This is a genomic window from Pseudonocardia sp. Ae150A_Ps1, from assembly GCF_001932315.1.
Lineage (GTDB): Bacteria > Actinomycetota > Actinomycetes > Mycobacteriales > Pseudonocardiaceae > Pseudonocardia.
This window is the reverse complement of sequence record NZ_MCIJ01000001.1, coordinates 412,800-468,960: the sequence shown is the minus strand read 5'-3', so window position 1 is coordinate 468,960 and position 56,161 is coordinate 412,800. Positions and strand designations below refer to the sequence as shown.

The window sequence follows — 56,161 nt, the reverse complement described above, 5'->3', positions numbered from 1 at the left end:
GAACGGCAGCATGCCCAGGACGTAGAACCCGGTGCGCACGATCGCGTTCGTGGTCTCCGGCCGGCCGAACAGCTCGACGTAGTTCTCCACGCCGACGAACTCGGGGTCCGGTGAGATCAGGTTCCAGTCCAGTACCGACAGCGCGCCGGTCCACAGCAACGGGCCGTAGACCCAGATCACCAGGGCTGCGATCAGCGGTCCGAGGTAGAGCCAGGGGCGGGCCCGCCGGCCCGCACGCGGGGCAGGGGGCGGCGCCGCCGTGGCCTCCGCGTCGACTGTCGCGTTCACCGCGTCGACAGCCCGCGGATCTTCTCGGCCGCGGCCCGCAGGGTCGTGGCCGGGTCCGCGCCGCGCAGGACGATGGGTTCCACCGCCTCGTCCTGCAGTGTCACGACCGCGCGGTTGGCCTGTCCGCCGGGGAAGACCTGGTAGGGCTCCACGGTGTCGAGCTGCTTCACCGCGGGCAGCAGCCGGGGGTTCCGGGCGAAGTGGTCCCCGAGGTAGGCGGGGTCCTCGGCCAGTGCCGGGCGCAGTGGCAGGTAGCCGATCTTCTCCGCGTACACGGTGTAGGCCTCGGCGCTGGACATGAATCGCACGAACTTCCACGCCGCCTGCCGGCGGTCCTCGTCGTCGGTGAGCACGGCCAGACCGGCGCCGGAGTAGGTGGGCTTCGGCGCGCCCCGGCCGAACGTGGGGAATCCCGCGGTGCGGAGATCGAACCTGCCGGTCGAGGCCGTCTCCAGCGAGACGAGTGCGCCGGTGCTGGCCAGCAGCATCCCCAGCCGCCCGGAGCCGAACAGCGAGAGGGCGTCGGCGGTGGAGACGGCCGGCTGCGCTCCGGCGGTGGTGAGCTCCTGGACCTGGCTGAGCGCGTCGACGGCCTGCGGGCTGTCGACGGTGATCTCCCCACCGGGCCCGACCATCGATCCGCCCGCGGTGTTGATGATCGACTGGGTCAGGTAGTCGGACTTGCCGACGTCGGCGACGGCGAGGTAGGCGCCTGCCCGACCGCTGCGGGCGATGGCCAGGGCGGCCTCGCGGACCTCGGTCATCGACGTCGGTGGGGTGTCGGGATCCAGGCCCGCGGCCCGGAACAGGTCGGCGTTGTAGTAGAGCGTGGGGATCGACATGGTGAACGGCATCGCCTTGACCACGCCGTCGTCGGCGACCGCTGCCATGAGGTTCGGTGCCATGCCCTCGGCGTGAGCGGCCCACTGGTCCCCGGCGATCTCCTGGACGGGGGCGACGGGGAGATCGGCGTAGGCCTCGGCCATCTTGCTCCACCCGATCTGGGCGACATCGGGTGGACTGCCGGCCGCGGTGTCGGCCTTGAGCTTGGTGAGCACGTCGGCGACCGCGACCGGCTGGGTGCGCACGGTGATCCCGGGGTTCTGCTCCTGGAAGCGGTCGATCAACCCCTGCATGGCCTGGCCGCCGAGGTCGGGGGTCCCGATGCTGTAGCCGAGGAAGGTCAGCTCGATCGGCTCGGTGCCCTCCGGGGCCGTTCCGTTGCCCGCACCGCAGGCGGCGGTGGCTGCCAGTCCCACTGCGGCGAGCAGCGCTGCCGCGCTCCGCGCTATCCGGTTCATCGTCCATCCTCTGTTCGGCTGCGGCGGGGCGCCCGCCCAGCGTGATCGTCGCGGTGCCGGGTGCGGCGGTCGGCCACGATCAGGACGTTCCGATCGGTCCATCGGTGGTGCCTCTCGACCGGGGCGGTGGTGCCTCCCGATGAGGTCCGATTGCCGGGCGCTGCCCGGCCGCCGGGACGACCGGCGCCGTCGAGGTCCGGGATGTGCGGGGAGCGGGTCGGGCCCTGGCCCGGCCGTGCGGCGGGACGCGCCGAGGCCACCAGGGTCAGGCGCCGACCGCACTGCGCGCCGGAGCCGATCGGCGTGCCGCGCGTGCCGTGCGTGTCGGACCGGACGGAGCGTCGGCCCTGAGACACCGGACGAACTCCTCGACCAGCGGGTTGTCCACGTCGGATCGCCACACGGCGTACAGGTCGAGAGTGGGCACCGGGTCGACCAGGGACACGGTGACCGGTCTGATGCCCACCGCGGAGGCGCAGACCGCGGCCGCCCGGGCCGCCGAGCAGAACCCGATCACGTTGCGGGCGGCGACGACGATGGAGGTGGCGACGGGATCCTCGACGTGGTCGACCACGTCGAGGGTGAATCCCGCGGCGCCGGCGGTGTGGGTGAGCACGTCGTACATCGCGGGGCTCTGCTCACGGTGGAACAGCAGGCACGGCTGCCCCCGGAGATCGTTGAACGACACCTGCCGCAGCGAGGCCCAGGGATGACGATCCCCGACGAGCGCGACCAGCGGGACGCGCAGCAACCGCTGGTGCCCGAGGCCGGCGTCGGCCGGCGGGCCGTAGATCATCGCGACGTCGAGGTCCCCGGAGTGCAGGGCCCGCAGCTGCAGCCCGGTCCACATCTCGCGCGGGGCGACCACGACGTCGGGGAGCTCGGCGCGCAACCTGGCGATCACGCGGGGGAGGACGCCCTGTGCCGCGGGGAGGTTGCAGCCGACCCGCACCGTCCCGGCCCGGCCCGCGGCGGCGTGGTGGGCGGTGTCGCGCGCCCGCTCGACCCGGTCCAGTACCCCGCGGGCCTCGGTGACGAATGCCCTTCCCGCGGCGGTCAGGGCCACCTCGTGCGAGGAGCGGCTGACCAGCCGGGTGCCGACACTCTGTTCGAGACGCTGGATCTGCTGGCTCAGCGAGGGTTGGGCGAGATGCAGGCGTCGTGCCGCCCGGCCGAAGTGCAGTTCCTCGGACAACGTGAGGAAGGAGTGCAGATGCCGCAGTTCCATGTGGTCTCCTCGGCCGTGGTCAGCCGACCGTAGGTGAGCCGGCGCAACGCGGCGTGAACGACGACCGGACACGGCCGGGGCAGGTCTGTGACGAGGCTTGACCGTGCCGCGACGGCACGGACTGTGATGGTCGGGACGAACCACCCCACAGCTGGAGGAGCCCCGGATGACCCGCGCCGACGTCGACCACGACACCCCCGCAGCAGCAACGACGACGGGGACGACGCACGAGCCGCCCGCGGGTGCATCGAGCACCGGCACGTGGAACGGGATCGAGTACCGGGCGACGGCGCAGTGGCTGGTGCTGCGCAAGGACGACAAGCCCACCGCGGAGATGTTCTCCGTCGCCTACCTCGCCGGCTCCGGCGAGCCCCGGCCCGTCACCTTCGTCTTCAACGGCGGCCCCGGTGCCTCGTCGGCATATCTGCACCTCGGCGCGGTCGGCCCGCGGCGGGTCGACTTCCCCGGTGACGGTTCGATGCCGCCCTCACCGCCGCGGCTGGTGGACAACGACGAGTCATGGCTCGCGTTCACCGACCTGGTGTTCATCGACCCGGTCGGCACCGGGTTCAGCCGGATGATCGAGAAGAACGGCACGGAGAAGCAGGAGCAGGACGCGGACGCCTACTTCGGCACCGAACGTGACCTGCAGTCGTTGTGCGAGTTCATCAGGCGCTGGCTCAGCGAGAACCGGCGATGGAGCTCGCCGGTGTTCGTCGCGGGGGAGAGCTACGGCGGTTACCGCGCCGGGCGATTGACCCGCATGCTCGGCGAGAGCGCCGGGATCGGCCTCGCCGGCGCCGTGCTCATCTCCCCGGCGCTGGAGTTCGCGGGCATCGGCGCCGGGGTCGTCGGTGGCGACTACGAGGTGCTGCCGTGGGTGGACGTGCTGCCCACCATGGCCCTGGCCGCCCACCACCACGGGCGCTCCCGGGCGTTCGGTCCCGATGTCTCGGCCGACGAGGTGCGTCGTGCGGCGGAGCAGTTCGCGACCGGCGACTACGCCGTGTTCCTCACCCGTGGGGCCTCCGGCGAGGCGGGGGAGCGCGACCGCGTCATCGGGCGCCTGGCGGACCTGCTCGGGCTTCCGCCGGAGTTCGTGGCCCGCGCGGAGGGTCGGGTCCGGGTGCACCAGTTCGCGCGCGAACTGCTGCGCGAGCAGGGACGTGTGGTGGGACGGTTCGACGCGACCGTCACCACGTCGGACCCGTTCCCGGACCGGGACGTGTTCACCGGCGGCGACCCCACCCTGACCGGGGCGGCACCGGTCTACACCACCGCGGTCAACCACCTGCTGCGCTCGGAGATCGGGTTGGCGACCGATCGTGAGTACCTGCTGCTCAACACCGACGTGGTGCAGAAGTGGAAGGACGACGGCGCGAGCCTGTACCTGCAGCCCCTGCAGGGCGCGACCGACGACTTCCGCTACGGGATGGCGCTGAACCCTCGGCTGCGTGCGTTCATCACGCACGGAGTCCACGACCTGCAGACGCCCTACTACGCGGCCGACCGGCTGCACAACCTGATGCGCCTGGACCCGGCGACGGCCGAGCGTCTCACGGTTCGCCACTTCGACGGCGGCCACATGTTCTACGCCTGGACCCGCAGCCGGCAGGACTTCACCTCGGCGATCGCGGACTTCGTCGCGGAGTCGACGGCGTCGCACCGGCCCGCCGCGTCCTGAGGTCCGCCCTCGCCGGATCCGCTCGATGGGGGCCGGCGACGGCTCCCGGCAACATCATCTTAATGTCGACATGCGTTGACATGTGGTCGGAGCGTTCCTAGGTTCGTCGCACCAGCCGTCCCGGAGGAGTGCTCGTGACCGTCCCCGTGCCTGATCATGCCCGCCTCGCCGCGTTGGCCGAGCACTTCCGGTTCGGCCTGGACGAGTCCGGGTGGCCGAGTTCCATCCGGCGGTCGGCGCCACGCTGGCGGCGTCGGAGCGCGTGGAGGAGCTGTATGCGCGCACCGCGCCGACGCCTCCGCAGCGTGAGACCTGGGCCCCGCCGGAGAACCCGCTCAACGCGTGGGCGGTACGTACGGCGATCACCGGGTCCGAGAGCGGACCGTTGGCCGGGCGCACGGTCGCGGTCAAGGACAACGTCGCGGTCGCGGGCGTGCCCATGCTCAGCGGCTCCTCCTCGCTGGAGGGGTTCGTGCCGGCCCGCGATGCCACCGTCGTGACGCGGCTGCTCGACGCCGGAGCCACCGTGTCGGGCAAGTCGGTCTGCGAGAACCTCTGCTTCTCGGGTGGGAGCTTCACCTCGTGGCCCGAGCCGGTGCGCAACCCGTGGGATCCGGCGCGCAATGCCGGGGGGGGGGCGTCCAGTGGCAGCGCGGCGCTGGTCGCGACGGGCGAGGTCGACCTCGCCGTCGGTGGGGACCAGGGCGGGTCGGTGCGGATCCCGGCGTCGTTCACGGGGATCGTCGGGCACAAGCCGACCTTCGGGCTGGTGCCCTACACCGGCGCCTTCCCGATCGAGCAGACCATCGACCACCTCGGTCCGATGACCCGCACGGTGGCCGATGCGGCCCGCATGCTGGACGTCATGGCGGGCGTCGACGGCTACGACTCGCGTCAGCCCACGGTTCTCGCCCCGGCCGGCCACCTCGCGGCGCTCGAGCGGGGTGGGGCGGGTCTGCGGATCGGGGTGGTGGCCGAGGGCTTCGACAGCCCGGTCTCGGTGCCCGGCGTCGACGCCGCCGTCCGCGCTGCGGTCGACGCCCTGTCCGCGGCCGGGCTGTCCGCCGAGGAGGTCTCGATCCCGTGGCACCGCGACGCCATGGCGGTGTGGAACGTGATCGCCACCGAGGGTGCGGCCTATCAGATGATCGACGGCAACGGTTACGGGATGGGGGCCTTCGGTCTCTACGATCCCGAGCTGATCGCCCACTACGCACGCGGTCGCCTCGAGCGCGGTTCCGAGCTGTCGAAGACGGTCAAGCTGGTCGGGCTCTCGGGGCGCTACACCTACGAGCTCGGCGGCGGTCGCTACTACGCGATGGCCCGCAACCTGTCGTACGAGCTCCGGGCGGCCTACGACGACGCGCTGTCGACCTACGACGTGCTCGTGATGCCGACCCTGCCGTACGTGGCGCGCGAGCTCCCGCCCTCCGACGTCCCGCTCGCGGGTTATCTCGACACCGCGTTGTCCATGATCGGCAACACCGCGCCCTTCGACGTGACCGGGCATCCGGCGTGCAGCGTGCCGGCGGGCCTGGTCGAGGGGCTGCCGGTCGGGATGATGGTGGTCGGCAAGCGGTTCGACGACGCGACCGTGCTGCGGGTGGCGAACGCCCACGAGCAGCTGGTCGGCGGGTTCCCGGCGCCGAGGAGCGAGGCCTCGGCGACCCGGTGCCCCCCCGGGAAGGGTGGACGCCCGGTCTGAAATCGGAACATGTCGACAGCTGTCGACTGATGTAGGGTCTCCGCGTGAGCGCCAACGAGAATGTCGCCTTCGACGCCCTCTCGGACCGGGTGCGCCGGCAGATCCTCTCGGTGCTCGGCGAGCGGGGTGAGCTCACGGTGTCCGACATCGCCGACGCCGTCGACGGCGTCGGGCCTACGACGGTGTCGAGCCACCTGCGGATCCTGCGTACCTCGGGGATCCTGTCCGAACGTCGCGACGGCCGGCGTCGCTACTACATGCTCAATCCCGACGGTGCGGTGCGTGACGCGTTCCTGTACCTGCAGTCGTTGATGCAGGCCGGGGTCGCACTCGACAAGGCGGACGAGCAGGTCGCAGACTTCGGGTCCCGTCCCGCGTCCGACGTTCGCCGCGACGTGTCCTAGATGGCAGGTGCCTCGTGTGAGTACTGCGACGCTCACCGCGGAGTCGGTCGTCGATCTGCCGCCACACGAGGCCTTCTCCCTGTTCGGTAGTGCCGAGGGCTCGAACTGGTTGTTCGACGCCCGTTGTGACTCGGTGGCCGTGGGTGCGCCGGTCCGGATGACCCTGCCGATCGACGCCGACCCGGACCGGCGCCGGGTGGAGCTGCTGGGCACGATGTCCGCGGTGCGTCCCGGCCGGGCGATCGTGATCGACCACGTCCAGCCGTGGCCGGGACGGATCCGGCTGAGTTTCGTGCCGCAGGCGCCGGGCGTGACCAGGGTCCGGGTCCGGGCCGAGGTGTCCGAGTCCGGCGTGGGATGGCTGGTGCGGCACCGCGGGATCATCCTGCCCTTTCCCGATGCGGGCGAGCAGACGCTCCGGCTGGGTCTCGTCACGAGCAAGTCGGGGCCGGCGGCGGTCTACTCGATGGCGACCGAGTACCTGGCCCGGCTGGCGGTCGAGGAGGTCAACGAGGGCGGGGGAGTACGCGGGCGGATGCTCGACCTCGTCGTCGCCGACGACGAGACCGACCCCGAGATCGCGGCGATCGAGGCGGGCAGGCTCCGCCGTGCTGGGTGTCATGCCGTCTTCGCGAGCACGACGAGCCAGAGTTTCGCCGCGATCGACGCCGCGGTCGGCCGCGACGTCCTGGTCGTCCACTCGGTCATGAACGAGCGGGGCAACAGCCGGCGCGGGGCGGCGGTGCAGCTGGGGGAGCGCCCTGACGCCCAGATCGCGGTGATCGCGGACCGGCTGATGACCACGACCGGGGCTCGCGACTGGTTTCTGGTCGGAGAGCGCTACAGCTGGTCCTACGGTGCACACCGTGCGGCCCGCATCGCGGTGCCGCGGGTGAACGGCCGCCTCGTCGGCCAGTCCTACACCTCGGTGGGGACCACCGACTTCTCGCCGGTGATCGAGCAGATCCAGCGCTCGGGCGCCGATGTCGTGATGTCGTCACTGATCGGCGCCGACGAGGTCGAGTTCGAACGCCAGTGCGCCCGGGCGGGCCTGCGCGACACCACGCGCACGCTGTCGCTGGTGATGGACGAGCCGACCCGTGAGCACATCGGCGCCTCGGCGGCCGAGGGCATCTGGACGGCGATGGCCTACTTCCAGGACGTCGCGGCCGAGGGCAACGACCGGCTCCTCGCGCGGTACCGGGAGCGGTTCGGGCAGTGGGCCCCGCCGGTCTCGACGATCTCGGAGACGGCCTACGAGGCGATCCTGCAGTACGCCGAGGCGGCCCGGCGCCGTGGGAACGACGGCGATCCGCTGTCCGCCCGGGCGCTGGTGGAACACCTCGAAGGCGTCGACGGCGGGGCGATCGGTACCCGCAACCTGCTCGCGCCCGCGCTCCATCTCGCGCGGGTCGGTGCGGACGGGGTGAGTGTCTTCGAGGAGGCCGGGTCGGGGACATCCGCTCGTAACACCTCTATGTGTCGATAAATATCGACAGTATGTCTGCCCGTGGTTAGTGTCGGCGACCACACCGGGCGACGGAAGGTGCTTGCGACATGGACGGCGTGCACGATCTGGGTGGCCGGCAGGGTTTCGGGCCGATCGATCCGGAGCCCGACGAGCCGGTGTTCCACTCCGACTGGGAGCGCCGGGTGCTGGTGATGCTCCCGGCGATGGCCGGAGCGGGCGCGTTCAATCTCGACCAGTTCCGGTACGGGATGGAGCAGATCCCGCCGGCGGAGTATCTCGCCTCGACCTACTACGAGCACTGGATGCACTCGATGATCCACTGGGGCATCGAGGCGGGGATCTTCGATCCCGAGGATCTCGAACGTCGCACCCGCCACTACCTGGAACACCCCGAGGAGGCTGCGCCGAAGGCGGCGAAGGCCGACCTGACCGAGGCGCTGCGGCAGCTGATCCCCACCGGCGCCGACTACCGTCGCGAGACCGATTCCGGGCCCGCGTTCGGCGTGGGCGACCGGGTCCGCGTGCTGGACCACGTCTCGACCATGCACACCCGCCGTGCCGGCTACGTGCGTGGACGGACCGGAGAGATCGTCGCTACCCACGGCGCCTACGTCTATCCCGACAGCAACGCCGCGGGACTGGGCGAGGACCCCCACCACCTCTACACGGTGCGATTCCGCTCTGAGGAGCTGTGGGGCGCGGGCGAACCGGGCGCGGCGAACGCGGTCAACCACATCGATCTGTGGGAGCCCTACCTCACCGCGGTCTGAACCGCTCGCTCCCTTCCTCCCCCTGACACCGAGCACATCAGAGGACGATCATGTCACTGCACCACGACCACTCGACGATCACCGAGGACGACCGGATCGCCGCTCGCGTCAAGGCCATGGAGGCGATCCTGGTCGAGAAGGGAATCATCGGCTCGGACGCGATCGACTACATGTCCTCGGTCTACGAGAACGAGGTCGGCCCGCAGCTCGGGGCGAGGATCGTCGCGCGGGCGTGGGTCGACGCGGAGTTCAGGTCCCGCCTGCTCTCCGACGCCACCGAGGCGTGCAAGGAGTTGGGTGTCTCGGGCATGCAGGGCGAGGAGATGGTGGTCCTGGAGAACACGGGCACCGTCCACCACCTCGTGGTCTGCACGCTGTGTTCGTGCTACCCGTGGCCGGTGCTGGGACTCCCCCCGAACTGGTACAAGTACCCGGCCTACCGGGCCCGAGCGGTCCGTGATCCGCGCGGCGTGATGGCCGAGTTCGGCCTGGACCTGTCCGAGAGCGTCGAGGTGCAGGTGTGGGACTCCAGCGCCGAGCTGCGCTACTGGGTGCTGCCCCGGCGCCCCGCCGGCACCGACAGGTGGTCCGAGGACCGGCTCGCCGAGCTGGTCACCCGCGACTCGTTGATCGGGGTCGCGGACGTCGCCGGCCCGGCCGCGGCGTGATCGGGATGGAGCGACTGAACCGGACGCCGTCACCGGAGACCAAGCCGCGGGTCGACTCGCTGGTCGAGGCCCTGCCCTTCAACGAGGCGATCCCGCGCCGCTCGGGTGATGTCGCGTTCGACCACGCCTGGGAGATCCGGGCCTTCAGCATGACCGTGGCCCTGCACGAGGAGCTCGGCTTCCCGTGGGCGGAGTTCCAGGACAGGCTCGTCGCCGCCATCCAGGAGTTCGAGTCGGGGCGCCCCGACCTGGAGCACTGGAGCTACTACGAGCGGTGGATGGCCGCACTCGAGGTCCTCGCGCGCAGCAAGGGCTGGGTCTCGCAGACGGAGCTCGAGCAGCGGACCGAGGAGATCCTCGCGCTCCCGGCGAACTACATGCACCAGCATGCCGTCCGCGAACCGGTCGCCGTGATCACCGGGGCACGGTGATGGCCGACGACCTCTCCGAGGACATCGACGAGGGCGCCGTGAACGCTCATCACGTCGCCGCGATCGCAGCGCTGGCCGGGCTCCCGCTGGAGCCCTCCCGCCTCGCGCCGGTGGCCGCGCTGCTCTCGGCCTGGATCCCCGGTGCGAACGCGCTGAGTGCCCGGATGCAGTCCGCCGAACTCGACGGGCTGATGCCCGCCGTGGTGTTCACCCGTCCCGGGATCCACGACGAGGAGGGCGGGCAGTGAACGACGGAGCGGCGGACGACCGGGCGCCGGGTTACGATCTCCTCGACCGCACGCTGACCGAGGTCGCCCACCTGGTCGCTGCCGGCGAGGTGTCCCCGGTCGAGCTCGTCGAGCGGTCGCTGCGGCGGATCGAGCAGATCGCCGGGACCAACGCGTTCATCTCCGTCGACTCCGACGACGCCCTGGCCGTGGCCCGGGCGAGCGAGACGATGATCTCCGCCGGTCACCGGATCGGACCGCTGCACGGCGTCCCGGTCGCGCTCAAGGACAATGTCTCCGTCCGCGACAAGCCCACGACCGCGGGCAGCGCCATCCTGGCCGACCACCGCCCGGCCGAGGACGCGACGGTCACCCGCCGACTGCGGTCGGCGGGAGCGATCATCGTCGGCAAGACCAACATGCACGAGTTCGCGTGGGGCGGGACCTCGGCGAACCCGCACTACGGGTTCGTCACCAACCCGTGGGACACCGGCCGGATGCCGGGTGGATCCAGCGGCGGCTCCGGCGTCGCGGTCGCGACCCGAGCCTGCTTCGGTGCGCTCGGTACCGACACCGGCGGATCGATCCGGCTGCCCGCGGCGCTCAACGGCATCACCGGGCTGCGTCCGACGATCGGGCGGGTCAGCAACGCAGGCGTGATCCCACTGGCCTGGAGCATGGACACCGTCGGTCCGATGGCCCGCACCGCGGCGGACTGTGCGGTCATGTTCACCGCGCTGGCCGGTCACGACCCGGCCGATGCCGGTTCGGCCGACCGGGCGGGGGAGGACTACTCCCGCGATCTCGGTGCCGGGCTCGACGGGCTCCGGGTCGGGATCATCGAGGGCTACTCCCTGCACCACGTCCAGCCTGCGGTCGACAAGGCGCTGCGCGCGGCACTGGACGTCCTCGTCGCCGGCGGCGCCCGCACGAGCGAGGTCTCGATCGCCGACATCGAGGGCAACATCTCCGCCCAGCTCACCGTCGAGGCGTGCGAACCCAGCACCTACCACCAGCGCTGGTTGCGCGAGCGCCCCGACGACTACGGCGACGACGTCCGGCTCCTGCTCGAGGCGGGAGAGATGCTGCCGGCCACCCAGTACCTGCAGGCCCAGCGTTACCGGACGCTGCTGCGCTCGCAGACCCTCGCCGCGCTGTCGCGGGTGGACCTGCTGGTGTGTCCGACCCTGCCCTTCACCGCGACCCCGCTCGGGGAGGTGACCGTCGAGATCGATCCGGGACGACCGGAGGACATGCTCTCGGCGATCATGCAGTTCACCGGGTTGCCGTCGCTGACCGGTCTGCCGGCGATCAGCGTGCCCTGCGGCTTCGACGATGCGGGACTGCCCATCGGTATGCAGCTGATCGGCCGTCCGTTTGCGGAGTCGACACTGCTGCGGGCCGCGGCCGGGTTCCAGGCGGGGACCGGGTTCCACACCGCGGCCCCCCGGGTCGGGCGGGACCGAGCCCGGTAGCTGCACTGCTCGGCGTCGAGGCGGCCGTAGACGGCGAGGCGGAATCCCAGGTGCGCCACCTCGAACTCCTGGCCGTTCTCGCGGGCCAGGTGCAGGCACTCGGTGGTCGCGGCGGCGGTACGTGGAGCCGTTCGGTACACCCGGCTCGCCCCGCCGCGTCTGCTCACAGCTTGAACACGGCGCGCGGGTTGTCCTGCACCAGAGCCCGGATCGTGTCGCCCGCCTCGTCCTCGGCGAGGCGGTGCCGCACGACGAGGTCGGCGAGGTGGGCGGCGTCGAGGCGGCGGGACATGTCGTGGCGTGCCGGGATCGAGCAGAACGCGCGGGTGTCGTCGATGAAGCCCGAGGTCCGGCTGAAACCGGCCGTCTCGGTGACCGCGGAGCGCCAGCGTCCGATCGCGTCGGGGGCGTCGAGGAACCACCACGGCGCCCCGACGTAGACGGAGGGGTAGAACCCGGCCAGCGGCGCCCGCTGCCGGGAGAACACGGTCTCGTCGGTCGTGAAGACCACGAGGTGGAACCCGGAGCTCGTGCCGAACCGTTGCAGCAGCGGACGCAGCGCCTCGGTCAGCTCGATGCCGGTCGGGATGTCGTGCCCGCGGTCCGGGCCGAACCGCTCGTAGGTGGGCCGGTGGTGGTTCCGCAGGATGCCCGGGTGCAGGGTCATGACCAGCCCGTCCTCGGCGGACATGGCGGCCATCTCGAACAGCAGGTGCCGGCGCAGCGCCGTCGCCTCCGCGGTGGAGGCCTCGCGGCGCAGCGCCCGGGCGAAGATGTCCGCGGCGACGGTCTCGTCGAGCGGCTCGGTGCCCACGTCGGCGTGGCTGTGGTCGGCCGAGGTGGCGCCGTGGTCGACGAAGTACCGGCGTCGCCGCCGCAGGGCGGTGAGGAAACCGCGGTAGTCGCCGGTGTCGGTGTCGGCGGCCGCCCCGAGGGCCGCCACGGCCGCGGGCCAGCCGTCGCCGGCAGGCTCGAGATAGCGGTCGGGCCGGAACGTGGGGATCACCCGCCCGTCCCACGACGGATCGTCGCGCAGGACGCGGTGCCAGTGCAGGTCGTCGGCCGGGTCGTCGGTCGTGGCCAGCACCTCGATGCCGAACCGGCGGTACAACGCCCGCGGCCGGAACTCCGGGGTGCGCAGCGCGGCCGAGATCCGGTCGAAGAGGTCGTCGGCGTTCGCCTGAGCGGGCCGCTCCCGCACGCCGAAGATGTCGTGGAGCTCGGACTCGAACCAGTACTGCACCGGTGTGCCGCGGTAGACCGGCCACCGCTCGCAGAAGATCCGCCAGGCCTTGCGCGCGGTGCCCTCGTCGAGCGGGGAACCGGCGGCGACGCCGAGCTCGTCGAGCCCGACACCGGACGAGTGCAGCAGCCGCGTGACGTAGTGGTCCGGGCTGATCAACAACGACGTCGGGTCCGGGAACGGGGTGTCCTCGGCGAGGATCCGCGGGTCGACGTGCCCGTGCGGGGAGATGATCGGCAGGTCCCGGACGGACCGGTACAGCTCCCGCGCGACGTCTCGGGTGGCCGGGTCGGGCGGGAACAGGCGGTCCGGGTGCAGCTGCAGGGCTGGCATGGCCCACACCCTCCGAGCGGGCCGGCGCGGCGGGCAAGCTGTTGCCATCGCTTGCGCCCGCCGTTGTGGGCCGGGCCGGGATCCGGCGACGGTGGCGCCATGGTCAGCGTGAGCCCGGCGGTGCCGATGATCGGATCCGCGGACACCGTCCTCGCCCCCGAGGCGGTGAGCGCCTTCGTCGCCGAGCAGCTCGAACGGCTCCCTGTCGACGGCCGGTCGGTGTGCGTGATCGTCCCGGACGGGACGCGGAGCTGCCCGCTGCCGCTGCTGGTCGACCGCATCCACCGGTCGCTGGCCGGACGCGCCGAGCGGCTGGTCGTGCTGATCGCGTTCGGGACCCACCAGCCGATGACGGACGACGGCCTCGCGTCCCACCTGGGCTGTGACGGCGACTCGCTCGCGCAGACCTATCTGGGCACGACGGTGCTCAACCACGAGTGGTGGGACCCCGGCACCCTGGTGTCGGTGGGTGTCGTCCCCGCCGAGCGCGTCCACGAGCTCTCCGAGGGCAGGCTGCACCAGGAGGTCGACGTCCGGATCAACCGGCACGTCGTCGAGGCCGACCTCGCGCTCGTCGTGGGGCCGGTGTTCCCGCACGAGGTCGTGGGCTTCTCCGGCGGCAACAAGTACTTCTTCCCCGGCGTCGCGGGCCCGGAGATCATCGACCTGTCGCACTGGCTCGGCGCGCTGATCTCCAGCTCGGAGATCATCGGCACCCTCGGGATCACCCCGGTCCGTGCCCTGATCGACGAGGCCGCCGCGATGATCCCGGTGGAGCGGCACGCGCTGTGCCTGGTGGTGCGGTCCGGCTCCGTCGACCTGCACGCGGTGGCGTCCGGCCCGCCGGAGCAGGCCTGGGCCGCGGCCGCCGCCGTCTCGGCCGGGACCCACGTGCAGTACCTGGACCGCCAGGTGCGCCGGGTCGTGTCGGTGATGCCGGAGAAGTACGACGACATCTGGACCGCCGCGAAGGGCTTCTACAAGCTCGAACCGGTCGTGGCCGACGGCGGCGAGGTCGTGATCTACGCGCCGGGGATCACGACGGTGTCGGTGAGCCACCCGGAGATCGAGGAGATCGGCTACCACTGCCGGGACTACTTCACCGCCCAGTGGGAACGCTTCCGCCACGTCGGGTGGGGGGTGCTCGCCCACTCGACGCACCTGCGCGGCGCGGGCACCTACGACCCGGTCGAGGGGGAGCGGCTGCGGGTCCGGGTCACGCTGGCGACCGGGATCCCGCGCGAGACGGTCGAGCGCGTGAACCTGCAGCACGCCGACCCCGCCGGCATCGACCTGGAGCGCGAGCGCCGCGATCCCGGCACGCTCGTCGTGGACCCGGCCGGTGAGGTGCTCTACCGCCTGCGCGAGCCGTGAGCGGGCGCGGGGCCGGTCGACTGGCGCACCACCAGCCGGACCGGTAGCCGGGCCGAGCGGACCGTCGCACGTCCGGTCGAGGCCAGCTGCTGGAGCAGGTTGCGCATCGCCGAGGCACCCATCGCCTGGAGCGGTGCGCCCACCGACGTCAGCTGCGGGCTGACCAGCCGACCGAGCGGGATGTTGTCGAACCCGACGACGCCGATGTCCTCGGGGACCCGGGTCCCGTTGCGGCGCAGCGCCTGCAGCAGGCCGATCGCGAGCAGGTCGTTGTAGGCCACGACGGCGCTCACCCCGGCACCCGCGACGTCGTCGGCGAGACCGGCGCCCGCCCGGAGCGTCGGGCCCGCCGCGGCGAGACCGACCAGGCCGACGCCCAGCGCGTCCGCCGCCTGCTCGACCCCGGCACGGCGCTCCGCCTCGACCGGGGAGTTCCGCGGGCCGCCGACGTAGGCGATCGTGCGGTGCCCCAGGCCGTGCAGGTGCTCGACCACCAGCAGCGCGGCCCGCGCGTCGTCGAGTGCGATGCTCGGCACCGACACCGCCGAGCGGTTCAGCACGACGGTCGGCCGGGTCGCGGCGACGGCGGCCACCTCGTCGTCGGTCAGGCGCGAGCTCGCCAGCACCACTCCGTCGACGACCGGCAGGACCCGGCGCAGCACGTCGGCCTCGCGGGTCACCGACTCGCGGGTGTCGCACAGCAGCATCGTGTATCCGCCCTCGGCGGCCTCCTGCTCCGCGCCGCGGACGATCTCGGCGCTGTGCGGGTTGGTGATGTCCGACATCACCAGCGCGACCACCATCGACGACCGGTCCGCCGACGCCGTCCGGGCCTGCCTGCTGTACCCGAGCTCCGTCGCGACCCGCCGGACGAGCTCGGCGGTGTGCGCGCTGACCCGCGCGGGACGGCCGAGCGCCCGGGACACCGTCGACGGCGAGACCCCCGCGGCGCGTGCGACGTCGTAGATGGTGGGCCGCGTGGTCACGGCGGGCGAGTCTAGCCCCGGGGCACCCGCGGCAACTGCTGGCAACGCGTTGCCGCGGGCACCCGCGGGCTGCCTCAATGGACGGTGAGCCGTAGCCGCGGACGCCGGGCGAGGAGCAGGTGGATGAGCCACGACAGGGTGACCGACGGGTGGCGCGACAGCCTCGGCGCCGCCGACCGGGCGGCGGCAGGCCGCGTGGGCGACGAGCTGCGCGTCGCCGGCCGCGTCGGGGTCGCACTCTCCGGCGGTGTCGACTCGTCCACGCTGCTCGCCCTCGCCGCCGACGCCCTCGGGCCGGACCGGGTCCGTGCACTCGTCGGGGTCTCGGCGAGCCTCGCCGCCGACGAACGGGCCACCGCCCACCGGGTCGCCGCGGCGACCGGTGTCGAGCTCGTCGAGGTCGCGACGGCCGAGCTCGACCGACCCGACTACCGGGCGAACGGCCCGGACCGCTGCTACGCGTGCCGGGACACGTTGTTCACCACCATCGACGAGACCGTCCTCGCCGAGCACGACCTCGACGTCGTCGCCTACGGGGAGAACCTCGACGACACCCGGCGTGCCGACCGGCCGGGTGCCCGCGCGGCGACCGAGCACGGCGTCCTGCGTCCACTGGCGTCCGCTGGGCTCGACAAACCGGCGGTGCGCCGGATCGCACGGGCGATGGGCCTGCCGAACGCCGACAAGCCCGCCGCACCCTGCCTGGCGTCGCGCATCCCGCACTTCGAGCAGGTCACCGAGGACAAGATGGCGCAGATCGAGCGCGCCGAGCGGGCGGTGCGCGCGCTCGGGTTCGACGACGTGCGGGTGCGCCACCACGGCGAGGTGGCGCGGGTCGAAGTGCCCGAGGACCTGATCGCGGACGCGCTGGGGCCGCGTCGCACCGACGTGCTCGCCGCCGTGCGCGATGCCGGGTTCCGGTTCGTCACGGTCGACCTCGCCGGGCTGCAGTCCGGCGCCTTCACCCTTCCCCTGGTGTCCGCGCGGTGACCGGGCCCGAGCACGTCGCACCGGTCGGCGACTTCGCCCGGCTCGACGTCGGCCGCGAGGCCCGCGTCGGCCACGGCGAGGCCGTGTTCTGCGAGGGCAAGACCACCGACCAGGTCCGCGTGATCACCCGCGAGATCGTCGCCCGCGACATGCCGACGCTGTTCACCCGCGCCGGCGACGACCACGCCGCGGTGATCCTCGACGTCGCGCCCGACGCCCGGCACGAGCCGGAAGCCCGGATGCTGGCCTGGCCGGCGGAGCCGCCGGAGCCCGCCGGCGGACGGGTGGTCGTCCTCTCCGCCGGCACCTCGGACCTGCCCGTGGCCCGCGAGGCGGTCGTCACCGCGACCCACCTGGGCCGTCGGGTGGAGCTCGTCGCCGACGTCGGCGTGGCCGGCCTGCACCGGCTGCTCGCCCACCAGGACACCCTGCGCGGGGCCCGCGCGATCGTCGTGGCGGCCGGGATGGACGGCGCGCTGCCCACGGTCGTGGCCGGGCTGGTGTCGGCGCCGGTCGTGGCGGTCCCCACCTCGGTCGGGTACGGGGCGTCGCTCGGTGGGGTGGCGGCGCTGCTGACCATGCTCAACGCGTGCGCATCGGGTGTCGCGGTCGTCAACATCGACAACGGCTACGGCGCGGGCCACCTGGCCGCGCAGATCGCCGCCCCGCACTGAGGGCCGGTCAGCCGGCGGGTACGGGCCCGCCCGGCCGGAGCCCGCTCGCGTCGGCGGCGGCCACCGCGGCCTCGAGCACCTGACGCAGCGGCAGGTCACGTGCCGCGGCCAGGGCCGCCACGTCCTCGTACTCGGGTGCGGTGTGCACGATCCGGCCGTCCTCGACGCCCAGCTTGATGCGTACCGGGGCCGACTCGACGGTCACCGTCGCCCAGGTCCGGTCGAGCGCGTGCCGGGCCACGGGCCACTGGCGGACGCCCAGCGTCGAGGTGGCGCGCAGCACGAACGCCCGCAGCTCGTCGGCCCGCCCGGGGTCGGTGAGGACGTGCAGCGTGTGTGCCGGGCGGCCCTTCTTCATCAGCACGGGGGTGAGCCAGGCGTCCGCGGCACCGCGCTCGAGCAGCGACCGCAGCACCTCCGGCCAGACCCGGGGGTCCATGTCGTCGACGTTGGTCTCCAGCACGAGCAGGTCCTGCCCGCCCGGGCGCGTCGCCGGGCAGGGCTCGCCGAGGACGACGCGGACGACGTTCGGCCGGCCGTCGGTGTCCCGCGCCCCCGCGCCGTACCCGGTGCGCCCGACGGTCATCCGTGGCATCGCGCCGCAGCCACCGGCGAGCCCGCGCAGCAGCGCCATCCCGGTCGGGGTGGCGAGCTCGCCGTCGCCGCCGACCTGCCAGCCGCGGCTCAGCTCGAGCACCGCGGGCACCGGTACCGGCAGCAGACCGTGCGCGGTGCGTACCCGGCCCGAGCCCAGCGCGACCGGGCTCGCCGTCACCTCCGACACCGCCGACACCCCGAGGTCCGCCAGGGCCGCGCAGGTCCCGACGACGTCGGCGATCGAGTCCCAGGCCCCGACCTCGTGGAAGTGGACCTGCTCCACCGGGACCCCGTGGACCCGCGCCTCCGCCCGGGCCAGCACCGAGAACACCGACAGCGCCGGCTCCCGCACGTCCGACGGGAGGTCGCTGCCGGTGAGCAGCTCGCGGATGCCGGCCCAGGACCGGTGCGGGTGGTCGTCGGCGGTGCTGCGCACCTCCACCCGGGTGGCCCGCAGCCCGCCGCGCCGCACCTCGCCGACGTCGACGGTGACCTCGCCGGGGATCAGCGACCTGATCGGGCCGCGTACCCGCTCGGGGTCGGCGCCGGCGTCGAGCAGTGCGCCGAGCAGCATGTCCCCGGCGACGCCGGAGCTCGCGTCGATCCACGCGACGGGCACGACTCAGCCTCCCGTCGATGCGGCGAGGTCGTCGACGTGGGCGACGACGGCCGCCACCAGGTCCTCGTCGCGGGCGAGGCCGGGGTCGAGGATCTCCAGCACCCGCGGTGCCGCCTCGTGGATCGGGCCCGCGGCGGCGGTGGTGAGCGTGCCGGCGATCGGGTCGCCCGCGCCCGTGCCACGGCGCAGGGTCAGCAGCCAGGCCGCGAGGGGCCGCAGCACGGGCCCGGGGATCCGGCCGGCGGCGCGCTCGGCACGCAGGACCGGCAGCACCCGCACGGGCAGCTTCTGGGACCCGTCGGCGGCGATCTGGGACAGCCGGTGCCGGATGCCGGTGTTGGCGAACCGGGTCACCAGGGCGTCCCGGTAGGAGGCGAGCTCGGCCCCGGGCAGCGGGACGTGCCGGCCGGCGACGTCCCACCAGGCCTCGACCCACCCCCGCACGACCGGGTCGGCGATCGCCTCGGCCACCGTCTCGTGACCGCGGGCCGGTGCGGCGTAGGCCAGCAGCGAGTGGGCGCCGTTGAGCATCAGGAGCTTGCGGCGTTCGTGGACGGTCACATCGGTCACGAAGACCGCGCCGGTGTCCTCCCAGCGTGGGCGGCCTCCGGGGAAGTCGTCGTGGAGGACCCACTCGCTGAAGGGCTCGGTGCTCACCGGCGCCCGGTCACGGACACCGGTGCCGCGGTGCACCTCGTCGAGGTCCCGTTCCTCGGTGCGTGGGGTGATCCGGTCGACCATGGCCGACGGGAACGCGACGGTGCCGGAGATCCAGTCGGCGAGCCCGGGGTCGACCGCGGCCGCGGCGTCGTGCACGACGCGGGCGACCATCTCCCCGTTGCCGTCGACGTTGTCGCAGGACAGCACGCTGCAGGGGCTGGCGCCGGCGTCGCGCCGGGCGGCGAGGCCCGCGACGAGCCGTGCGGGCACACTGCCCACCGGCGCGGTCCACGACCGGGCGAGCGCCGCCAGGTCGGCGGCCACCTGCGGGTCGGAGTGGTCGAGCCCCCCGCCGGGGCCGCGTCGGTAGCCGGCCTCGGTGACCGTCAGCGACAGCACCCGGGTCCGCGGGTCCGCGACCAGCCGGAGGAAACCGTCGTGCTCGGCGCCGGGCAGGCAGGCCGAGAGGCTGGAGACGGTCTCGAACGACGGACCGTCGGGGTGCCGGGTGAGCAGGGTGTACTGCCCGTCCTGGGCCTGCAGGGCCCGTGCGAGCTCCACGCTGCGCCCGCTGAAGGCCGCGATGCCCCACCGGTCCCGGTCGGGGGCGTGCTCGGTGTACCAGGCCAGGTGGGCCCGGAAGAAGTTCCCGAGTCCGACGTGGACGATCCCGATCGGTGCCGCGGCGCGGCTGCCGGGCCGTCCGCGGCCCGGCGTCTGAATGGTGGTCACCTGTGCTCCCGTCCTCGCCGGGGCCACCGTCGCCCGCCCGGCGGCCCGTGGACAACGGGTTGCCACCTCTTGCCGGGACGTGCTGCTCACACCGCCATGCGGGCGCGACGCGGGCCCGTCGACTCCCGGACCACCAGCCGCGCGGGCATCTCGACCGACAGCGGCTCCGGGGCGGTGCCGTCGATCGACGACAGCGCGGTGGTGACCGCGGTCCGCCCGATCGTGCGCAGCGGGGTGGCGATGGTGGTGAGGTTCGGCAGGACCAGACCGGCCAGCACGGTGTCGTCGAAGCCGACCACGCTGACGTCGGCCGGCACCGACAGCGACGCCGCCGCCAGCCCGCGCCCGACGCCGACCGTCATCTGGTCGTTGAAGGTGATCACGGCCGTCGGCGGCCGGTCGGACAGGCCCTCGGCGAAACGGATGCCGCCCTCGACCGTCGGCGCCGCCGGCCCGCTGCGGTGCAGGGTCACCCCGGCCGCGCGGGACGCCTCCAGCAACGCCCGCCACCGTGCGCCGTCGGCCCACGACGCGGCCGGGCCTCCCAGGTACTCGGCGGCGTCGTGGCCGAGCTCCCGCAGGTGGGTGATCGTCGCCCGCGCCGCGGGCCCGTAGTCGGTGGACACGCTCGCGACGTCGCGGACCGCACGGTTGAGGACGACCGTCGGCTTCTGCTTGGCCAGTACCCGGATCGCCGAGTCCGACAGCCGCGAGCTGGCGAGCACGACGGCGTCCACCCGGGGCAGTGCCCGCTCGACGAGCGCCCGTTCCTGCGGGCCCGACTCGTGGGAGTCGGCGACCGCGATGGCGAGTCCGGCATCGAATGCGGCGTCCTCGGCACCGTGCACGAGCTCGAACACGAACGGGTTGCTGATGTCGGAGGTGACCAGGAGCAGCACACCGGTCGGCGCGGAGTCCGTCGGGGCGTTGACGGCGAGGCGGCGATAGCCCAGTTCCTCGGCGGACCTGCGCACCTTCTCCGCGGTGCGGGTACTGACCTGGCCCGGCCGGGCGAGTGCCCGCGACACCGTCGAGGGCGCCACGCCCGCGGCGGCGGCGACGTCGTAGATCGTGGGCCGCGTCCCCAAGCCTCCACCTCCGGCTGGTCGGTGCGCTGGGGCCGGATCGCCGTCGCTGCGCGGAGCGGGTGGGTCGCCGGGAAGCTATCAGAGCCCGGGACCGCGCGACCCGGGCCGACCCGGGGTCACCGGGCGGGCTCGGCGCCTCCGGCGCGCTCGGGGAACGAGCCCTCGGCCGCGATCCGCTTGTTCAGCTCTGCGAGGTAGAGGTCCTCGTCGAAGTCGAGGGGGACCTCCCGGCCCAGCCAGCTCGACAGGTGGATCGCGTTGGCCAGCCGGACGCCGTCGATCCCGTCGCTGCCCGCCGCGAGCAGCGGTGTCCCGTCGAGGATGGTGGCGGCGAAGTTCGCGAGGACGCCGGTGTGCTGCGCACCCCAGACCGACTCGAACTCGAGGACCTCGCGCGAGTAGTACGTGCTGCGGTCCAGCTTGCCGGTGAAGAGCTTGCGGACGTCCTCGGCCGACATCGACTCCGACAGCTCGCGCTCGTCGGCGACCAGGCGCGTGACGGTCGCCGTCCTCGATCCGTCGACGACGATGCGGCCCCGGTCGCCGAGGATCTCCAGCCGGTCGGTGCCCTCGATGTCGTGCACGGCGGTGACGAAGGTGCCGGTGACGCCGTCGCCGTAGTCGGCGACGGCGGTGACCTCGTCCTCGACGGCGATGTCGCGGCGGAAGCCGTAGGCGACCTTGGCGTAGACCGAGCGCGGGACCCCGCAGATCCACTGCCACAGGTCGAGCTGGTGGGGAGCCTGGTTGACCAGGACACCGCCGCCCTCGCCGCCCCAGGTGGCGCGCCATGCGGACTGGTCGTAGTAGCCCTGCGGGCGCCACCAGGTGGTGATCATCCAGTTCGTCCGGCGGATCGCGCCGATCTCGCCGGCGTCGACGATCTCCTTGATCCGCTGGTAGAGCGGGTTGTTGCGCTGGTTGAACATGATCGCGAACGTCAGCTCGGGGTGCCGGGCGGCGCACGCGTTGAGCTCGGCGACCTGCCCGGTGTAGACACCGGCCGGCTTCTCCACCAGCACGTGCAGGCCCGCCTCCAGGGCCGCGATGCCGATCTCGGGGTGCAGGTAGTGCGGCACCGTGGTGACCACGGCGTCCACCTCACCGCCGGCGAGCAGCGCCCGGTAGTCCTCGTGGACCGGTACCCCGTACTCGCTGGAGGCCGTCGCACGCCTGTCCGGGTCGGTGTCCGCGACCGCGCCGATCTCCATCCCGGGGACCCTGCCGTCCCGGACGAAGGAGGCGTACATCGATCCCTGCGCCCCGAATCCGATGATTCCGAGCCGGACCTCTCCGGACATGCGTGGACCTCCCTCGTGCACGGCTTCGTGACGGCGACCACGGTGGGGGAGCGCGGGGTGGACGGCCACGGGTTGCCACATGTTCCGTCGCACCGTAGCCAGGCACCGATGCAACAAGTGGGAACAAGTGGGCGGTGCCACCGGGCAGCGGTCACGGTGATCGTGCGACCGAACAGCGCTCAGTGAGGAACAACCGGAAACATGTGGACACTCTCGGGCTTCGCCGACGAGATCTCCTCCGACCTCGACGAACAGGTGGCGCTACTCGGCAAGCTCGGCATGTCCCACCTGGAGTTCCGCAGCGCCTGGGGTACGAACGTGCTCGACCTGGACGCCGGCGCGCTGTCCCGGGCGAAGGGGATCGTCGACGACGCCGGACTCGCCGTGTCGAGCATCGGCTCCCCGATCGGCAAGATCCACGTCGAGGAGGACTTCACCGCGCACCTCGACCGGGCCCGGCACGCCCTCGACGTCGCCCACCACTTCGGCGCCCCCTACATCAGGGTCTTCTCCTTCTTCGTCAGCCCTGGTGACGACCCGGACCGCCACCGCGACGAGGTGCTGCGCCGGATGCGGGCCCTGGCCGATCTGGCCGAGCAGCGCGAGGTGATCCTCGTGCACGAGAACGAGAAGGAGATCTACGGCGACGTCCCGCGCCGCTGCGCCGACATCCTCGCCTCCGTCGCGTCGCCGAACCTGCGCGCCGCGTGGGACGCCGCCAACTTCGTCCAGGTGGGCGTGCGGCCCTTCACCGAGGCCTACGCCGCCGTCCGCCCCTACCTGGAGTACGTCCAGATCAAGGACGCGCTGCTGGCCGACGGCGAGGTCCGCCCCGCCGGTCGCGGCGACGGCGAGATGGTCGAGACCCTGCGCGCGCTCCGCTCGGACGGCTTCGACGGCTTCTTCTCCCTGGAACCGCACCTGTCGCAGGCCCACAGCCTCGGCGGATTCTCCGGACCCGAGCTGTTCACCGAGGCCTGGGAGGCGTTCACCGGGCTGCTCGGCGCCGAGGGCATCGAGTACCGGTGAACGCGGTGACCACGGCGGCCGTCATCGGCTGCGGCGACGTCGCGCCGGTGCACCTCGACGCCATCGCCCGGGAGGCGGGCATCGAGCTGGTGGCGGTCTGCGACACCGATCCCGTCGCCCGCGCGGCGACCGCCGAGCGCCACGGCGTCCCGGGCCACGCCGACCACCGCACGCTGCTCGCCCGCGCTCGCCCGGACGTGGTGCACGTCTGTACCCCGCACGACCAGCACGTCCCGGTCGCCCTCGACGCCGGGGTGCACGTACTCCTCGAGAAGCCGCTCGCGCACACCGTCGACGAGGCCGAGCGTCTCGTCGCGGCCGCCGGGCGCGGTCGTGCCCGGGTGGGGGTGTGCTTCCAGAACCGCTACAACGCCACCGCGCAGGCCGCGCACGAGATGCTGCGCTCCGGGGAGCTGGGCGCGGTGCTCGGCACCGTCGCGACGGTCATGTGGACCCGCACCCCGGACTACTACCGTGCCAAGCCGTGGCGCGGGCGGTGGGCCACCGCGGGCGGCGGGCTGCTCATCAACCAGGCGATCCACACCATCGACCTGGTGCAGTGGCTCGCCGGGGACGTCGTCGAGGTGTCCGGCAGCGCCTCGACCCGGCTCTACGGCGACCTCATCGAGGTCGAGGACACCGCCGAGATGCTGCTCTCGCACGACGGCGGGGCCCGCAGCGTCGTCGTCGGCTCCCTCGCGAACGTCGTCCACGCACCGGTCACCATCGACGTCACCGCCGAGCGGGGCAGCCTGTCGATCCGCGGCGACCTCACCGTGACCCGGGCCGACGGCACGGTGCACACCGTGCCGGAACGACGGGCCGCGCTGAACGGACGCTCCTACTGGGGGGTGTCCCACGAGTACCTGATCCGGGACTTCTACGCCCGGCTGGGCGACGACGAGCCGTTCTGGATCGGCCCCCGCGAGGCGATGAAATCGCTGCGCATCCTCACCGACGTCTACGCCCGGAGTGGCATCGGCCGGATCCGGCACACCGCCACCGGCTGACGACCGGCCCGGCCGCGCCCACCCCTACCCCACCCGACCTCCGTGCTGAAGGGGAACCCATGCCCACGATCGGCGTCCAGATGATGATGCTCAAGAACCACGTCGAGGACGTCGGGCCCCACGAGGTCCTGCGCCGGCTCTCGGAGTCCGGCTTCTCCGCGGTCGAGGTCTCCCAGATCGCGATGACCCCGGAGAACGTGGCCGAGATGGTCCGCGCCCGTGACGAGCTCGGCATCGACTTCGGGGCGCTGTCCGCCGGCATGGGCGGCGGCCCGAACGAGTCCCTCCTGGACGACTTCGACAAGATCGTCGCGGACACGAAGGCCCTGGGCGCCTCGCGGCTGCGCATCGGCATGATGCCGTACCCGGCGATGGCCTCGCACGAGGCGCTGCTGGAGTTCTGCGGCCGGGCCGAGAAGGTGTCCGCGCGGCTCGCCGACGAGGGGATCACCCTCTACTACCACAACCACCACGTCGAGTTCGCCAGGCGCGGAGGCAGCACGCTGCTCGACGTCATCCGCGCCGAGGCGCCGACGATGCGGCTCGAGATCGACGTGCACTGGGTGCAGCGCGGTGGCCGCGACCCGGTCCGCACGCTGCAGCAGTACGCCGGCCTGGTGGACCTGGTCCACCTCAAGGACTACCGCATCGGCGAGCTGGACCCGTCGGCGTTCGACGCCCTGGCCGACGGCGACCGGGCCGGGTTCATGCGCTCCTTCACCGACGTGGTGCAGTTCGCCGAGGTCGGCGAGGGCAACCTCGACTGGGCCGAGATCATCGACCAGTCGCTGGACTCGGGTGCCGAGTACCTGTTCATCGAGCAGGACCAGCAGTACGGCCGCGACCCCTACGACTGCCTCCGGACCTCCCGCGAGAACCTCGTCGCGCTGGGCTACGGGCACCTGATCTGACCGGTGCGGCGCCCGCGGCGGGGACCTGGACCCTCCCGTCGGAGGTCTCGCGCCCACGGACCGCTGCCGGTGGTGTGTGCGGACGCCGTGCACAATGAGGCGATCATGAGCGGTGGTTGCTGCGTTCCCGGCCCGCGGGACACCTCCGTGGCGCCCGCGCCGCCGGGGGGCTCCGGTGCGCGCGACGTCCCCGAGACCGCGGTCGAGGTCCCGGGTGGGTCGTTCCTGATGGGCACCGACTCCGCCGAGGGCTACGGCACCGACGGCGAGGGGCCCGCCCGGCGGGTCGAGGTCGGCCCGTACCTGATCGACACGGTGGCCGTGACCAACGCCCGGTTCGCCGAGTTCGTCGCCGCCACCTCCTACGTGACGGAGACCGAGCGGATCGGCTGGTCGTTCGTGTTCGTGGGGTTCCTGCCCGCGGCACTGCGCCGGACCAGCCCGCGCCCGCAGCAGACCCCCTGGTGGGCCGGGGTGACGGGCGCGACCTGGTCTGCGCCGGAGGGCCCCGGCAGCATCGTCGGCGACCGGGCCGACCACCCGGTGGTCCACCTGTCGCACGCCGACGCCCGCGCCTACGCCGCGTGGGTCGGCGGGCGGCTGCCCAGCGAGGCGGAGTGGGAGTACGCCGCGCGTGGCGGCCTGGAGGGCGCGCGCTACCCGTGGGGCGACGAGCTCACCCCGGCGGGCGAGCACCGGTGCAACATCTGGCAGGGCGACTTCCCGGTCCGCAACACCGCCGAGGACGGCTACCGGGCCACTGCGCCCGTGACGGCGTTCGCCCCGAACGGCTACGGCCTCCACAACACGGCCGGGAACGTCTGGGAGTGGTGCGCCGACCACTTCGGGCCGCGCAGCGGGGACGCCCGGGTGATGCGCGGTGGCTCGTACCTGTGCCACGAGTCCTACTGCAACCGCTACCGGGTCGCCGCCCGCACCGCGAACACCCCGGACAGCGCCGCCGGTCACCTCGGGCTGCGGGTCGCCTGGGACGTCGCGTGCCCTGCGGAGGGGGCTCCGGGCAGCTGACCGCTGCAGCTCCGGCGCCGGGCGACCGAGCCTGCCGGCCACGGTGGACGCCGTGGCGGGCCGTCCCGTGCGGACCGGCGGCGCGGCCCTGCAACTGCTGGCAACCCGTTGAAGCGCCGTTCGATCCCGTGCCGTAATCCCTCCACACGCCCCGACGCGCGGTCCGCACGAACCCGAGAGGGCATCCGGACCCTCAGTACCCACACGAGGTTGTTGACGATGAGGTCAGGCCGAAGAGTTCTTCCCATCCTGGTCACGGTGGTGGGCATGCTGGCGGCAGCCGGGTGTGCCGGAATCGGGACCCCGGCCTCGCCGGCCGGTGTCCTGAACATCGGCCAGGTCCAGGACGTCGCGACCTGGGACACCGGGCAGGGCCACAACGGGCACCGCCTGGTCGCGTTCCAGACCGCCTACGACACCCTGATCCGGCGCGAGCCGGACGGGACGCTCGTGCCGATGCTCGCCACCGCGTGGGGCTACACCGACGACACGCAGACGACACTCGCGCTGACCATCCGCGAGGGCGTCACCTTCAGCGACGGCGAGGTCCTCGACGCCGAGGCGGTGCGGGCGAGCCTGGAGCACTTCCGGACCGCCAACGGACCGCAGGCCGTCCAGACGGCCGACGTCGCCGAGGTGCGCGTCACCGGGCCGTACCGGGTCGAGATCGAGCTCGCGCAGCCGAACCCGGCGCTCGAGTTCTACCTCAGCCAGGCCGCGGGCATGATCGCGAGCCCCGCCGCGCTCGGGGACCCCGCCCTCGACCGCACCCCGGTCGGGTCCGGCCCCTACGTCATGGACGAGGCCCGCTCGGTGACCGGCGACCGGTACGTGTTCCGTGCCCGGGACGGCTACTGGGACCCCTCGCTGCAGCAGTGGGACGAGGTCGTGCTCAAGGTGCTCGCCGAGCCGACGGCGCGGATCAACGCGCTCGTCGCCGGGCAGGTCGACGGGACGCAGCTGCTGCCCCGCAACACCACCCAGGCCGAGAACGCCGGCCGCGAGATCGTGAACCGGGACGTCAACTGGGCCGGGCTGATGCTGTTCGACCGCGACGGCGCGGTCGTCCCGGAGCTGGCCGACGTCCGCGTGCGTCAGGCGATCAACCTCGCCTTCGACCGGCAGGTCGCCGTCGACGGTCTGCTCGGTGGGTACGGCACCCCGACCAGCCACGTCTTCGGTGAGGCCAGCACGGCCTTCGATCCCGCGCTCGACGACTACTACGGCTACGACCCGCAGCGTGCGCGCGAGCTGCTGGCCGAGGCCGGCCACCCCGACGGCTTCACCCTGAGCATGCCGTTCAGCGCCAACACCAACGACGCCATCCCGTTCGTCGTACAGCCGCTCGCCGACATCGGCATCACCGTGCGCGCCGCGAGCGTGCCCGGCCAGGCGGCGCAGTCGGAGATCGGCAGCGCGCGCTGGCCCGCCGCCTACTTCCCGATCTTCCAGGGGCCGACGTGGATGGCGGTGGAGCAGATGCTGGTGCCGCAGACGCTGTACAACCCGTTCCGGTCCGAGGACCCCCGCCTCGACGGGATCCTCGACCGTCTGCGCGTGGCCGGGCCCGACGCCGTCGACGAGGCGCAGGAGATGGCCCGCTACGTCACCGAGCAGGCCTGGTTCGCCCCGTGGGCCCGGATGGGCAACACCTACGCGTTCGACGGCGGGAAGGTCCGCGTCGAACCGCAGATCGGCCAGGTCGTCCCCTCCATCTACAACTTCCACCCGGCCGGCTGACCGCCGCCCCGTCGCACCCCGGAGGTCACCGTGCTGCCCTTCCTGCTCCGCAGGCTGGCATCGGGCGTGGTCGTGCTCGCCGCCGTCCTCTGCCTGACGTTCCTGCTGCTGTTCTTCTCCACCGACGACGTCGCCGCGAACATCCTCGGCGAGCAGGCGACACCTGACCAGATCGTCGCCAAGAACGCCGAGCTCGGCCTCGACCGACCGCTCCTCGAACGTCTCGTGGACTGGTGGGCGGCCGCCCTGACCGGTGACTTCGGCGCCTCCTGGTTCAACGGCCAGACGGTCGTCGCCGCACTCGCGACCCGGCTCCCGGTCACCCTGACCCTGGTCCTGCTCTCCATCGTCCTGATCGGCGTCATCGCGACCGCCCTGGGCATGACCGCGGCCGTGCGCCGGGGCCGCGCCGACCGCGCCGTGCAGATCGGCGCCGCGATCGGTGACGCCCTGCCCAGCTTCCTCATCGGCCTGCTGCTCGTCGGCCTGTTCGTGGTGACGCTGCCCTGGTTCCCGGCGGTGAGCACGATCGCGCCCGGCGCCGGCATCGGACCGTGGGTGGTGTCGCTGACCCTGCCGATGACCGCCCTGCTCATCAACGGTGTGGCCGCGTCGGCCCAGCAGGTGCGCGGTGCGGTGCTCACCCAGCTGTCCCGCGACCACGTCCGCACGTTGCGCAGCCGCGGGCTGCCGGAGCGGGAGATCCTCTTCCGGCACGTGCTGCGCAGCGCCGCCCCGGCCGGCCTGACCGTCCTGAGCCTGCAGTTCATCGGCATGCTCAGCGCCGTCGTCGTGATGGAGCAGGTGTTCGCGTTGCCCGGGGTCGGGACGCTCGCGGTGCAGGCCACCACGACGGGGGACCTGCCGCTGGTCATGGGGGTCGTCGCCTACACGACGGTGATCGTCGTCGTGGTCAACCTGCTCGTCGACCTGGCCAACGGCTGGCTCAACCCGAAGGTGCGTGTCGCATGACCGAGCCCTCCGCCCCGCCCGTCACCCCCGCCGCACCGGGATCGGCACCCCGCGGACGAGGGGGCGAGGTGCTCCGGCGGCTGCTCCGCAACCCGCTCGGGGCGGCGGCCGCGACCGTCCTCGGGCTGATCGTCGCCGGCGTGCTGCTGGCGGACGTACTGGCCCCCTTCGAGCCGGGCTACGCCGACATCCGCAACATCCTCTCGGGCGCAGGTGCCGACCATCCGCTGGGCACCGACAGCGGGGGCCGCGACATCCTCAGCCGGCTGCTGCACGGCGGGCAGACGACGTTGCTCGCGGCGCTGCTGTGCGCGGCCGTCGCGATCGCCGTCGGCGTACCGTCGGGTCTGCTCGCCGGGTACTACGCCGGTGGGATCGACGGGGCGGGCACCTGGGTCACCAACATCATCCTGGCGCTGCCGTCGATGATCGTGCTGCTGGCGGTGCGCGCCGCACTGGGCCCGTCGGTGTGGATCTCGATGATCGTCTTCGGGATCATGCTGGCGCCCGGGTTCTTCCGCCTGGCCCGCACCGCGGTGCGCGCGGTGCGCGACGAGCTCTACATCGACGCGGCCCGGGTGTCGGGGCTCTCGGACGCCCGCATCCTGCGCCGCCACGTGCTCTCGGTCGTCCGGGCGCCCCTGATCATCCAGCGCGCACTGGTCTGCGGGATCGCCATCGCCGTCCAGTCCGGACTGGAGTTCCTCGGCCTCGGCGACGCCGCCGTACCCACCTGGGGCGTGATGCTCAACGAGGGGTTCCGCAGCGTCTACGACGGCCCGATGACCCTGGTCTGGCCCGCCCTGGCGATCGTGGTCACGACGAGCGCCCTGGTGCTCCTCGGCAACGCGGTGCGCGACGCGGTGGAGGACCCGGCCCGTGCGGGCTCCGCCGGTGCCGGCGGAGCCGTCCGGCAGGCGGTCGAGCGTCGCCGCGCCGCGTCGGCCGGTACCGCCCGGGACGGTGGCGGTCACCTTCTCGAGGTGCGTGACCTGGGCATCGCCTACCCGCAGGCGGACGGGACCCTGAAGCAGGTGGTGGACGGGGTGTCGTTCACGCTCGACCGCGGCGAGGTCCTCGGGGTGGTCGGCGAGTCGGGATCGGGCAAGTCGCAGACCGCGTTCTCGGTGCTCGGGCTGCTGCCGGGAGATGCGCTGATCACCGGCGGGACCATCCGGATCGACGACGAGCTCACCGTCGGACCGGGGGACGTGGCCGTCGACCAGGACCGGCTGCGCCCCCTGCGCGGGCGGCGCATCGGGTACATCCCGCAGGAACCGATGAGCAACCTCGACCCCGCCTTCACCATCGGGTACCAGCTCGTGCGCCCGATGACGCACTTGCTCGGCGTCTCCCGGGCGGAGGCCACCGCCCGGGCCGAGGAGCTGCTGCGCAGCGTCGGGATCGCCGACCCGGTCCGGGTCATGCGGTCCCATCCGCACGAGGTGTCCGGCGGCATGGCCCAGCGGGTGCTGATCGCCGGTGCGATCTCCTGCGAACCGGACCTCGTGATCGCCGACGAGCCCACCACGGCACTGGACGTGACCGTGCAGGCCGAGGTCCTCGACGTCCTTCGGGACCTGCAGGAGCGGCTCGGCCTGGCGGTCCTCCTGGTCACCCACAACTTCGGCGTCGTCGCCGATCTCTGCGACCGCGTCCTGGTCATGCGCGACGGCACCGTGGTCGAGTCGGGCGACGTCCGACGGATATTACGCGACCCCGACCACGAGTACACGGCGTCGCTGCTCGACGCGATGCTCGCCGACAAGCCGCCGCGCGGCCGCCTGACCGCGGCGGCGGACGAGAACCTGGAGGCGACCCGATGAGTACCCCGCTCCTGGACGTCGAGGACCTGGTCGTCGAGTTCCGCACGAAGCGTCTCGGCCCCGCCTTCCGGGCCCTGCACGGGGTGTCGTTGCAGGTCGGCGCCGGCGAGACGCTCGGGCTGGTCGGCGAGTCCGGTTCCGGGAAGAGCACCATCGGGCGCGCCGTCCTCGGTCTCGCCCCAGTGACCTCGGGGCGGATCCGGTTCGACGGCCGCGGCATCGGGGCGGCCGACCGCCGGACCCCGCGGGCGTTGAGCCGTGACCTGCAGGTCGTGTTCCAGGACCCGTACAGCTCGCTCAACCCGGCCCGCACGGTCGGCGACACCCTCTCCGAGCCGCTGCAGGTGCAGGGGATCGAGGGAGGTGAGGCACGCAGCCGGGTCTCCGGGCTGCTCGACCGCGTCCATCTCCCGCAGGACGCGATGCACCGGCTGCCCCGCGAGTTCTCCGGCGGTCAGCGCCAGCGCATCGCGATCGCCCGGGCGCTGGCGCTGCGTCCGAAGCTGATCGTGTGCGACGAGCCGGTCAGCGCGCTCGACCTGTCGACCCAGGCCCGGGTGCTCGACCTGTTCCTCGAGCTGCAGGAGGCGATCGGCGTCGCCTACCTGTTCGTCTCCCACGACCTCGACGTGGTTCGCCACGTCAGCCACCGGGTCGCGGTCCTGTACCGCGGCGAGATGGTCGAACAGGGCGACGCGGAGCAGGTCACCCGCGATCCCGCGCACGAGTACACGCGGACGCTGCTGCTCGCGTCCCCGGTGGCGGACCCCGACCGGCAGGCCGAGCGGCGAGCTCAGCGGCGCGCGACGGCCGCGCGATGACCGGGCGCCCGAACATCGTGTGGATCTCGACCCACGACATCAACCCGCACCTGGGCTGCTACGCGGGCGTGTATCCGGGGGCTGAGCAGGCGCGCACCCCGAACCTCGACGCCCTGGCGGACGGGGGGATGCGGTTCGACCGGGCGTTCGCGGCGGCCCCGATCTGCGGGCCGTCGCGGTCGGCGATCATGACGGGCTGTTTCCCGACGGCGATCGGGACGATGCACATGCGGACGAAGGCGGTGATGCCGCCCCAGGTCCGGTTCGTGACCGAGTACCTGCGAGAGGCGGGGTACTACGCCACGAACAACTGGTTCACCGACTTCCAGACCTCGACGCCGCCGTCGGCGTTCGACGACTGCTCGCCGTCCGCGCACTGGCGGAACCGGCCCGACGGCGTGCCGTTCTTCGCGGCGTTCCACTCGCTCGTCACCCACGAGTCCCGCCTGTACGGGGACGACGAGCAGTTCGAGGCCCGTATCCCGCACGCCGGCCCGGAGGACCGCCACCACCCGGACGACGTCGTGCTGCCGCCCTACCACCCGGACACCCCGGCGTTCCGCACGACGTGGGCGCGGTACCTGGACCTGATCACCGAGATGGACCACTGGGTGGGCGGCCTGCTCGACGAGCTCGAGTCGGACGGCCTCGCCGGTTCCACGCTGGTGGTGTTCTGGAGTGACCACGGCGCGGGGATGCCGCGCGCGAAGCGGTGGCTCCACGACTCGGGGCTGCACGAGCCGTTGATCATGCGGTGGCCGGGTCACCTGGCGCCGGGCGCGGTGCACGGCGATCCGGTGCACCTGATGGACCTGGCCCCGACGATGCTGCAGGTGTGCGGGGCCGGCGTTCCCCCGTCGATGCACGGTGTCCCGTTGCTGGGCCCGGACGGGTCGCTGGTCGACCGCCCGAACGACTACGTGTTCGCGGGCCGCGACCGGATGATGGAGATCGAGGACCACAGCCGCAGCGCCCGCGACGACCGCCACCGCTACGTCCGGCACACCCATCCCGGACGCCCCCCGATGCCGCACTCGGAGTACCCGGACACGCTGGGCACGTGGGCCGAGCTCCGGCGGCTGGCGCGTGACGAGTCCGCCCAGCGGACACAGGGAGAGCCGCGCACCCTGCTCACTCCCGCGCAGCGGGCGCTGGTCGGGCCGGAGAAGCCCGCCGAGGAGCTCTACGACCTCGACGCGGACCCGCACGAGCTGCGCAACCTCGCCGGTCTCCCGGAGTACGAGGCGATACTCGCCCGGTTCCGCGCGGCGGTCGACGGATGGCTCGCCCGTCACGGTGACGCCGCCGGGCAGGACGAGGACGATCTCCTCGCCGCGTGGAGGCCGGCAGGGGAGTGGGAGGTAGTGGCGGTGCCGGTACCCGGACCGGGTACCGGTGTCACCGACGCCCGGTGCGTGCGTCGTCTGGACCGACGACCCGCCTGCTCCGCAGGCCACGGGCAGGGGAGCCGGCGACGACGTCGGGCTCCCGCCGCAGGACGGGCGGCACTGGCGGATCCACTGTGCGGCGACCCCGCCGCCCACCGGCCGTCGGGTGTGGGTCAAGGCCTGCCGACCGGGGTTCGTGGACAGCGCGGAGGTCGCGACGGGGTGACGTCGTGCCGTCCGGGGCCCGGCGGCAGCCTTCATGTGTCAATGAAACATTGACGCCAGCGAATCGTCAACGAAACGACGACCCAGAACCCACGTCACGACAGGAGCGGCCGGAGGAGCCCGCCGCCGGGTGTCAGCGTTCGGGCGCGGGGGCGACCAGGCCGGGGGAGCGGGCGCCCAGTACCTCGGCGAGCCGCAGCAGGCGCAGATCGCACGCCGGTTCAGCTCCGCGGCGACGGGTTCGCCGTTGTCGACCCGATGGACGGCGACCCCCAGCTCGCGTGACGCACAGCGGTGTCAATCTGAGCCCCTGACCGGGGCACCGCCCTCGAGGGGCCGGGCGAGTTCGACGAACGCCCGCCCGCCCGGCGAGACGCGGGACCGCCGGACCTCCCGCAGCCCGGCCGCCGCCAGCAGACCGCGGGGTCGGGGTCGACCTCGACGAGCACGCTGCCCGACGGGTGGACGAGCGCGGCCGAGCGGGTCAGCAGCCGGGTGGGATCGCCCCCGATGCCGATGTTGCCGTCGGCCAGCAGGACATGGCGCCAGGTCCCCTCGGAGGGGAGCCCGCCGAACAGGTCGGCGCACACCATCGCCACGCCCCGGCGGCGGCAGAGGTCCCGGGCCACGGGGGAGCTGTCCACCCCGAGTGCGGGCACCCCGCGGGTGTGCAGGGCGGCGGTCAGCCGGCCGGGACCACAGCCGAGGTCGATCACCGGTCCCCGGCACCGACGCAGCAGCCACTCGTCGTCGCCGTCCGCGCGGGCGAGCCAGCGGGCGTGGTCCAGGGACAGCGCCCGGCCGTCGTCCCGGACCAGGCGCGGCACCTCCCCGCGCAGCACCGGGTCGAAGCCGGCGCGGACCGGGGGGACACCGTCGACGACGCCCCCCTCCGCTCCGCTCACGGGGACGTCACCGGACCGGCCGTGAGGGCGCCGACCGCGGCGGCGAACCGGGATCCCGGGACCTGCTCGGCGACCGCCAGCGCGTCCGCCATGGTGTCCACATCGGTCAGCTCGGGCAGCGCCGCGACCCGCAGCCCGCCGGCCCGCAGCGCGGCGATCGTGCGCTCCGCGGTGTCGGACCGGGAGGTCGGGACGTCCGCCAGCAGCGTCGCCGCGGTGGGGTCGCGGAGCGCGACGGCCCACCAGCCGCCGTCGGCTGCGGGTCCGAGGGCCGCGTCCGCCCGGTCGAGCCGGATCAGCGCCTCGTCGAGCAACGCCGGCGTCAGCTGCGGGGTGTCCGTCCCCACCTGCACGGTCGGCAGGCCGGGCCACCGGGCGGCGACGTCGGCGTGGGCGTTCGCGATGCGCGGTCCGAGCCCGTCGCCGCACTGGCCGATCCGCATCGTCCGGCCCAGCCGGCGGCGGAGGGCGTCCGCCCGGACGGCTCGGTCGAGGTCCCCGGCGAGTGCCACCACCGTGGCCGACCGCGGCACGCGCGTCGTGGCGTCGAGCGTGTCCAGCAACGCGGCGGCCGCGATCCCGGCGGTCTGTCCGGGTGTCGCGGGCGGGCAGAGGCGGGTCTTGACCAGTCCGGGTTCGGGTGCCTTCGCCAGCACCAGCACCGCCGCGCGCGACGTCGCCGCCGGTGCGCTCACGACCGGCTCCGCCGCGCCAGCAGCACGCGGACGACGTAGACGAGGGCCGAGGTCGCCACGAGCACGGCCACCAGGGCGCCCCAGGCCGCGGCGTAGGGCTGCTGGTCGAGCCCCGTGGCGGCGAGGTGGGTCGGCTCGGCGCTGCGGACGATCCCGGGCAGGAAGAGCAGCAACGTCAGCCCGGCCCCCAGCAGGGGGACGCGCACGTGGTTGACCAGCGGCACCGCGTGCCGGGGGAAGCGGGGGAGCAGCGCGGTCAGCGACCGGTCGCCCGCCGCGTAGAGCGGGTACAGCAGCAGGTCGTGCACGACCGCCGCACCGACGAACCAGATCACGATCCGTAGCGCGGACGGATCGCCGAGCAGGAACGACGCCGCGTACGCAGCGAGGGCGAGGCAGGCCAGCATCAGGGCCAGGTGCCCCGGACCGGCTCCGTAGCGGGCTCGGAACCCACGCATCAGGCCTCCCGGAAGTCGATCGAACGCACCCATTTGGTGCAGTGCACGCCCGGGGTCGAGGGCACGATCACCCGGGCCGGGAACCCGTGGTCGAGGCTCAGGTCGTGCCCGTTGACCCGGAGCGCGAGCAGCGCGTCCTCGTGCAGCGTCTGGGCCGCGGTGAGGGTCACCCGCCCGAACGGCCCGGCGTCCAGGGAGTCCACGAACGACGACCGGGGCACGCGATGGGCAGCCTGGCGGTGTGCAGCGGCAGGCCGTCGACCCCGGCGAGCAGTTCGTCGCGCGTGTAGCGGAGCGCGGCCGGGCCGCCGGTCAGCTCGATCCGCCACCGCGCCCCCGTCATCTCCGGACCGATCGCCGCGGCGGCCGCGGTGCGGTTGACCGGGTAGTCGTTGCCGGGGATCCCCTCGGGCACCCGCCCCCGTGGCAGCAGGACGGCGAGGTCCCGCAGCGGACCACCGATCGTCTGGCCCGCGGTCAGCAGCCCGACCAGCAGCGAGCCGCCCCCGACCAGCGCCAGCGCGCCCCGTCGGCTCATGGTCGGGTCGGCGGGATCGGTCGGGACCAGGCCGGGCTCCCCGTCGTGCCCGTCGGGTTCCTCGGGGCGGGTGTCCGCGAGCGGCGTCCGCAGCTCGGTCCGCAGCGAGCGGGAACGGAGCGACCGCACCATCGTCGGGAGCTTCAGCACGAGGTGTGCCACGAGCGCGCCGATGAACACCCACGCACCCAGGTAGTGCGCGGTGTAGAAGCTGAAGCCGAACACGTAGTCGTACTGGATGTTCAGGACGCCGGTGACGGTCTCGAACAGGATGCTGCCGACCAGCAGCAGCACCGAACCCCGCTCCAGGAGGTGGGCGACGCTGCGCACCGGCGGCCGCTCGAACAGCCGTGGGATGACCGACCACAACTTGGCCACCACGACGGGGATCAGCACCAGACCCAGACCGACGTGCAGCCCCTGGGTGAGCCGGAACAGCCACGCAGGGTCGGTAGGGAACTCGGTGATCGGCAGCCGGAGCAGACCGACGTCACCCGGGATGCCCTGGCCAGGCCCGTAGGCGACGTGGTCGAGCAGCCCGGTGACCACCACGACGGGCAGCCCGACGAGCAGGACCAGGCCGAGGACCGAGGTCAGCCAGGGGCCACGGAGCGGGCTCCGGAAGCGGGGCCGATGGGGGGAGAGTGTCACGACGTCCTCCAGTGCGGGTCGCCGCCGGACGTTAGGCAGGCATCGCGTTCCCGGAGGTGCGCCGGACGATCTCGTAAGAAAGCCCTAAGACTTCGTGCCGCGCGGACTTCTTACCGAACGGTGACGGTGACGCCCGGCCCGGCCGCGACGACCTAGGCTGGCACCATGCCGTCGGCGTCCCGGGTGCTCGTGGTCGAGGACGACGACACCGTGCGCGAGGTGATCCGCCGCTACCTCGGCGACGCCGGGTACGGCGTGCTCGAGGTCGCCGACGGCCGGGCCGGGCTGTGGTGGGCCGTCGAGCACGCACCGGACGCGGTCGTGCTCGATCTCATGTTGCCCGGGATGGACGGCCTGCAGGTCTGCCGGGAGCTGCGGGCGCGCCGCCCGCAGCTGCCGATCGTCGTCCTCACGGCGCTCGGTGAGGAGGAGGATCGGGTTCGTGGCCTCCAGCTGGGGGGCGGACGACTACGTCGTGAAGCCGTTCAGCCCGCGCGAGCTGGTCCTGCGCATCGGGTCGGTCCTGCGCCGGTCGGCGCCGGAGGCGGCGACCGTGGGCCCGGTCGTGGACGGCGGCCTCGTCGTCGGCCGGTCCGGGCAGCGGGCCCACCTCGACGGTGTCCCGCTCGCGCTGACCGGCCGCGAGTTCGACCTGCTGGCGTTCCTGGTGGCCCATCCCGGGCGTGCCTTCACCCGGACCGAGCTGCTCGCCGAGGTGTGGGGCTGGGAGTACGGCGACCAGTCCACCGTGACCGTCCACGTCCGACGTCTGCGGGAGAAGCTCGAGATCGACCCGAACCGGCCGCGGCGGATCGCGACGATCTGGGGGACCGGCTACCGCTACGACCCTGCCGACCGGCCATGACGCCCGACGAGCTGCTGGAGGCGGCCTCGGCCGCGCTCCTGTTCTCCCTGCCGGTGCTGGTCGTCGGGGGGATCGTGCTGCGGATGCTGCGGCGGCGCTCGCTCACCGCGGCGATCATCGTGCTCGTGCTGGTCCCGCTGCTCGCCACGCTCAGCGGGGTGGTCGGGGTGAGCGGGTTCATGTTCACCCCTCAGCTCGGCGACGTGCTCCTCGCCTGCCTGGTCGTGACCGTGATCGTGGTGCCGGCGGGCACGCTGTTCGGGCGCACCCTGGCGCGGGAGGCCCTCTGGCAGCACGAGGCCCGGGACGCCGAACGCCGCTCCGAACGGTCCCGCCGCGAGCTGGTCGCCGGCATGAGCCACGACCTGCGTTCGCCGCTCGCCGGGATCGGGGCGCTGGCCGACTCGGTGCTCGACGGGATCGTGCACCGGCCGGACGAGGTGCAGGACTACGTACGGCGGATCCAGAGCGAGACGCGGCGGATGACGGACATGGTCGAGGACCTGTTCCAGCTCTCCCGCGCCACGTCGGGAACCCTGCAGCTGAGGCTGCGGCAGATCCCGCTCGCCGAGATCGCCTCCGACGCCGTGGCCGCCGAGGCGGTCGTCGCCCGTGCCACCGGGGTCGACGTCCAGGCGATCGCACCCGAGGACTGGCCGCTGGTGCACGCCAGCGACGCCGATCTCGCCCGGGTGGTGCGCAACGTGGTGGCCAACGCCGTCCGGCACACCCCGGCCGGAGGCTCCGTCGTGCTCACCGCCGGTGGCCGCGAGGGTGGTCTCGCGTGGCTGCGGGTCGACGACGAGTGCGGCGGGATCCCGCCGCAGGACCTGGGCCGGATCTTCGACGTCGGCTACCGCGGTACCGGTGCCCGGACACCCGGTGCGCACGGCGGTGCGGGGCTGGGCCTGGCTATCGCGCGCGGCCTGATGGGCGCACAGAACGGTGGGATCAGCGTCGTCAACAACGGGCCGGGATGCCGCGCCGAGCTGACCCTGCCGACCGCACCTTCTCCCAGGAACGCCTGACAGGCCGGGCCCGCGCGCGCCCATGGAACACCCGGCCACGGCAGGAAGAAGTCTCCCTGGGGAAGCGAGGACACTCAGACTGTCTGTCATAACGTGCATTATCGGTTCGACATCAGGGGAGTTCCGAGTGCCCCGGGGCGTGCTCTCGTTCCCGCCGGTGTCGCCGGCCGCCGGCCCTTCGCACGGATGTGATCCCGACATCGAGGACTCAGCGATCGCCGGGTTGCCGTGTCCGTTCGTCGTCGGCGCGATGCACTGAGGGCCGCAGCCCATGGCATCCGTTCAGTCGCCGTCACAGGCATCCGTGAGGTCCGACGGCCGACCGGACTCGGCCACGGCTTGCCCTGAGGGCGGATCCCCCGCTCGCCTCGGCGTCGGCCGCGTCGGGGCGATCGTCGCTCCGGTGCTGGCGGGCGCGGCGCTGGCCGTCGTCTCCCCTGCCGCCATGTACCTCGCGAGCGCGGTCCCGCTGCTGCTGGCGTTCGTCGCCGCGCTCGTCCTGGCCCGGCGCACGACCACCCCGCCCGTCGCGGCGCCGGCGCCCGCGCCCCACCACTGACCGGCACGTCTCGTCCGACCCACCGTTCACGTTCTGCAGAGAGGCACACCGTGAGGACACGCGCAGCGATCATGCGTTCGGCACCGGGCCAGTTCGAGGTCGTCGACATCGACCTCGACGAACCGCGGCGCGACGAGCTCCGCATCAAGCTCGTCGCGGCGGGGCTCTGCCACTCCGACGACCACGTCCAGACCGGCGATCTCGTCGTCGAGCACTTCCCGATGGTCTGCGGGCACGAGGGGGCCGGGATCGTGGAGGCGATCGGCCCCGACACGAAGGGCTTCGAGATCGGCGACCACGTCGTGTTCTCGTTCATCCCCTCGTGCGGGCGGTGCCGCTGGTGCTCGGAGGGCATGTCCAACCTCTGCAACGCCGGCAAGTACATGATCAAGGGTTGCCGGCCCGACGACGACGTCGAGAGCTACCGGTTCAGCCTCGACGGCGAGCCGACCGGCCAGATGGGTGGGCTCGGCACGTTCGCCGAGCGGACCGTGATCTCCACGATGTCGGCGGTCAAGGTGGACAAGGATCTGGACCTGACCACGATCTGCCTGCTCGGCTGCGGGGTCGGCACGGGCTGGGGCTCGGCGGTCTACGCGGGCGAGGTCCGGCCGGGCGACGTCACGATCGTCATGGGCATCGGCGGCATCGGGATCAACGCCGTCCAGGGCGCCGCGCACGCCGGGGCCCGAGCGGTCATCGCGGTGGACCCGGTGGCGTTCAAGCGCGAGAAGGCCCAGCAGATGGGGGCCCCCCACGTCTACGAGTCGATCGACGACGCCGCGGAGTACGCCCGCTCGATCACCGACGGCCAGGGCGCCGACGAGGCGATCATCACCGTCGGGGTGACCACCGGCGAGCACATCGCGCAGGGCTTCGCCGCCGTCCGCAAGGGCGGCACGGTCGTGGCCACCGGGATCGGCGACATGGCCGAGAAGGGCATCCCGGTCAGCCCGTGGGAGCTGTCGATGATGCAGAAGCGCATCCAGGGCACGCTGTTCGGCGCCAGCAACCCCGCCTCGGACATCCTGCGGCAGGTCGCGATGTACCGGGCCGGGCAGCTCAAGCTCGACGAGCTGATCACCCGTACCTACCGGCTCGACGACATCCGCCAGGGCTACGCCGACATGCACGCCGGGCTCAACATCCGCGGAATGATCGTCTTCGACTGATCCCGGTTCCGGGGCGCGGTGCGACCCGCCCGCGCCCCGGTCCGTCCACCGCCCCACGACGACCGGGAGCCCCCATGACCACGACCCCGATCCGCCCGCTGGACCGGCTCTACATCGACGGCCGCTTCACCGACGCCACCGGCGACGGCACCGTCGCGGTCCTCAACCCGGCGACCGAGGAGGTGCTCGCCGAGGTCGCCCAGGGCAGCGTCGCCGACACCGTCGCCGCGATCACCGCAGCGCGGCGCGCCTTCGACGACGGCCCGTGGCCCCGGATGCGCCCCGCCGAGCGGGCCTCCGTCCTCGCCCGGATGGCCGACGCCCTGCAGTCCCGCTACGACGCACTGGTCGACCTCAACGTCGCCGAGGCGGGCAGCACCCGGGCGATGGCGCACTTCCTGCAGGTCGCGACGCCGATCGAGCACCTGCGCGACATGGCCGACCGGGCACTGCCCGGGTACTCGTTCGCCGAGCCGATGGCGCACTACGCCAAACCGGGCTTCGGGCTGGGCTCCGGGGTCATCCGCCACGAGCCCGCCGGGGTCGCCGCGCTGATCATCCCGTTCAACTACCCGCTGTTCCTCAACGTCATGAAGGTCGCGCCCGCGCTGGCCGCCGGGTGCACCGCGGTGCTCAAGCCCTCGCCCTACACCCCGCTCGAGGCGCTGGTGCTGGGTGAGATCGCCGAGGAGGCCGGACTGCCGCCCGGCGTGCTCAACGTCGTCACCGGGGACACCGCGGCCGCCGAGGAACTGACCCGCAACCCGATGGTCGACGTCGTGAGCTTCACCGGCTCGGACGCGATCGGCCGGCTGGTCTACACCCAGGCCGCGGACTCGCTGAAGACGGTCGTGCTGGAGCTGGGCGGCAAGTCCGCCAACGTGATCCTGCCCGACTGCGACATCCAGGGCGCCGCGGCGTCGGTGGTGCAGGGGCTCGCCACCCACGCCGGGCAGGGCTGCTCCCTGCTCACCCGGACCCTGGTGCACCGCGCGGTGCACGACGAGCTGGTCGCCGCGGTGACGGCGATGCTGGAGTCCGTGGTCGTCGGGAATCCGGCGGACGAGGCCACGACGATGGGCCCGCTGATCCGCGAGAGCCAGCGCGCGAGCGTCGAGGCGGCGATGGCGACCGCGCGCCACGCGGGCGCCGAGTTCGCGTTCGGTGGTGGGCGGCCCGCGCACCTGGACAAGGGGTTCTTCCTGGAGCCCACGCTGATCACCGGGGTCACCAACGACATGGAGATCTCACGCACCGAGCTGTTCGGCCCGGTCGGCGTGGTGATCGCGTTCGACGACGAGGAGGAGGGGATCCGGTTGGCCAACGACTCCGAGTACGGGCTCGGCGGAGGTGTCTGGTCCGGTGACCCGAACCGGGCGCTCGCGGTCGCCGAGCGGATCCGGGCGGGTTACATCAACATCAACGGCGGCGGGCCGTGGCTGTCACCGCACGGCCCGTTCGGCGGCTACAAGAACAGCGGTGTCGGCCGCGAATGGGGCGAGTTCGGCATCGGTGAGTACCTCGTCGACAAGTCGATCACCTGGTCGGCGCGGTGAGCGCCCCGGTCGCGGTGGTGACCGGTGCCGCCCGCGGCATCGGCGCCGCCGAGGCACGCGATCTCGCCGGTCGCGGGTACGCACTCGTGGTCAACGACGTCGACGCCGCCGGGCTCGCCGCCGCAGACCTCGGTACCGGTCCGGTCGTCCGGGTCCCCGGTGACGTCGGTGCGAGCGGCACGGCGGCCGAGCTGGTCGGGGCGGCGCTGGAACGCTTCGGCCGGGTCGACGCCGTGGTCTCCAACGCCGGTGTCTTGCGGGACCGGATGACGTTCTCGATGTCGGACGACGAGTGGGACGAGATCGTCCGGATCAACCTGCGCGGCACCTTCCTGCTGGTCCGGGAGGCGGGAGCGGCCTGGCGGGCCCGGTTCAAGCAGACGGGAGAGCCCACCGGCGGACGGCCGGTCACGACCAGCTCGCGGGCGGCGCTGCTGGCCAACCCCGGGCAGGCGAACTACGCGGCGGCCAAGGCCGGCGTCGCGACACTGACCCAGATCGCGGCGCGGGAGCTGCGCCGCTACGGCGTGACCTGCAACGCGGTCGCCCCACGGGCCGCGACCCGGCTGATGACCGGGGCGTTCGGGGAGATCGATCCCGAGCAGGAGACGCGGTGGGCGCCCGAGCACGTGGCGGCGTTCGTCGGGTTCCTCTGCAGCCCGGCGGCACACGACGTCACGGGGCAGGTGTTCGTGGTCCACGGCGGCGAGGTCGCGCTCGCCCGGCCCTGGCAGGTCGGCGACCCGGTCACCGTCCACGGCGCCACCGACACCGCGCTGCGCGACCTGCTCGACGGCGCGTTCGGTGACGACCCGCCGGGGATCCCGGACTTCCGGATCGGGGAGGACTATCCGGGAGGGGCCCGGTGACCGTGGCCGTGCCGGCCGGGACACCCGGTTCGGTCGCCGAGGTCCTGGACCGGGCGGCGGCGACCGCACCGGACGCGCCCGCCCTCGTCGTCGGCGAGGAGGTGACGACGTTCTCCCGGTTGCGGGCAGGGGCACGCGCGCTCGCCGGTGGGCTGCGCTCGCTCGGTGTGGGGCCGGGTGACCATGTCGCGGTCTGGATGCCCAACGGCGAACCCTATGTGCGGGCCTTCTACGCGGCGGCCTACGCGGGCGCCGTCCTGGTCCCGATGAACACCTGGCACACCCCGCGCGAACTGGGCTACTGCCTGGCGCAGTCCGACGCCCGGGTCCTGCTGGCCGAGCCGGACGTACCGGGCACCGATGCAGGCGCGGTGCTCGCCGAGCTGCTCCCCCGGCTGGGCACGGCCGAGGGACCGGTCACGGGGTTCCTCTCGCCGCAGTTCCCGCAGCTGCGGGCCGTGGTCGTCGACGATCGCCGGTTGTCGGGCGCGGTGGGGTCGGTGACCGGGCCGTGTCCCGATCCACCGGACCCGCGACGGGCCGGCGATCCCGCCTACATCCTCTACACCTCCGGCACCACCGGCGCGGCGAAGGGCGTCGTGCTCCCGGCGGACGGGGTGCTGGCCGATGCCACACTGTTCGGCGAACGGCTCGGGATCACCTCGGGCGACCGGTACTACTGCCCGGTTCCCCTGTTCCATGCCGGTGGGGCGATCTTCGTCCTGCTGGCCGCCCACGTCCGCGGCGCCGCGGTGGTCACGCACACCCGGTTCGACCCGGTCCGCGCGCTCGCGGCGATCAGGCGGCACGGCTGCCGGATCACCGGCGGGTTCGAGGTCACGCACCTGAGGCTGCTCGATGCTCTCGACGCCGATCCCGGACCGGTTCCGCTGGAGGCGGCATGGTGGGTCGGGCCCGCGTCGTCGTGCGAGCGTGTGGAGAAGGCCCTGGGTGCGCGGTTGATGAACCTGTACGGCATGACCGAGGCGTCGGGGAACGTGACCGCCACTCCCCTGGACCGGCCCCTGGCCGAACGGGCCACGACCATGGGCGTCGTCCTCGCCGAGCGGGTCGTCGAGGTGGTCGACCCGAGCTCCGGGGAACCGGTCCCCGCCGGCGAGGCCGGCGAGATCCGGGTGTCGGGCTGGGGCCTGATGTCGGGCTACTACCGGATGCCCGACCGCGCGGCCGAGAAGTTGGACGAGCGCGGCCGGTTGCGCACCGGCGACCTGGGCACCCTCGACGACGACGGGGTGCTCCGCTTCGCCGGGCGTGCCGACGACGCACTGAAGGTCGGTGGGGAGAACGTCGCCCCGCAGGAGGTCGAGGAGGTCCTGACCGGGCACCCGGCCGTCGAGGAGATCGTCGTCGCGGGTGTGCCCGACCCGGTGTACGGGCACGCGGTGGTGGCCGCCGCCCGGTTGCGGCCCGGTGCCCACGCGGACGGAGAGGCCTTGCGCGCCTGGGCCCGGGAGCGTCTGGCCTCGTACAAGGTTCCCCGCCGGATCGCCGTGGTCGACGACTTCCCTCGCACGTCCACCGGAAAGATCCGCCGCCGCGAGGTGGCCGCACGTCTGGAGCAGCGATGACCGTCCGTACCGTGACCGGCGACCTCGACGCCGACCAGCTCGGCCGCACACTGGTGCACGAGCACGTCTTCACCGGCCTGCCGGGCCTGGAGCTCGACGGCAGGCTGCAGCTCGATGCCGACTCCGCCGTCGAACGCGCGGCGAGCTGGCTGACCGCAGCGGCCGGTCACGGTGTCGGCACCGTCGTCGATGCGACACCGATGAACTGGTACCGTCGGCCCGACCTGATGCGCCGGATCAGCGAGCGCAGCGGCGTCGCCGTCGTCGCCAGCACCGGGCTCTACACCGAGCGGATGGGCTGGCCGTTCCATCTGAAGCTGCTGCGGGCCACCGAGCTGGCCGACGTGTTCACCCGCGAGATCGAGCACGGTATGGCCGGTACCGACGTGCGGGCCGGGATGATCAAGATCGCGACCGGGCAGGAGAGCGTCGGCAAGTACGAGCGTCGCGCGATCGAGGCGGCCGTGCTCGCCCAGCAGCGCACCGGTGCCGGGATCCTCACCCACAACGAGGGCCCGACCGGGGCGCTGCAGCAGCTCGAGGCGTTCACCGATGCCGGGGCGGACCTGTCGCGGGTCCTGATCGGATACTGCGACAACAGCACCGCCGCGGAGTACCACCGCGAGATCGCCGAGCGCGGCGCGCACGTCGGTTTCGACCGGGTCGGTCACTACACGATCACCCCGGACGGTCCCCGCCACGAGGCGATTCTCGCGCTGCTGGGTACCCACCCGGACCGGGTCCTGCTCAGCCACGACGCCGTCGCGGCCTCGCTGGGCGAGTTCTTCAGCACCGAGGAGGACCCGCGCTGGGAGGAGTTCGGGTTCACCTTGCTGCGCCAGCGCGTCGCGGTCGCGCGCGAGCTGCTCGAGACCACGGACCTGCCGGTCGAGCAGATCGCCGGCCGTTGCGGGTTCGGGTCCGGAGCAGGCCTGCGACGACACTTCACCGACGCGGTCGGGGTCTCCCCCCGCTCCTACCGGTCCACCTTCCGAGGACCGTGATCGTCCCCGCCGCGATCGCGGCACCGACCAGGACGACCGACGACGGACCGAGCACGGATGCGGCCGAGACCGGGACCCCGAACACGACGAGGGTGAGGACCGCCGCGCGCAGCGCGGCCCGGACCGGGTCGGGGCCACCGGCGCCGCCGTCGCCGAGCAGCGGCACGAGGACCAGCGTCGCGACGAACATCAGCGCCGCGAGCGCGAGGACGACGGTTACCGCCGACGGCGCGAGCGTGACCGCGGCCAGGAGCACTCCCGCCAGGATCGTCCCGGACGCGGCGGCGACGGGACGGGCTCGGCACTCGGGGTTCGACATGTCTCCACGGTGGTCGGCCGCGACGGCGCCCCACAGTGGCCGGAGCGACAACCATCGCACAGATCCGGCCACGACCGCGGCGGTCACGCAGGGGCGCCGAGCGGCGGGTGATCGAGGACGCGTGGCGCGTACTCGACCAGCTGGATGCCGCCGTCGAAGGTCCGGTGCTCGATCATCGTCAGGGCGAGGTCCGGATAGCCGTCGTAGATCCGTTCTTCGCCCGTCGCCCCGGTGATCACCGGGAACATCACGACCCGGAAGCGGTCGACGAGCCCGGCACGGAGCAGGGACCGGCACAGGCTGAGGCTGCCGATCGTGCTGAGGAGCCCCGAGCCGTTCTCCTTCATGGCGCGGACCGTCTCGACGGCGTCGTCGCGGACGAGTGTGGAGTTCGCCCAGGCCGGTGGCGCCTCGAGCGAGGCGGAGAACACCACCTTGGCTGCCTGCGTGAGCTCGTCGACCGACGCCTGTTCCTCGGCTCTGAACTCGTCCTGGCCGCCCGGGACCTCGCCGCCGGCGAAACCCGACATCAGGCGGTAGGTGTTCGCTCCCGTCAGGTAGGTGACCTCGGGCTGCTCGCCGAGCCAGGCGAGATACTCCGGACTCTCGAGGCCCCAGAACCCGGGCCACCCCTCCCCTGATGCGTAGCCGTCGAGCGAGGTGATGAAGTCGACGAGAAGCTCTGACATGGCGGGGTCCCTTCCTCGGTGTCACGAGGGTGGACCGGCCCGGGGCCACGGACTCATCGTGTCCGGGGCGCCCGGCCGTCGTTCACGGGGCGCAGCGCCCGCTGACGAGCTCGTCGGCGTCGAGCGGGCTCACCGCCCGGTGCCACGTCGCGCCGTCGACGACCAGGGGGCCGAGGTTGCACGGGCCGAGACAGCCACAGGGCGTGACCTGTGTGGTGGTGCCCTTCGCCGCCGCGGACAGTGCGCGGTGGGTCTCCCCCGCGCCGTGGACGAGGCAGCGTGGGACGCGGCAGACGAACAGGTGCCGGTGCGGGACGTCGAGCTCGGAGAACGCCGGGCTCACGAAGGCGTTCGCCGATGCGGTCACCGGCTCGCCCTCGGCGCCGGCCAGCCGGGCGACGGTGGAGGCGACGAGGTCGGTGAGTCCGGGCGCGATGCGCACCTCGGGTCCGGACGTCGCGGTGGCGCGGAGGTGGTGCGCCACGGCACGACCGATCCAGGTGACCAGGTAGCGGTCGGCGGGGACGGCGAGCGGGATCACCAGCACCGATCCGACGCCGTCGCGGGCGAGCTCGTCGAGGACGGCCAGGACCGTCGGGTCCTGCTGGTCGAGGTAGGCGATGTGGACCGCGTCCGGGACCTGCCGGGCGACCGCGCGGGCGAGCCCTTCCATCGACCGGCGATCCACTCCGGCCGGCGTGGGCCGGGCGACCAGCACCAGCGCACGTCCGGTCACCGGCGGGCCCTGCCGTGCCGGGTTCGCCGGAGGCGAGCCGTGGATGACATCTGAACAGGCTCTCATGTATCGACCGGCTCCGCGCCGGCGGTGCGATCCGGACAGTGACGACGTGCCCGCGCGTCGGTTCCGGGTGGGGCGGAAAGGGTTTGCCGCCGTGCCCGACCCGGACCATGGTCACAGGCGTGGGGCGACGGATCGGTGTGATCGGGCTCGGGCCGCAGGGGCGGTACCTGGCTCGTTGGGCGGACCGGCTCGGCTTCGAGGTCGTGATCGGCTGCGAGACCCGCGATGTCGACGGTCCGGGGTCGACCCCCAGGACCCGGGACTGGGCCGAACTGCTCGGTGCGGGCCTGGACGGCGTCGTCCTGGCGGACGACTTCGACACCCACGCGCCGCGCGCCGTCGCGTTCCTCGATGCCGGTGTGCACGTCCTGTCCGAGACCGCGGCGTGTGTCAGTGAGGCGGAGGGGCGAGACCTCGTCGCAGCGGCAGACGCCTCACCAGCGAGCTACTCGTTCGCCGAGAACTATGTCGCGTTGCCCCACGTGCGGTCGATCGCCCAGGTCGTGGCCGCCGGCGAGGTCGGCGACGTCGAGTTGATCGAGGCCGAGTACCTGCACGGTCTGGGGTCCGCGGCGCTGAAGGACCTTCTCGGTGCGCCCGGGCACTGGCGCAACCGGATCTCGCCGACGGCCTACTGCACGCACACCCTCAGCCCGGTGCTCGCGATCACCGGTGCCCGGCCGGTGTCGGTGGCCGCGCACGGTATCGGGCCGCCGGGGCGGGAGACCGCGGTCGTGCTGGTGGTGCGGTTGTCCACCGGCGCGCTGGCCGTGGCCCGCCACGGGTTCCTGCAGGGCGAACCGGACAGCCACTGGAGCTGGGTATCGGTACGCGGGACGCGCGGACTCGTCGAGTCCCGCCGGATGCCCGGGGCCGATGCCTGGTCGATCCGGCTGCGGAGCGAACCGTGGGCGAGCCCGACCGGCGCGGTACGTGAGCAGGTGAGGGTGCCGGAGCGGGTGTCCGGCGGCGATCGGGACGAGCCCGGCTCCGCGGGCACGGTCGGGGTCCTGGAGGCGTTCAGAGCCTGTCTCGACGATGGCGCGCCGCCGTTGGTGCCGGTGCGTGCCGCGGTCGATGCCTCGCTGGTCGGTGTCGTCGCCGCCGGGTCGCTCGCCGCCGGCGGTACGCCGGTGGCGGTGCCCCGGATCTGAGACGGGACCACGGACCGGTCGCCGACGGCGGTCGCGTGCCCGCCGGCGGTGCCCGCGGGTCAGGCGTCGTCCCGGCGACGGGGATCGACGAACCCGGACTCGTAGGCGGCGACGACGGCCTGGGTGCGGTCCCGGGACCCGGTCTTGGCGAGCACTCCCGCGACGTGGGTCTTCACGGTCTCGACACCCAGGTAGAGCTCGCGGGCGATCTCGGCGTTGGACAGACCCCGCGCCATCAGTGCCAGCACCTCACCCTCGCGGGCGGTCAGTCCGGCGTCCTGCAGGCGGTCGCCGCCGTCGGGGGCGAATCCGGCAGCCAGTCCACGCAGCGCCGCAGGGAACAGCAACGACTCCCCCGCCGCGACGGTGTGGACGGCGCGGACGATGTCGCGCGGTGGGGTGCGTTTGAGCAGGAACCCCGTCGCTCCGGCGCGCAGGGCGTCGTAGACGTAGCGGTCGTGGCCGAAGGTGGTCAGCACCAGCACCCGCGGCGGGTCGGGACGACGGACCAGGTCCCGGGTGGCGGTGATGCCGTCCACACCGGGCATCCGGATGTCCATCAGGACGACGTCGGGCCGCAGTCGTACCACGAGACCCGGGGTCTCGGCGCCGTCGGTGGCCTCACCGAGCACCGTGAGGGCGGGATCCGCGTCGAGCACGGCGCGCAGTCCGGTGCGGACGAGCTCGTCGTCGTCGACCAGGAGCAGTCCGGTGGTCATGTCGGTTCCCGACCGTGCGTCGTGGGGGACGACTCCTCCGCGGTCGTCCCACGGGTCGAACCGGGCCCCGAAGGGCCTGTGGGTGTGGAGGGGAAGCGGGCGTGCAGGACCCAGCGGTCCCCGTCGGGGGCGGCGCGGACGGTGCCGCCGAGCAGTGCGACACGCTCCCGGGCTCCGGCGAGGCCACGCCCGACGCGGCGCTCCCGGGCTCCGTCCCCGCCGGCGGTGATCGTGTTGGTGATCGTGAGGTGCAGCCCGCTCCCGCTCCGGCGCAGACGCAGCTCGACCGGTCCGGGATCGGCGTGGCGCAGGGCGTTGGTGAGTCCTTCCTGGACGAGCCGGTAGGCCTCCCGGGACACCACCGCGGGGACCCCTGCGGCCGGGTCCACGTCGTGGTGCAGGTCGAGTCCGGCGGCACGCGCCGAGGCGAGCAGGGGCTCGAGCGAGTCGAGGTCGCGGACCGGTTGCGGGGTGTCGCCGTCGTCCCGGAGCAGGCCGAGTACGTGGTCGAGGTCATCGAGGGCGGCGCGGCCGGTCGTGGCGATCGCATCGAGGGCACGGGCGACGAACGACGGGTCGGTGCTGAGCAGTTCGGCGGCCGCCGCGGCCTGCATGGTGGACACGGTCAGGGCATGGCCGACCGAGTCGTGCAGCTCGCGCGCCAGCCGGGTGCGCTCGGCCTGCCGGTCGGCGCGCCGGTGTGCTCGTGCCAGTTGTTCGGCGAGCTCGGCGGCGCGCCGCTGTCCGGGGTCCGGTCCCAGGAGTGCCGGCGCCAGACGGGCCTGTAGTGCTCCGGCCGCGGCGAGCGCGGTGAGCACCGCGGGGACCGGCAGCAGTGCCAGCGGCGCGGTCCACCATGCCGCGAGGCCGGTCGGCAGCGGTGGGTACTGCTCCCACGGGGTGGCGACCAGGGCGACGGTGACCGGCAGCGCGACCAGGAGCGCTGCCGCGGAGACCGCGCCCAGTGCGGTGCAGACCAGCAGCCATCCGGCCGCACGGATCCGGGTCGTCAGTGGGACCGGGCTGCCTGCCGGGTCGTCGGGCAGGTCGACGCCGAGCAAGGCACGGGCGGCGGCGATGAGGAGCTCGCGCACGCCGGGAAGGACGGTGACACCGATCGCGAGCAGCACCACCGTGACGGTCAGGCCGACCATGGCGGCCGGCGCCCACGCCGCCGGCCGCGGTGCGCACCAGTACCCAGGCGGCTCCCAAGTACGGCAACAACACCACCGCGCCGAGCAGTACGTGGAGTACACGGCGACAGGTGCGGCCCGCGGCCCACCCCGTCGGCGTCGTCAGCGTCGTCCACGACGGCGATCCCCCCACGCGGGAATCGTCGCAGACGGGGCCCTCCGGCCGTTCCCTCCTGCGAGGGAGATCGTCCACCCGCGAAGGGGAGGCCGACGTGTGCCCGGGTGGCCAGCCTGGGTCCATGACCTCACACAATGTCCACGGCACGCCGACCGCCCGCCGCATCCTCGGCGCGGCTGCCGCCCTCGCGACCCTGCCCTACGTGACGATGAAGATCGCCTGGCTCACGGGGAACCCGGTCGGTGTCACCGACCCACGCATCCTGGAGGGTGCGGGTATGCCGGTGATGAACGCGATCACCGTGCTGCTCGATCTCTGCGTGGTCGCACTCGCGGTGGCGCTGGGTAGCCGGACGGCCCTGCGGTTCCCGGTCCTGCCGGTCCTCCTGCCGGCGTGGGTCGCGACCGGCCTGTTGGTCCCGATCGCGCTGGTGTCGCTGCCGATGACGCTGGTGCTCCCGCCGGCGACGGCGACGGGGATGGCCACCTGGGTGCACCCGATGGTCTACGGCGGGTTCACCGTGCAGGGAGTGTGCCTGCTGACCGCGTTCGCCCTGCTGGCACGCGACCGTTGGGGTGCCAGGGTCACGACGCATCACCGGGCCGAGGACGCGGCGCGACCGCTGTTGCGGGCTCTCGCCGGGGGCGGTGCAGTGACCGCGGCTGTCGCTGCGGGGCTGCGGGTCGTCGGCGGGTGGGGCTCGGGGGATCCGGTCGTACTGGTCCCTGCTGTCGTGACCGCGGTGCTGATCGTCATCGGCGTGGCCGGGATCGTCGGTCTGACGGCCGGCCGCCCGGGATGGCCCGTGGCGGTGGCAGCCTGGGTCGGGAGCGCGGTGGCGTTCGCCGACGGGCTGTACGCCACCGCGACCACCATGGGTGCGACCGAGCTGGCGGTCGGTGGCGGGTCGCCCGCCACCGGGGTCGCACACGTCGCGGGCCTCCTGGCCGGGTTCGCGCTCGCCGTGGCCGGACTGCTGTCGATGTCGCGGCCCGGCGCAGCCCTGCCCGGGGCCGGCCACGGTGTGCCGGACGAGATCCGCGTGCAGAGCCCGGTCGCCCGGTCGGCACGGGGCTGAGCCCCGGTTCCCGGCCGGCACCGCCTCGATGCCCGCTCAGACGAGCCCGATCGTGGCCACGACGACCAGGACGGCGAGGACGGCCAGCGCGGTCACGGTGATGACGGTGGTGCGCAGGCGGTGACGGCCGGGACCGGCATCGCGGGTGTCGTCGAGTTGGGTCAGGGTCTGCTCGACCGCGGGCGCGGGCGCGGGCCGGTCGGTCCGCCCGGCCCGGGATCCCACGGACACCGGCGGCGGCGCCGGCCCGGGCGTCGTCGAGGGCCGGGGAGCTGCGTGGCCGGTCGTCGCGGCCAGTTCGAGCGTTCCTGTGGGCGGCTCGAGGCGGACCAGCGCCGCGGCCACGGCCCCGGCGTCGGGGAACCGGTGGGCAGGCTCCTTGACCAGCGCCCGCAGCACGACGTCGTCGAGGCCGGCCGGGATGCCGGGCCGCAACGCGGACGGCCGGGGTGGTGGTTCCCGGAGCTGGTCCAGCACGACCGTCAGGGGGTCGGGACGGGTGAACGGTGGGCGTCCGGGCGCAGGATGATGCTGCCGGGGCTGACGTCCCGGTGCACCACCCGGGCCCGGTGGGCGGCCGCGAGTGCATCGCACACCGCGCGGCCGATCGCGGCCACCAGAGGTACCGGCAGCGGTCCGGTGCGGTCGAGCCGCCGGTCGAGCGACTCGCCCTCGACGTAGGCCATCACGACGAACACCCCGGAGGCCGTGACGCCGACGTCGTGCACCTCGACGACGCCGGGGTGGTCGATCGCGGCGATGGCACGGGCCTCGTCGCGGAGGATCCCACCTCCTCGGCGTCCTCGGAGTCCTCGGCGCGGAGCACCTTGACCGCGACCGGTCGGTCGAGGTCGCCGTCGTCGACGAGGTAGACCCGCGACATGCCACCCTCGCCGAGCAGCTCCCGCACGCGGTAACGCCCGGCGAGCAGGTGGCTCCTCCCCCGATCCGGGTACGGGAGGACCGGTCACGGCGCCTGCAGCCCGCAGTGGGTGGTCTCGGGGTGGCCGGCGCCGACGAGCTCGTCGAACAGGTACTGGTGGTAGTCGACCATCGCCCGCCGGAGCTGCTCGGTGCCGGCCGCGTCGTGGGTGTCGGCGACGGCGACCGTGTGGGCGGCGCGGTAGTGCCCGACCAGGTCGGGATGGTCGACCGAGATGACCTGCTCGCGCTCGGAGTAGTGCTCGACGGGGTACCCGCGCGCCCGCATGACCTGCAGGATCAGCAGATCGGCGTCCCGCAGTCCACTGCGCGGGGTCTGTACGAAGGAGTTCTGCGCCTGCACCCACGAGCCGGTGAACCGTTCCCGTTCGTCGGTGTCGAGGGTGCGTACGTCGAGCTCGCGACGCCGTCGCAGGCGTCGCTCGAGCTCGGCCTCTCCGGCAGTGCGGCCGCCGGCCTGGTCGAGGACGTGGTTGTACTCCGGCCCGAAGTGACGGTGCAGCACGGCACTGCGGCGCCGGCGGCGGCAGGGGGCCTCCCCCTGGGCGCACCGTCGTGACGGGGTCGGGTGTCGTCGGTTCGTTGACGTCGAGTTGGCGTCAACGACACATTGACAACGAGTGTGACGAGTTCGGGCGTTTCGTCCGGCACCCCCGTCGCAGCGCACCGCAACGGTGACGGGCTGATCCCCCGTGACGGCCGTCCCGGGCATAGGTTGGTCGGCGTGAAGGTCCTGTTGCTCGAAAACATCCACCCCGGCGCCGCCGAGGCGTTCGAACGCGCGGGCTTCGAGGTCGAGACCCGGCCCGGCTCGCTCAGCGGCGACGAGCTCCTCGAGGCCGTGTCCGGCGTGCAGTTGCTCGGCATCCGATCGAACACCACCGTGACACCCGAGGTGCTCGACGCCGCCAAGGATCTGCTGGCCGTCGGCTGCTTCTGCATCGGCACCAACCAGATCGACCTCGAGGCGGCCGCCGAGCGCGGCATCGCCGTGTTCAACGCGCCGTACTCCAACACCCGCAGCGTCGTCGAGCTGGTGATCGGCGAGATCGTCGTCCTGGCGCGGCGGCTCACCGAGAAGACCCAGCGGATGCACGAGGGGGTCTGGGACAAGTCCGCGAAGGGGGCGCACGAGTTCCGCGGCCGCACCCTGGGCATCGTGGGGTACGGCAACATCGGTACCCAGCTGTCGACGATGGCCGAGGCGATCGGCCTCCGCGTGGTCTTCTACGACACCGCGGACCGCCTCGCCCACGGCAACGCCCGCCGGATGCCGTCGCTGGACGCGCTGCTGGCCGAGTCCGACGTCGTCTCGATCCACGTCGACGGACGCCCGGGCAACGCCGGCCTCTTCGGCGCCGACCAGTTCGCCACGATGAAGCCCCGCTCGATGTTCATCAACGCCTCCCGCGGCATGGTGATCGACGAGCAGGCGCTGCGGGAGAACATCCTCTCGGGCCACATCGCCGGTGCCGCCGTCGACGTGTTCCCGGTGGAGCCGAAGGCCCAGGGCGACACGTTCGAGTCCCCGCTGCGCGGGCTCAACAACGTCATCCTGACCCCGCACATCGGCGGCTCCACCCAGGAGGCGCAGGAGGGCATCGGCCACTTCGTGTCGGCGAAACTGGTCGACTTCGTGACCGGTGGTGCCACTCCCCTGTCGGTCAGCCTGCCCAACGTCGGCGCCCCGAACCCGGCCGGCGTGTTCCGCATGGCGTACCTGCACACCAGCAAGCCGGGGGTGCTGGCCGACATCAACCGGCTGCTCGCCGACGCCGGGGTCAACGTCACCGGTCAGTCGCTGTCGACCTGGGGCGACCTGGGCTACGTGCTGACCGACACCGACCGTGTCCTCCCCGACGACGTGCTCTCCGCGCTGGGGAGGGCCGCGCAGACGGTGTGGCTGCGCTCGTTCCCGCTCTGACTCAGGCGCAGGCGCCGAACGCCTCGACGTCCGACGGGTGCATCGGGCCGTGCTCGCCGTGATGCACCACGAAGTCGACCCGGCTCGGGCGGCGGAACAGTCCGCCGCCCGACGGGCGCCGGTACACCAGCGGCGCGCACCGGTACCCGAACAGCGCCCGTGCCCAGCCCTCGGCCTCACCCCGGGGCAGGACGGTGCCGTCCCGGGTCGCGACGGTCAGCTCCCAGATCCCGACACCCGCGGCCGGAGCCTCGTCGTCCGGTGCCGTCGACGCGACCAGGACCAGCCCGGACCCGCCGCGCAGGGCCGTGACCTCGACCTCGCTGCGGTGGCGGTCCGGCACCGGATGCGGATACGGGTGGGCGAGCAGGCCGACCCGCAGCCGGGTCACGTCGTCCCCGTACCGCGCCTGGATCACCTGCGCGAGATCCACCGATCGTTTGCGGCGCAGGTCCGCGTTGACCAGGCCGGTCTCGACCGTCATGCCCGTGGCCCCATTTCCGTCCCCGCGACGGCGGCGGACGGCGGCCCCCGTGCGGGCCGCCACCCACGGGACGTGCGTCGGCCCGCCGCAGCGGGGCGGCCGGCGCTCCGGTGGAGGACCGTCGAACGGTCTGGCGTCGGCGCCGTGTTCTACGGCTCGTAGAGTATTCTAGATCACACTCCGCGCACAGGCGAGGGCGGGATCACATGATCGCCGGGTCACACCCGTCCGGCCGAGCGTGACGGGTCCAGCTCCAGCACCATGTGGACGCTGTTCGAGTCGTCCGGGTAGTCCGCGAACGGCGGGCAGGGGGTGAACCCGTGCCGGGCGTAGAGCCGGCGGGCCGGGGCGAAGAACTCCATGGAGCCGGTCTCCAGGTGCAGCGTGCGGTACCCGCGCCCGCGGGCGACGCCGATCAGGTGGACGAGGAGCCCGGCCGCGACGCCCCGCCCGCGCGCCGCCGGTGCCGTCCGCATCGATTTGATCTCGCCGCCGTCCGGGCCGAGCTCCTTCAGGGCACCGCAGCCGAGCAGCGTGCCGTCGTCGTCGCGGACCGTCCAGACGGTGACGGCTGGGCCCCGCAGGCCGTCGAGATCGAGCGCGTGGGTGCTCTCCGGCGGCGACTGCGCCCGCATGTCGGCGAGATGCCCGGAGAGGAACTCCGCGATCTCCGTTCCGGCGAGGTCGTCGATCACCATGTGCACCCGGACACTCTGCCGCACCGTCCGCCACGCCCGGCGTGTCGTGCGGGTTCCGCGGCCCGGCGGACCCGTCGTTATGCTCGCGACGACGCCGGAGCGACTTCCGGTCGGCGACGCGAGAGGAACGGCAGTGGCGAAGGTCGAGACGGTCCGGCTCGTCGACGACATCAGCGGCGACGAGGCCGACGAGACCGTCGACTTCGGACTCGACGGCCGGCGGTTCCGGATCGACCTGACCTCCGCCCACGCCCGCGCCCTGCGCGAGGGGCTCGCGCCCTTCCTGGGCGCCGCCCGCTCCGCCGGGTCGGCCCGCGACCACCGCCGCACGGCACCGGCCGCCACGCCGGGCGGTGCCGGGGCCGGGTCCGCGGGTGCCGCTCCCGGGGCCGAGGGCTCCGGTGCCGCCGTCCGTGAGCACAACCGCGCGGTCCGGGAGTGGGCCCGGGAGAACGGGTTCACCGTCTCCGAGCGGGGCCGCATCCCGTCCGAGGTCGCCGAGGCCTACCGGCGGGACGAGGCCGCCGCGTCCGGCACGACCGCGGGCACGAAGCCCGCCCCCACGGCCGGGCCGACCACGACGGAACCGGCCGCCGAGAAGCCCGCCACCACGGAGGCGAGCGCCGTGGAGCAGGCACCCGAGCCGGTCGCGGCACCCGCCACCCGGCAGTCGACGGCTCCCGCGGTCGAGTTCAGCGGCTGACCGGCGGGAGGCACCGGCGATGGCGGTGGCCGCGGCCGCGACCTGGGTGTGGCTCGGCATGGTGCTGGCGATCTCGTTCCTGGAGGCGCCGCTGAAGTTCCGCGCGCCGGGGATCACGACCGCACTCGGGGTCGGTATCGGGCGCCTGGTGTTCCGGGCGCTGAACGTCGCCGAGCTCGTCCTGCTCGCCGTCGTCGCGGTCGCGCTGGTCGTCGCCGGGACACCGGTCCCGGCGTCCCTGCTCGCGGC

Annotated in this window: 57 protein-coding genes and 1 pseudogene (2 of these 58 only partly in view); 34 read left to right on the top strand and 24 right to left on the bottom strand. The window is 73.1% G+C overall.

Annotation, left to right across the window (positions count from 1 at the left end; translation table 11 throughout):
• The 3 genes from Ae150APs1_RS02045 to Ae150APs1_RS02035 form a co-directional block, all read right to left on the bottom strand.
• Nucleotides 1–288, bottom strand: partial view of a sugar ABC transporter permease gene (locus Ae150APs1_RS02045; RefSeq protein WP_249266174.1) — the 5' end (the start) only. 783 nt of this gene lie to the left of the window's left edge; the window shows 288 of its 1,071 coding nt (coding positions 1–288); its start codon is at nt 286–288; its stop codon lies off the left edge, out of view.
• Nucleotides 285–1,589 (bottom strand): ABC transporter substrate-binding protein, encoded by a 1,305-nt coding sequence (locus tag Ae150APs1_RS02040; protein WP_075295394.1) that lies wholly within the window; start codon nt 1,587–1,589, stop codon nt 285–287. Before Ae150APs1_RS02040 ends, Ae150APs1_RS02045 begins: the two co-directional genes overlap by 4 nt.
• 265 nt (nt 1,590–1,854) lie before the next feature.
• Entirely contained in the window at nt 1,855–2,817 is a 963-nt protein-coding gene (locus tag Ae150APs1_RS02035) for a LysR substrate-binding domain-containing protein (protein ID WP_075295392.1), read from the bottom strand.
• 166 nt (nt 2,818–2,983) lie between these two features.
• Here Ae150APs1_RS02035 and Ae150APs1_RS02030 point away from each other — a divergent pair, with 166 nt between their 5' ends.
• The 9 genes from Ae150APs1_RS02030 (at nt 2,984) to Ae150APs1_RS01990 (ending at nt 11,652) form a co-directional block, all read left to right on the top strand.
• Entirely contained in the window at nt 2,984–4,501 is a 1,518-nt protein-coding gene (locus Ae150APs1_RS02030; RefSeq protein ID WP_075295391.1) for a peptidase S10, read from the top strand.
• A 211-nt stretch (nt 4,502–4,712) separates the two neighbouring features.
• On the top strand, nt 4,713–6,206 hold the full coding sequence (locus tag Ae150APs1_RS02025) for an amidase (RefSeq protein WP_139317617.1): 1,494 nt from the start codon (nt 4,713–4,715) through the stop codon (nt 6,204–6,206).
• Nucleotides 6,207–6,250: 44 nt separating this feature from the next.
• Nucleotides 6,251–6,610, top strand: coding sequence for a metalloregulator ArsR/SmtB family transcription factor (locus Ae150APs1_RS02020; protein WP_075295389.1), 360 nt, complete (start codon nt 6,251–6,253; stop codon nt 6,608–6,610).
• A 16-nt stretch (nt 6,611–6,626) separates the two neighbouring features.
• Entirely contained in the window at nt 6,627–8,099 is a 1,473-nt protein-coding gene (locus Ae150APs1_RS02015; protein WP_075295387.1) for an ABC transporter substrate-binding protein, read from the top strand.
• Between the two features lie 68 nt (nt 8,100–8,167).
• Nucleotides 8,168–8,851 carry a nitrile hydratase subunit beta gene (gene nthB, locus Ae150APs1_RS02010; protein WP_075295385.1) on the top strand — a complete coding sequence of 228 codons (684 nt, stop codon included), beginning with the start codon at nt 8,168–8,170 and terminating at the stop codon, nt 8,849–8,851.
• A 50-nt stretch (nt 8,852–8,901) separates the two neighbouring features.
• On the top strand, nt 8,902–9,519 hold the full coding sequence (gene nthA, locus Ae150APs1_RS02005) for a nitrile hydratase subunit alpha (RefSeq protein WP_075295383.1): 618 nt from the start codon (nt 8,902–8,904) through the stop codon (nt 9,517–9,519).
• Between the two features lie 5 nt (nt 9,520–9,524).
• On the top strand, nt 9,525–9,950 hold the full coding sequence (locus Ae150APs1_RS02000) for a nitrile hydratase accessory protein (protein ID WP_060576639.1): 426 nt from the start codon (nt 9,525–9,527) through the stop codon (nt 9,948–9,950).
• A complete protein-coding gene (locus Ae150APs1_RS01995) occupies nt 9,950–10,198 on the top strand; it encodes a hypothetical protein (RefSeq protein WP_139316779.1) in 249 nt (82 codons plus the stop codon). Before Ae150APs1_RS02000 ends, Ae150APs1_RS01995 begins: the two co-directional genes overlap by 1 nt.
• Nucleotides 10,195–11,652 carry an amidase gene (locus tag Ae150APs1_RS01990; RefSeq protein ID WP_075295381.1) on the top strand — a complete coding sequence of 486 codons (1,458 nt, stop codon included), beginning with the start codon at nt 10,195–10,197 and terminating at the stop codon, nt 11,650–11,652. Before Ae150APs1_RS01995 ends, Ae150APs1_RS01990 begins: the two co-directional genes overlap by 4 nt.
• 163 nt (nt 11,653–11,815) lie before the next feature.
• On the opposite strand, the gene uxaC is transcribed toward Ae150APs1_RS01990, so the two are convergent.
• A complete protein-coding gene (gene uxaC, locus Ae150APs1_RS01985) occupies nt 11,816–13,228 on the bottom strand; it encodes a glucuronate isomerase (protein WP_075295379.1) in 1,413 nt (470 codons plus the stop codon).
• 99 nt (nt 13,229–13,327) lie between these two features.
• On the opposite strand from uxaC, the gene Ae150APs1_RS01980 reads away from it, so the two are divergent.
• A complete protein-coding gene (locus Ae150APs1_RS01980) occupies nt 13,328–14,602 on the top strand; it encodes a lactate racemase domain-containing protein (protein WP_083679878.1) in 1,275 nt (424 codons plus the stop codon).
• Here the strand turns inward: Ae150APs1_RS01980 and Ae150APs1_RS01975 are convergent.
• Entirely contained in the window at nt 14,581–15,588 is a 1,008-nt protein-coding gene (locus Ae150APs1_RS01975; protein ID WP_170918029.1) for a LacI family DNA-binding transcriptional regulator, read from the bottom strand. The genes Ae150APs1_RS01980 and Ae150APs1_RS01975 overlap by 22 nt on opposite strands.
• Before the next feature lie 123 nt (nt 15,589–15,711).
• On the opposite strand from Ae150APs1_RS01975, the gene larE reads away from it, so the two are divergent.
• Nucleotides 15,712–16,578: an ATP-dependent sacrificial sulfur transferase LarE gene (gene larE, locus Ae150APs1_RS01970; RefSeq protein ID WP_075295374.1), complete on the top strand. Its 867-nt coding sequence runs from the start codon at nt 15,712–15,714 to the stop codon at nt 16,576–16,578.
• Complete coding sequence (gene larB / locus Ae150APs1_RS01965; RefSeq protein ID WP_075295372.1) at nt 16,575–17,252, top strand: nickel pincer cofactor biosynthesis protein LarB; 678 nt, start codon at nt 16,575–16,577, stop codon at nt 17,250–17,252. Before larE ends, larB begins: the two co-directional genes overlap by 4 nt.
• 7 nt (nt 17,253–17,259) lie before the next feature.
• Here the strand turns inward: larB and larC are convergent, their stop codons facing one another.
• The 4 genes from larC to Ae150APs1_RS01945 all read right to left on the bottom strand — a co-directional run bounded on the left by larC (nt 17,260) and on the right by Ae150APs1_RS01945 (nt 22,249).
• Nucleotides 17,260–18,468 (bottom strand): nickel pincer cofactor biosynthesis protein LarC, encoded by a 1,209-nt coding sequence (larC, locus tag Ae150APs1_RS01960; protein WP_075295369.1) that lies wholly within the window; start codon nt 18,466–18,468, stop codon nt 17,260–17,262.
• 3 nt (nt 18,469–18,471) lie between these two features.
• Nucleotides 18,472–19,860 carry a mannitol dehydrogenase family protein gene (locus Ae150APs1_RS01955; protein ID WP_075295367.1) on the bottom strand — a complete coding sequence of 463 codons (1,389 nt, stop codon included), beginning with the start codon at nt 19,858–19,860 and terminating at the stop codon, nt 18,472–18,474.
• An 86-nt stretch (nt 19,861–19,946) separates the two neighbouring features.
• Nucleotides 19,947–20,948 (bottom strand): LacI family DNA-binding transcriptional regulator, encoded by a 1,002-nt coding sequence (locus Ae150APs1_RS01950; protein ID WP_075295364.1) that lies wholly within the window; start codon nt 20,946–20,948, stop codon nt 19,947–19,949.
• A gap of 116 nt (nt 20,949–21,064) precedes the next feature.
• Nucleotides 21,065–22,249 (bottom strand): Gfo/Idh/MocA family oxidoreductase, encoded by a 1,185-nt coding sequence (locus Ae150APs1_RS01945; protein ID WP_075295362.1) that lies wholly within the window; start codon nt 22,247–22,249, stop codon nt 21,065–21,067.
• Between the two features lie 201 nt (nt 22,250–22,450).
• Here Ae150APs1_RS01945 and Ae150APs1_RS01940 point away from each other — a divergent pair, with 201 nt between their 5' ends.
• From Ae150APs1_RS01940 to Ae150APs1_RS01900, 9 genes are all read left to right on the top strand, one after another.
• Nucleotides 22,451–23,278 (top strand): sugar phosphate isomerase/epimerase family protein, encoded by an 828-nt coding sequence (locus Ae150APs1_RS01940; protein WP_010244055.1) that lies wholly within the window; start codon nt 22,451–22,453, stop codon nt 23,276–23,278.
• Entirely contained in the window at nt 23,275–24,288 is a 1,014-nt protein-coding gene (locus Ae150APs1_RS01935) for a Gfo/Idh/MocA family oxidoreductase (protein ID WP_083679877.1), read from the top strand. Before Ae150APs1_RS01940 ends, Ae150APs1_RS01935 begins: the two co-directional genes overlap by 4 nt.
• 59 nt (nt 24,289–24,347) lie before the next feature.
• Nucleotides 24,348–25,199, top strand: a complete 852-nt coding sequence (locus tag Ae150APs1_RS01930) for a sugar phosphate isomerase/epimerase (protein WP_010244051.1) — start codon at nt 24,348–24,350, stop codon at nt 25,197–25,199.
• A gap of 105 nt (nt 25,200–25,304) precedes the next feature.
• The gene (locus tag Ae150APs1_RS01925) at nt 25,305–26,228 is read left to right on the top strand and encodes a formylglycine-generating enzyme family protein (protein WP_075301571.1); all 924 of its coding nucleotides are present in this window, start codon (nt 25,305–25,307) and stop codon (nt 26,226–26,228) included.
• A gap of 267 nt (nt 26,229–26,495) precedes the next feature.
• The gene (locus Ae150APs1_RS01920; protein WP_139316778.1) at nt 26,496–27,968 is read left to right on the top strand and encodes an ABC transporter substrate-binding protein; all 1,473 of its coding nucleotides are present in this window, start codon (nt 26,496–26,498) and stop codon (nt 27,966–27,968) included.
• 30 nt (nt 27,969–27,998) lie between these two features.
• On the top strand, nt 27,999–28,940 hold the full coding sequence (locus tag Ae150APs1_RS01915; protein ID WP_010244045.1) for an ABC transporter permease: 942 nt from the start codon (nt 27,999–28,001) through the stop codon (nt 28,938–28,940).
• The gene (locus Ae150APs1_RS01910; protein WP_249266173.1) at nt 28,937–30,766 is read left to right on the top strand and encodes a dipeptide/oligopeptide/nickel ABC transporter permease/ATP-binding protein; all 1,830 of its coding nucleotides are present in this window, start codon (nt 28,937–28,939) and stop codon (nt 30,764–30,766) included. The genes Ae150APs1_RS01915 and Ae150APs1_RS01910 overlap by 4 nt, the downstream gene beginning before the upstream one ends.
• Nucleotides 30,763–31,587, top strand: a complete 825-nt coding sequence (locus Ae150APs1_RS01905; protein WP_075295356.1) for an ATP-binding cassette domain-containing protein — start codon at nt 30,763–30,765, stop codon at nt 31,585–31,587. Before Ae150APs1_RS01910 ends, Ae150APs1_RS01905 begins: the two co-directional genes overlap by 4 nt.
• Nucleotides 31,584–33,254, top strand: a complete 1,671-nt coding sequence (locus Ae150APs1_RS01900) for a sulfatase (RefSeq protein WP_212567145.1) — start codon at nt 31,584–31,586, stop codon at nt 33,252–33,254. Before Ae150APs1_RS01905 ends, Ae150APs1_RS01900 begins: the two co-directional genes overlap by 4 nt.
• Nucleotides 33,255–33,421: 167 nt before the next feature.
• Here the strand turns inward: Ae150APs1_RS01900 and Ae150APs1_RS32525 are convergent, their stop codons facing one another.
• From Ae150APs1_RS32525 to Ae150APs1_RS01880, 5 genes are read right to left on the bottom strand one after another with little or no spacing between them, the layout of a single operon-like run.
• A complete protein-coding gene (locus tag Ae150APs1_RS32525; protein ID WP_075295354.1) occupies nt 33,422–34,105 on the bottom strand; it encodes a methyltransferase domain-containing protein in 684 nt (227 codons plus the stop codon).
• A complete protein-coding gene (locus Ae150APs1_RS01890; protein WP_075295352.1) occupies nt 34,102–34,800 on the bottom strand; it encodes a DUF2064 domain-containing protein in 699 nt (232 codons plus the stop codon). Before Ae150APs1_RS01890 ends, Ae150APs1_RS32525 begins: the two co-directional genes overlap by 4 nt.
• Nucleotides 34,797–35,258 carry a hypothetical protein gene (locus Ae150APs1_RS01885; RefSeq protein ID WP_075295350.1) on the bottom strand — a complete coding sequence of 154 codons (462 nt, stop codon included), beginning with the start codon at nt 35,256–35,258 and terminating at the stop codon, nt 34,797–34,799. The genes Ae150APs1_RS01890 and Ae150APs1_RS01885 overlap by 4 nt, the downstream gene beginning before the upstream one ends.
• Complete coding sequence (locus tag Ae150APs1_RS33190; RefSeq protein ID WP_249266172.1) at nt 35,258–35,461, bottom strand: molybdopterin-dependent oxidoreductase; 204 nt, start codon at nt 35,459–35,461, stop codon at nt 35,258–35,260. The genes Ae150APs1_RS01885 and Ae150APs1_RS33190 overlap by 1 nt, the downstream gene beginning before the upstream one ends.
• Nucleotides 35,425–36,447: a hypothetical protein gene (locus tag Ae150APs1_RS01880; protein ID WP_249266171.1), complete on the bottom strand. Its 1,023-nt coding sequence runs from the start codon at nt 36,445–36,447 to the stop codon at nt 35,425–35,427. The genes Ae150APs1_RS33190 and Ae150APs1_RS01880 overlap by 37 nt, the downstream gene beginning before the upstream one ends.
• Nucleotides 36,448–36,612: 165 nt before the next feature.
• Here Ae150APs1_RS01880 and Ae150APs1_RS01875 point away from each other — a divergent pair.
• From Ae150APs1_RS01875 to Ae150APs1_RS01835, 8 genes and pseudogenes are all read left to right on the top strand, one after another.
• Nucleotides 36,613–37,312, top strand: a pseudogene (locus Ae150APs1_RS01875) (response regulator transcription factor).
• Nucleotides 37,309–38,340: a HAMP domain-containing sensor histidine kinase gene (locus tag Ae150APs1_RS01870; RefSeq protein ID WP_075295348.1), complete on the top strand. Its 1,032-nt coding sequence runs from the start codon at nt 37,309–37,311 to the stop codon at nt 38,338–38,340. The pseudogene Ae150APs1_RS01875 and the gene Ae150APs1_RS01870 overlap by 4 nt, the downstream one beginning before the upstream one ends.
• A gap of 403 nt (nt 38,341–38,743) precedes the next feature.
• Entirely contained in the window at nt 38,744–38,899 is a 156-nt protein-coding gene (locus tag Ae150APs1_RS31840) for a hypothetical protein (RefSeq protein ID WP_170918028.1), read from the top strand.
• Nucleotides 38,900–38,949: 50 nt separating this feature from the next.
• The gene (locus Ae150APs1_RS01865) at nt 38,950–40,071 is read left to right on the top strand and encodes an NDMA-dependent alcohol dehydrogenase (protein ID WP_075295346.1); all 1,122 of its coding nucleotides are present in this window, start codon (nt 38,950–38,952) and stop codon (nt 40,069–40,071) included.
• Nucleotides 40,072–40,145: 74 nt separating this feature from the next.
• A complete protein-coding gene (locus Ae150APs1_RS01860; RefSeq protein WP_075295344.1) occupies nt 40,146–41,627 on the top strand; it encodes an aldehyde dehydrogenase family protein in 1,482 nt (493 codons plus the stop codon).
• A complete protein-coding gene (locus Ae150APs1_RS01855; protein WP_075295341.1) occupies nt 41,624–42,496 on the top strand; it encodes an SDR family oxidoreductase in 873 nt (290 codons plus the stop codon). The genes Ae150APs1_RS01860 and Ae150APs1_RS01855 overlap by 4 nt, the downstream gene beginning before the upstream one ends.
• Nucleotides 42,493–44,085, top strand: coding sequence for an AMP-binding protein (locus tag Ae150APs1_RS01850; protein ID WP_083679875.1), 1,593 nt, complete (start codon nt 42,493–42,495; stop codon nt 44,083–44,085). Before Ae150APs1_RS01855 ends, Ae150APs1_RS01850 begins: the two co-directional genes overlap by 4 nt.
• Nucleotides 44,082–45,089, top strand: coding sequence for a helix-turn-helix domain-containing protein (locus Ae150APs1_RS01835; protein ID WP_075295338.1), 1,008 nt, complete (start codon nt 44,082–44,084; stop codon nt 45,087–45,089). The genes Ae150APs1_RS01850 and Ae150APs1_RS01835 overlap by 4 nt, the downstream gene beginning before the upstream one ends.
• Here Ae150APs1_RS01835 and Ae150APs1_RS01830 read toward each other — a convergent pair.
• The 3 genes from Ae150APs1_RS01830 to Ae150APs1_RS01820 all read right to left on the bottom strand — a co-directional run bounded on the left by Ae150APs1_RS01830 (nt 45,031) and on the right by Ae150APs1_RS01820 (nt 46,833).
• Complete coding sequence (locus Ae150APs1_RS01830; protein WP_075295335.1) at nt 45,031–45,408, bottom strand: hypothetical protein; 378 nt, start codon at nt 45,406–45,408, stop codon at nt 45,031–45,033. The genes Ae150APs1_RS01835 and Ae150APs1_RS01830 overlap by 59 nt on opposite strands.
• A gap of 83 nt (nt 45,409–45,491) precedes the next feature.
• Nucleotides 45,492–46,097, bottom strand: a complete 606-nt coding sequence (locus Ae150APs1_RS01825) for a dihydrofolate reductase family protein (RefSeq protein ID WP_075295333.1) — start codon at nt 46,095–46,097, stop codon at nt 45,492–45,494.
• 82 nt (nt 46,098–46,179) lie between these two features.
• A complete protein-coding gene (locus Ae150APs1_RS01820) occupies nt 46,180–46,833 on the bottom strand; it encodes a (2Fe-2S) ferredoxin domain-containing protein (protein WP_075295331.1) in 654 nt (217 codons plus the stop codon).
• A gap of 185 nt (nt 46,834–47,018) precedes the next feature.
• On the opposite strand from Ae150APs1_RS01820, the gene Ae150APs1_RS01815 reads away from it, so the two are divergent.
• Nucleotides 47,019–48,053, top strand: coding sequence for a Gfo/Idh/MocA family oxidoreductase (locus Ae150APs1_RS01815; protein WP_212567144.1), 1,035 nt, complete (start codon nt 47,019–47,021; stop codon nt 48,051–48,053).
• A 59-nt stretch (nt 48,054–48,112) separates the two neighbouring features.
• Here Ae150APs1_RS01815 and Ae150APs1_RS01810 read toward each other — a convergent pair whose 3' ends face one another.
• Together Ae150APs1_RS01810 and Ae150APs1_RS01805 are read right to left on the bottom strand one after the other, a co-directional pair.
• Nucleotides 48,113–48,772 carry a response regulator transcription factor gene (locus Ae150APs1_RS01810; protein ID WP_075295328.1) on the bottom strand — a complete coding sequence of 220 codons (660 nt, stop codon included), beginning with the start codon at nt 48,770–48,772 and terminating at the stop codon, nt 48,113–48,115.
• On the bottom strand, nt 48,769–49,926 hold the full coding sequence (locus Ae150APs1_RS01805) for a histidine kinase (RefSeq protein WP_075295326.1): 1,158 nt from the start codon (nt 49,924–49,926) through the stop codon (nt 48,769–48,771). Before Ae150APs1_RS01805 ends, Ae150APs1_RS01810 begins: the two co-directional genes overlap by 4 nt.
• 278 nt (nt 49,927–50,204) lie before the next feature.
• On the opposite strand from Ae150APs1_RS01805, the gene Ae150APs1_RS01800 reads away from it, so the two are divergent.
• Entirely contained in the window at nt 50,205–51,161 is a 957-nt protein-coding gene (locus Ae150APs1_RS01800; protein ID WP_075295324.1) for a hypothetical protein, read from the top strand.
• Between the two features lie 36 nt (nt 51,162–51,197).
• Here the strand turns inward: Ae150APs1_RS01800 and Ae150APs1_RS01795 are convergent, their stop codons facing one another.
• The 3 genes from Ae150APs1_RS01795 to Ae150APs1_RS01785 are packed head-to-tail and all read right to left on the bottom strand — an operon-like array spanning nt 51,198 to nt 52,608.
• The gene (locus tag Ae150APs1_RS01795) at nt 51,198–51,638 is read right to left on the bottom strand and encodes a hypothetical protein (protein ID WP_075295322.1); all 441 of its coding nucleotides are present in this window, start codon (nt 51,636–51,638) and stop codon (nt 51,198–51,200) included.
• A gap of 5 nt (nt 51,639–51,643) precedes the next feature.
• Nucleotides 51,644–52,132, bottom strand: coding sequence for a protein kinase (locus Ae150APs1_RS34150; RefSeq protein WP_075295320.1), 489 nt, complete (start codon nt 52,130–52,132; stop codon nt 51,644–51,646).
• The gene (locus Ae150APs1_RS01785) at nt 52,129–52,608 is read right to left on the bottom strand and encodes a hypothetical protein (RefSeq protein WP_075295318.1); all 480 of its coding nucleotides are present in this window, start codon (nt 52,606–52,608) and stop codon (nt 52,129–52,131) included. Before Ae150APs1_RS01785 ends, Ae150APs1_RS34150 begins: the two co-directional genes overlap by 4 nt.
• Before the next feature lie 219 nt (nt 52,609–52,827).
• On the opposite strand from Ae150APs1_RS01785, the gene serA reads away from it, so the two are divergent.
• Complete coding sequence (gene serA / locus Ae150APs1_RS01780; RefSeq protein ID WP_075295316.1) at nt 52,828–54,027, top strand: phosphoglycerate dehydrogenase; 1,200 nt, start codon at nt 52,828–52,830, stop codon at nt 54,025–54,027.
• 1 nt (nt 54,028) lies between these two features.
• On the opposite strand, the gene Ae150APs1_RS01775 is transcribed toward serA, so the two are convergent.
• Nucleotides 54,029–54,511, bottom strand: coding sequence for a hypothetical protein (locus Ae150APs1_RS01775; RefSeq protein ID WP_010232161.1), 483 nt, complete (start codon nt 54,509–54,511; stop codon nt 54,029–54,031).
• A gap of 218 nt (nt 54,512–54,729) precedes the next feature.
• Nucleotides 54,730–55,233, bottom strand: coding sequence for a GNAT family N-acetyltransferase (locus Ae150APs1_RS01770; protein ID WP_212567143.1), 504 nt, complete (start codon nt 55,231–55,233; stop codon nt 54,730–54,732).
• Nucleotides 55,234–55,342: 109 nt separating this feature from the next.
• Between Ae150APs1_RS01770 and Ae150APs1_RS01765 the strand changes: the two genes are divergently transcribed.
• Together Ae150APs1_RS01765 and Ae150APs1_RS01760 are read left to right on the top strand one after the other, a co-directional pair.
• Nucleotides 55,343–55,912: an Lsr2 family protein gene (locus tag Ae150APs1_RS01765; protein WP_075295312.1), complete on the top strand. Its 570-nt coding sequence runs from the start codon at nt 55,343–55,345 to the stop codon at nt 55,910–55,912.
• 19 nt (nt 55,913–55,931) lie between these two features.
• Nucleotides 55,932–56,161 carry the 5' portion of a hypothetical protein gene (locus tag Ae150APs1_RS01760; RefSeq protein WP_075295310.1) on the top strand. 190 nt of this gene lie beyond the right edge of the window, so the window shows 230 of its 420 coding nt (coding positions 1–230); the start codon lies at nt 55,932–55,934; its stop codon lies off the right edge, out of view.

Excerpts from the sequence above, each read along its gene's own strand:
- Ae150APs1_RS02040 (WP_075295394.1), bottom strand. The coding sequence starts at position 1,589 with ATGAACCGGATAGCGCGGAGCGCGGCAGCGCTGCTCGCCGCAGTGGGA.
- Ae150APs1_RS02035 (WP_075295392.1), bottom strand. The coding sequence starts at position 2,817 with ATGGAACTGCGGCATCTGCACTCCTTCCTCACGTTGTCCGAGGAACTG.
- Ae150APs1_RS02030 (WP_075295391.1), top strand. The coding sequence starts at position 2,984 with ATGACCCGCGCCGACGTCGACCACGACACCCCCGCAGCAGCAACGACG.
- nthB (WP_075295385.1), top strand. The coding sequence starts at position 8,168 with ATGGACGGCGTGCACGATCTGGGTGGCCGGCAGGGTTTCGGGCCGATC.
- nthA (WP_075295383.1), top strand. The coding sequence starts at position 8,902 with ATGTCACTGCACCACGACCACTCGACGATCACCGAGGACGACCGGATC.
- Ae150APs1_RS02000 (WP_060576639.1), top strand. The coding sequence starts at position 9,525 with ATGGAGCGACTGAACCGGACGCCGTCACCGGAGACCAAGCCGCGGGTC.
- Ae150APs1_RS01995 (WP_139316779.1), top strand. The coding sequence starts at position 9,950 with ATGGCCGACGACCTCTCCGAGGACATCGACGAGGGCGCCGTGAACGCT.
- uxaC (WP_075295379.1), bottom strand. The coding sequence starts at position 13,228 with ATGCCAGCCCTGCAGCTGCACCCGGACCGCCTGTTCCCGCCCGACCCG.
- Ae150APs1_RS01980 (WP_083679878.1), top strand. The coding sequence starts at position 13,328 with ATGGTCAGCGTGAGCCCGGCGGTGCCGATGATCGGATCCGCGGACACC.
- larE (WP_075295374.1), top strand. The coding sequence starts at position 15,712 with ATGAGCCACGACAGGGTGACCGACGGGTGGCGCGACAGCCTCGGCGCC.
- Ae150APs1_RS01945 (WP_075295362.1), bottom strand. The coding sequence starts at position 22,249 with ATGTCCGGAGAGGTCCGGCTCGGAATCATCGGATTCGGGGCGCAGGGA.
- Ae150APs1_RS01940 (WP_010244055.1), top strand. The coding sequence starts at position 22,451 with ATGTGGACACTCTCGGGCTTCGCCGACGAGATCTCCTCCGACCTCGAC.
- Ae150APs1_RS01930 (WP_010244051.1), top strand. The coding sequence starts at position 24,348 with ATGCCCACGATCGGCGTCCAGATGATGATGCTCAAGAACCACGTCGAG.
- Ae150APs1_RS01925 (WP_075301571.1), top strand. The coding sequence starts at position 25,305 with ATGAGCGGTGGTTGCTGCGTTCCCGGCCCGCGGGACACCTCCGTGGCG.
- Ae150APs1_RS01920 (WP_139316778.1), top strand. The coding sequence starts at position 26,496 with ATGCTGGCGGCAGCCGGGTGTGCCGGAATCGGGACCCCGGCCTCGCCG.
- Ae150APs1_RS01910 (WP_249266173.1), top strand. The coding sequence starts at position 28,937 with ATGACCGAGCCCTCCGCCCCGCCCGTCACCCCCGCCGCACCGGGATCG.
- Ae150APs1_RS01905 (WP_075295356.1), top strand. The coding sequence starts at position 30,763 with ATGAGTACCCCGCTCCTGGACGTCGAGGACCTGGTCGTCGAGTTCCGC.
- Ae150APs1_RS01900 (WP_212567145.1), top strand. The coding sequence starts at position 31,584 with ATGACCGGGCGCCCGAACATCGTGTGGATCTCGACCCACGACATCAAC.
- Ae150APs1_RS01885 (WP_075295350.1), bottom strand. The coding sequence starts at position 35,258 with ATGCGTGGGTTCCGAGCCCGCTACGGAGCCGGTCCGGGGCACCTGGCC.
- Ae150APs1_RS01870 (WP_075295348.1), top strand. The coding sequence starts at position 37,309 with ATGACGCCCGACGAGCTGCTGGAGGCGGCCTCGGCCGCGCTCCTGTTC.
- Ae150APs1_RS01860 (WP_075295344.1), top strand. The coding sequence starts at position 40,146 with ATGACCACGACCCCGATCCGCCCGCTGGACCGGCTCTACATCGACGGC.
- Ae150APs1_RS01835 (WP_075295338.1), top strand. The coding sequence starts at position 44,082 with ATGACCGTCCGTACCGTGACCGGCGACCTCGACGCCGACCAGCTCGGC.
- Ae150APs1_RS01830 (WP_075295335.1), bottom strand. The coding sequence starts at position 45,408 with ATGTCGAACCCCGAGTGCCGAGCCCGTCCCGTCGCCGCCGCGTCCGGG.
- Ae150APs1_RS01825 (WP_075295333.1), bottom strand. The coding sequence starts at position 46,097 with ATGTCAGAGCTTCTCGTCGACTTCATCACCTCGCTCGACGGCTACGCA.
- Ae150APs1_RS01810 (WP_075295328.1), bottom strand. The coding sequence starts at position 48,772 with ATGACCACCGGACTGCTCCTGGTCGACGACGACGAGCTCGTCCGCACC.
- Ae150APs1_RS01805 (WP_075295326.1), bottom strand. The coding sequence starts at position 49,926 with ATGGTCGGCCTGACCGTCACGGTGGTGCTGCTCGCGATCGGTGTCACC.
- Ae150APs1_RS01800 (WP_075295324.1), top strand. The coding sequence starts at position 50,205 with ATGACCTCACACAATGTCCACGGCACGCCGACCGCCCGCCGCATCCTC.
- Ae150APs1_RS01775 (WP_010232161.1), bottom strand. The coding sequence starts at position 54,511 with ATGACGGTCGAGACCGGCCTGGTCAACGCGGACCTGCGCCGCAAACGA.